The 53,151-nt window shown below is 63.0% G+C and carries 68 protein-coding genes and 1 pseudogene (2 of these 69 cut by a window edge); 47 read left to right on the forward strand and 22 right to left on the reverse strand.

The features are described 5' to 3' along the window. On the forward strand, positions 1-126 hold the 3' end of the coding sequence (gene fusA, locus J0I47_RS01900; RefSeq protein ID WP_294044748.1) for an elongation factor G. Its footprint begins 1,968 nt before the window's first position; the window shows 126 of its 2,094 coding nt (coding positions 1,969-2,094); its start codon lies beyond the left edge, outside the window; the stop codon is at positions 124-126. Positions 127-210: 84 nt separating this feature from the next. Then, complete coding sequence (gene tuf, locus J0I47_RS01905) at positions 211-1,407, forward strand: elongation factor Tu (RefSeq protein WP_294044749.1); 1,197 nt, start codon at positions 211-213, stop codon at positions 1,405-1,407. A gap of 59 nt (positions 1,408-1,466) precedes the next feature. On the opposite strand, the gene J0I47_RS01910 is transcribed toward tuf, so the two are convergent. Further along, on the reverse strand, positions 1,467-1,790 hold the full coding sequence (locus tag J0I47_RS01910; protein ID WP_294044750.1) for a hypothetical protein: 324 nt from the start codon (positions 1,788-1,790) through the stop codon (positions 1,467-1,469). 215 nt (positions 1,791-2,005) lie between these two features. Here J0I47_RS01910 and rpsJ point away from each other — a divergent pair, with 215 nt between their 5' ends. The 29 genes and pseudogenes from rpsJ (at position 2,006) to J0I47_RS02055 (ending at position 17,788) form a co-directional block, all read left to right on the forward strand. Next, positions 2,006-2,314, forward strand: coding sequence for a 30S ribosomal protein S10 (gene rpsJ, locus J0I47_RS01915; protein ID WP_007406109.1), 309 nt, complete (start codon positions 2,006-2,008; stop codon positions 2,312-2,314). A gap of 236 nt (positions 2,315-2,550) precedes the next feature. Further along, complete coding sequence (rplC, locus tag J0I47_RS01920; RefSeq protein WP_294044751.1) at positions 2,551-3,306, forward strand: 50S ribosomal protein L3; 756 nt, start codon at positions 2,551-2,553, stop codon at positions 3,304-3,306. A 2-nt stretch (positions 3,307-3,308) separates the two neighbouring features. Further along, on the forward strand, positions 3,309-3,953 hold the full coding sequence (rplD, locus tag J0I47_RS01925) for a 50S ribosomal protein L4 (protein WP_294044752.1): 645 nt from the start codon (positions 3,309-3,311) through the stop codon (positions 3,951-3,953). Continuing rightward, positions 3,953-4,270, forward strand: a complete 318-nt coding sequence (locus tag J0I47_RS01930) for a 50S ribosomal protein L23 (protein ID WP_294044753.1) — start codon at positions 3,953-3,955, stop codon at positions 4,268-4,270. Before rplD ends, J0I47_RS01930 begins: the two co-directional genes overlap by 1 nt. Before the next feature lie 4 nt (positions 4,271-4,274). Continuing rightward, a complete protein-coding gene (gene rplB / locus J0I47_RS01935) occupies positions 4,275-5,123 on the forward strand; it encodes a 50S ribosomal protein L2 (RefSeq protein WP_294044754.1) in 849 nt (282 codons plus the stop codon). Then, positions 5,123-5,398, forward strand: a complete 276-nt coding sequence (rpsS, locus tag J0I47_RS01940; RefSeq protein WP_294044755.1) for a 30S ribosomal protein S19 — start codon at positions 5,123-5,125, stop codon at positions 5,396-5,398. The genes rplB and rpsS overlap by 1 nt, the downstream gene beginning before the upstream one ends. Continuing rightward, a complete protein-coding gene (gene rplV, locus J0I47_RS01945) occupies positions 5,398-5,775 on the forward strand; it encodes a 50S ribosomal protein L22 (RefSeq protein WP_294044756.1) in 378 nt (125 codons plus the stop codon). The genes rpsS and rplV overlap by 1 nt, the downstream gene beginning before the upstream one ends. A 25-nt stretch (positions 5,776-5,800) precedes the next feature. Continuing rightward, positions 5,801-6,394, forward strand: a pseudogene (gene rpsC, locus J0I47_RS01950) (30S ribosomal protein S3); the annotation flags it as partial. Positions 6,395-6,405: 11 nt separating this feature from the next. Continuing rightward, positions 6,406-6,840 carry a 50S ribosomal protein L16 gene (gene rplP, locus J0I47_RS01955; RefSeq protein ID WP_294044757.1) on the forward strand — a complete coding sequence of 145 codons (435 nt, stop codon included), beginning with the start codon at positions 6,406-6,408 and terminating at the stop codon, positions 6,838-6,840. Between the two features lies 1 nt (position 6,841). Continuing rightward, a complete protein-coding gene (gene rpmC / locus J0I47_RS01960) occupies positions 6,842-7,075 on the forward strand; it encodes a 50S ribosomal protein L29 (RefSeq protein ID WP_294044758.1) in 234 nt (77 codons plus the stop codon). Between the two features lie 11 nt (positions 7,076-7,086). Then, the gene (rpsQ, locus tag J0I47_RS01965) at positions 7,087-7,359 is read left to right on the forward strand and encodes a 30S ribosomal protein S17 (protein WP_294044759.1); all 273 of its coding nucleotides are present in this window, start codon (positions 7,087-7,089) and stop codon (positions 7,357-7,359) included. A gap of 152 nt (positions 7,360-7,511) precedes the next feature. Continuing rightward, positions 7,512-7,880 carry a 50S ribosomal protein L14 gene (gene rplN, locus J0I47_RS01970; protein WP_294044760.1) on the forward strand — a complete coding sequence of 123 codons (369 nt, stop codon included), beginning with the start codon at positions 7,512-7,514 and terminating at the stop codon, positions 7,878-7,880. Next, positions 7,880-8,194: a 50S ribosomal protein L24 gene (gene rplX / locus J0I47_RS01975; RefSeq protein WP_294044761.1), complete on the forward strand. Its 315-nt coding sequence runs from the start codon at positions 7,880-7,882 to the stop codon at positions 8,192-8,194. Before rplN ends, rplX begins: the two co-directional genes overlap by 1 nt. Continuing rightward, positions 8,187-8,771 carry a 50S ribosomal protein L5 gene (gene rplE, locus J0I47_RS01980; RefSeq protein WP_294044762.1) on the forward strand — a complete coding sequence of 195 codons (585 nt, stop codon included), beginning with the start codon at positions 8,187-8,189 and terminating at the stop codon, positions 8,769-8,771. The genes rplX and rplE overlap by 8 nt, the downstream gene beginning before the upstream one ends. Before the next feature lie 19 nt (positions 8,772-8,790). Then, on the forward strand, positions 8,791-9,096 hold the full coding sequence (rpsN, locus tag J0I47_RS01985; protein ID WP_294044763.1) for a 30S ribosomal protein S14: 306 nt from the start codon (positions 8,791-8,793) through the stop codon (positions 9,094-9,096). Between the two features lie 10 nt (positions 9,097-9,106). Continuing rightward, positions 9,107-9,502: a 30S ribosomal protein S8 gene (rpsH, locus tag J0I47_RS01990; protein ID WP_146570133.1), complete on the forward strand. Its 396-nt coding sequence runs from the start codon at positions 9,107-9,109 to the stop codon at positions 9,500-9,502. Beyond that, entirely contained in the window at positions 9,502-10,035 is a 534-nt protein-coding gene (gene rplF / locus J0I47_RS01995; protein ID WP_294044764.1) for a 50S ribosomal protein L6, read from the forward strand. The genes rpsH and rplF overlap by 1 nt, the downstream gene beginning before the upstream one ends. Beyond that, positions 10,035-10,385, forward strand: a complete 351-nt coding sequence (rplR, locus tag J0I47_RS02000; RefSeq protein ID WP_294044765.1) for a 50S ribosomal protein L18 — start codon at positions 10,035-10,037, stop codon at positions 10,383-10,385. The genes rplF and rplR overlap by 1 nt, the downstream gene beginning before the upstream one ends. Positions 10,386-10,388: 3 nt before the next feature. Next, positions 10,389-11,144: a 30S ribosomal protein S5 gene (gene rpsE, locus J0I47_RS02005; protein WP_294044766.1), complete on the forward strand. Its 756-nt coding sequence runs from the start codon at positions 10,389-10,391 to the stop codon at positions 11,142-11,144. A 6-nt stretch (positions 11,145-11,150) separates the two neighbouring features. Then, positions 11,151-11,327, forward strand: a complete 177-nt coding sequence (gene rpmD, locus J0I47_RS02010) for a 50S ribosomal protein L30 (RefSeq protein WP_294044767.1) — start codon at positions 11,151-11,153, stop codon at positions 11,325-11,327. Positions 11,328-11,505: 178 nt separating this feature from the next. Next, positions 11,506-12,051 carry a 50S ribosomal protein L15 gene (rplO, locus tag J0I47_RS02015; RefSeq protein ID WP_294044768.1) on the forward strand — a complete coding sequence of 182 codons (546 nt, stop codon included), beginning with the start codon at positions 11,506-11,508 and terminating at the stop codon, positions 12,049-12,051. Positions 12,052-12,236: 185 nt separating this feature from the next. Beyond that, positions 12,237-13,589, forward strand: coding sequence for a preprotein translocase subunit SecY (gene secY / locus J0I47_RS02020; protein WP_294044769.1), 1,353 nt, complete (start codon positions 12,237-12,239; stop codon positions 13,587-13,589). Positions 13,590-13,623: 34 nt separating this feature from the next. Continuing rightward, positions 13,624-14,271, forward strand: coding sequence for an adenylate kinase (locus J0I47_RS02025; RefSeq protein ID WP_294044770.1), 648 nt, complete (start codon positions 13,624-13,626; stop codon positions 14,269-14,271). Positions 14,272-14,315: 44 nt separating this feature from the next. Next, entirely contained in the window at positions 14,316-14,564 is a 249-nt protein-coding gene (locus tag J0I47_RS02030; protein ID WP_294044771.1) for a hypothetical protein, read from the forward strand. 199 nt (positions 14,565-14,763) lie between these two features. Then, entirely contained in the window at positions 14,764-15,132 is a 369-nt protein-coding gene (gene rpsM / locus J0I47_RS02035) for a 30S ribosomal protein S13 (RefSeq protein WP_294044772.1), read from the forward strand. An 83-nt stretch (positions 15,133-15,215) separates the two neighbouring features. Then, positions 15,216-15,605, forward strand: coding sequence for a 30S ribosomal protein S11 (rpsK, locus tag J0I47_RS02040; RefSeq protein WP_025495450.1), 390 nt, complete (start codon positions 15,216-15,218; stop codon positions 15,603-15,605). Between the two features lie 94 nt (positions 15,606-15,699). Next, a complete protein-coding gene (locus J0I47_RS02045) occupies positions 15,700-16,761 on the forward strand; it encodes a DNA-directed RNA polymerase subunit alpha (RefSeq protein WP_294044773.1) in 1,062 nt (353 codons plus the stop codon). A gap of 185 nt (positions 16,762-16,946) precedes the next feature. Beyond that, positions 16,947-17,369, forward strand: coding sequence for a 50S ribosomal protein L17 (gene rplQ / locus J0I47_RS02050; protein ID WP_294044774.1), 423 nt, complete (start codon positions 16,947-16,949; stop codon positions 17,367-17,369). Between the two features lie 212 nt (positions 17,370-17,581). Beyond that, positions 17,582-17,788 carry a hypothetical protein gene (locus J0I47_RS02055; RefSeq protein ID WP_294044775.1) on the forward strand — a complete coding sequence of 69 codons (207 nt, stop codon included), beginning with the start codon at positions 17,582-17,584 and terminating at the stop codon, positions 17,786-17,788. A 155-nt stretch (positions 17,789-17,943) separates the two neighbouring features. On the opposite strand, the gene J0I47_RS02060 is transcribed toward J0I47_RS02055, so the two are convergent. Then, a complete protein-coding gene (locus J0I47_RS02060) occupies positions 17,944-18,486 on the reverse strand; it encodes a glycine zipper 2TM domain-containing protein (RefSeq protein WP_294044776.1) in 543 nt (180 codons plus the stop codon). Between the two features lie 141 nt (positions 18,487-18,627). On the opposite strand from J0I47_RS02060, the gene J0I47_RS02065 reads away from it, so the two are divergent. Further along, a complete protein-coding gene (locus J0I47_RS02065) occupies positions 18,628-20,775 on the forward strand; it encodes a prolyl oligopeptidase family serine peptidase (protein ID WP_294044777.1) in 2,148 nt (715 codons plus the stop codon). Positions 20,776-20,835: 60 nt separating this feature from the next. Here the strand turns inward: J0I47_RS02065 and J0I47_RS02070 are convergent, their stop codons facing one another. Then, entirely contained in the window at positions 20,836-21,159 is a 324-nt protein-coding gene (locus tag J0I47_RS02070; RefSeq protein ID WP_294044778.1) for a hypothetical protein, read from the reverse strand. Between the two features lie 138 nt (positions 21,160-21,297). Between J0I47_RS02070 and guaA the strand changes: the two genes are divergently transcribed. Continuing rightward, positions 21,298-22,866: a glutamine-hydrolyzing GMP synthase gene (gene guaA, locus J0I47_RS02075; protein ID WP_294044779.1), complete on the forward strand. Its 1,569-nt coding sequence runs from the start codon at positions 21,298-21,300 to the stop codon at positions 22,864-22,866. Between the two features lie 436 nt (positions 22,867-23,302). Beyond that, positions 23,303-23,908: a hypothetical protein gene (locus J0I47_RS02080; protein WP_294044780.1), complete on the forward strand. Its 606-nt coding sequence runs from the start codon at positions 23,303-23,305 to the stop codon at positions 23,906-23,908. A gap of 60 nt (positions 23,909-23,968) precedes the next feature. On the opposite strand, the gene J0I47_RS02085 is transcribed toward J0I47_RS02080, so the two are convergent. Both J0I47_RS02085 and J0I47_RS02090 read right to left on the reverse strand, forming a co-directional pair. Continuing rightward, positions 23,969-24,886, reverse strand: a complete 918-nt coding sequence (locus J0I47_RS02085) for an ImmA/IrrE family metallo-endopeptidase (RefSeq protein WP_294044781.1) — start codon at positions 24,884-24,886, stop codon at positions 23,969-23,971. Then, positions 24,883-25,266, reverse strand: coding sequence for a helix-turn-helix transcriptional regulator (locus J0I47_RS02090; protein ID WP_294044782.1), 384 nt, complete (start codon positions 25,264-25,266; stop codon positions 24,883-24,885). Before J0I47_RS02090 ends, J0I47_RS02085 begins: the two co-directional genes overlap by 4 nt. Before the next feature lie 164 nt (positions 25,267-25,430). Here J0I47_RS02090 and J0I47_RS02095 point away from each other — a divergent pair, with 164 nt between their 5' ends. The 3 genes from J0I47_RS02095 (at position 25,431) to J0I47_RS15750 (ending at position 28,272) form a co-directional block, all read left to right on the forward strand. Then, positions 25,431-26,543 carry a multiubiquitin domain-containing protein gene (locus J0I47_RS02095; RefSeq protein ID WP_294044783.1) on the forward strand — a complete coding sequence of 371 codons (1,113 nt, stop codon included), beginning with the start codon at positions 25,431-25,433 and terminating at the stop codon, positions 26,541-26,543. Beyond that, positions 26,540-27,943 (forward strand): ThiF family adenylyltransferase, encoded by a 1,404-nt coding sequence (locus tag J0I47_RS02100; protein WP_294044784.1) that lies wholly within the window; start codon positions 26,540-26,542, stop codon positions 27,941-27,943. The genes J0I47_RS02095 and J0I47_RS02100 overlap by 4 nt, the downstream gene beginning before the upstream one ends. Before the next feature lie 86 nt (positions 27,944-28,029). Then, complete coding sequence (locus tag J0I47_RS15750; RefSeq protein ID WP_366809845.1) at positions 28,030-28,272, forward strand: DUF6527 family protein; 243 nt, start codon at positions 28,030-28,032, stop codon at positions 28,270-28,272. Between the two features lie 195 nt (positions 28,273-28,467). On the opposite strand, the gene J0I47_RS02105 is transcribed toward J0I47_RS15750, so the two are convergent. Genes J0I47_RS02105 through J0I47_RS02120 form a run of 4 tightly spaced genes read right to left on the reverse strand, consistent with a single transcriptional unit; the run spans position 28,468 to position 33,898 of the window. Then, the gene (locus J0I47_RS02105; protein WP_294044785.1) at positions 28,468-29,418 is read right to left on the reverse strand and encodes a hypothetical protein; all 951 of its coding nucleotides are present in this window, start codon (positions 29,416-29,418) and stop codon (positions 28,468-28,470) included. Continuing rightward, on the reverse strand, positions 29,415-31,430 hold the full coding sequence (locus J0I47_RS02110) for a hypothetical protein (RefSeq protein WP_294044786.1): 2,016 nt from the start codon (positions 31,428-31,430) through the stop codon (positions 29,415-29,417). The genes J0I47_RS02105 and J0I47_RS02110 overlap by 4 nt, the downstream gene beginning before the upstream one ends. A gap of 6 nt (positions 31,431-31,436) precedes the next feature. Next, entirely contained in the window at positions 31,437-32,450 is a 1,014-nt protein-coding gene (locus tag J0I47_RS02115) for a hypothetical protein (RefSeq protein WP_294044787.1), read from the reverse strand. Further along, positions 32,447-33,898 (reverse strand): hypothetical protein, encoded by a 1,452-nt coding sequence (locus J0I47_RS02120; protein ID WP_294044788.1) that lies wholly within the window; start codon positions 33,896-33,898, stop codon positions 32,447-32,449. Before J0I47_RS02120 ends, J0I47_RS02115 begins: the two co-directional genes overlap by 4 nt. Positions 33,899-34,389: 491 nt before the next feature. Here J0I47_RS02120 and J0I47_RS02125 point away from each other — a divergent pair, with 491 nt between their 5' ends. Continuing rightward, positions 34,390-35,712, forward strand: coding sequence for a site-specific integrase (locus J0I47_RS02125; protein ID WP_294044789.1), 1,323 nt, complete (start codon positions 34,390-34,392; stop codon positions 35,710-35,712). Between the two features lie 91 nt (positions 35,713-35,803). On the opposite strand, the gene J0I47_RS02130 is transcribed toward J0I47_RS02125, so the two are convergent. The 6 genes from J0I47_RS02130 to J0I47_RS02155 all read right to left on the reverse strand — a co-directional run bounded on the left by J0I47_RS02130 (position 35,804) and on the right by J0I47_RS02155 (position 41,835). Continuing rightward, positions 35,804-36,640, reverse strand: a complete 837-nt coding sequence (locus J0I47_RS02130) for a DUF3883 domain-containing protein (RefSeq protein WP_294044790.1) — start codon at positions 36,638-36,640, stop codon at positions 35,804-35,806. Positions 36,641-36,676: 36 nt separating this feature from the next. Beyond that, a complete protein-coding gene (locus tag J0I47_RS02135; protein WP_294044791.1) occupies positions 36,677-37,561 on the reverse strand; it encodes a nucleotidyl transferase AbiEii/AbiGii toxin family protein in 885 nt (294 codons plus the stop codon). Next, positions 37,554-38,231 (reverse strand): type IV toxin-antitoxin system AbiEi family antitoxin domain-containing protein, encoded by a 678-nt coding sequence (locus J0I47_RS02140; protein ID WP_294044792.1) that lies wholly within the window; start codon positions 38,229-38,231, stop codon positions 37,554-37,556. The genes J0I47_RS02135 and J0I47_RS02140 overlap by 8 nt, the downstream gene beginning before the upstream one ends. Before the next feature lie 262 nt (positions 38,232-38,493). After that, on the reverse strand, positions 38,494-39,384 hold the full coding sequence (locus J0I47_RS02145; RefSeq protein ID WP_294044793.1) for a plasmid partitioning protein RepB C-terminal domain-containing protein: 891 nt from the start codon (positions 39,382-39,384) through the stop codon (positions 38,494-38,496). 7 nt (positions 39,385-39,391) lie between these two features. After that, positions 39,392-40,270, reverse strand: a complete 879-nt coding sequence (locus J0I47_RS02150) for a plasmid partitioning protein RepB C-terminal domain-containing protein (protein ID WP_294044794.1) — start codon at positions 40,268-40,270, stop codon at positions 39,392-39,394. Continuing rightward, a complete protein-coding gene (locus J0I47_RS02155; protein WP_294044795.1) occupies positions 40,267-41,835 on the reverse strand; it encodes a recombinase family protein in 1,569 nt (522 codons plus the stop codon). Before J0I47_RS02155 ends, J0I47_RS02150 begins: the two co-directional genes overlap by 4 nt. A gap of 74 nt (positions 41,836-41,909) precedes the next feature. Between J0I47_RS02155 and J0I47_RS02160 the strand changes: the two genes are divergently transcribed. Next, positions 41,910-42,299 (forward strand): hypothetical protein, encoded by a 390-nt coding sequence (locus tag J0I47_RS02160; RefSeq protein ID WP_294044796.1) that lies wholly within the window; start codon positions 41,910-41,912, stop codon positions 42,297-42,299. Between the two features lie 208 nt (positions 42,300-42,507). Here the strand turns inward: J0I47_RS02160 and J0I47_RS02165 are convergent, their stop codons facing one another. Continuing rightward, on the reverse strand, positions 42,508-43,077 hold the full coding sequence (locus J0I47_RS02165; protein ID WP_294044797.1) for a hypothetical protein: 570 nt from the start codon (positions 43,075-43,077) through the stop codon (positions 42,508-42,510). A 490-nt stretch (positions 43,078-43,567) separates the two neighbouring features. On the opposite strand from J0I47_RS02165, the gene J0I47_RS02170 reads away from it, so the two are divergent. From J0I47_RS02170 to J0I47_RS02180, 3 genes are read left to right on the forward strand one after another with little or no spacing between them, the layout of a single operon-like run. After that, positions 43,568-43,819, forward strand: a complete 252-nt coding sequence (locus J0I47_RS02170; protein ID WP_294044798.1) for a hypothetical protein — start codon at positions 43,568-43,570, stop codon at positions 43,817-43,819. After that, positions 43,816-44,163: an ArsC family reductase gene (locus J0I47_RS02175; RefSeq protein ID WP_294045835.1), complete on the forward strand. Its 348-nt coding sequence runs from the start codon at positions 43,816-43,818 to the stop codon at positions 44,161-44,163. Before J0I47_RS02170 ends, J0I47_RS02175 begins: the two co-directional genes overlap by 4 nt. Before the next feature lie 56 nt (positions 44,164-44,219). Next, complete coding sequence (locus J0I47_RS02180) at positions 44,220-44,663, forward strand: hypothetical protein (RefSeq protein ID WP_294044799.1); 444 nt, start codon at positions 44,220-44,222, stop codon at positions 44,661-44,663. On the opposite strand, the gene J0I47_RS02185 is transcribed toward J0I47_RS02180, so the two are convergent. Both J0I47_RS02185 and J0I47_RS02190 read right to left on the reverse strand, forming a co-directional pair. Continuing rightward, the gene (locus J0I47_RS02185; RefSeq protein WP_294044800.1) at positions 44,660-44,881 is read right to left on the reverse strand and encodes a helix-turn-helix transcriptional regulator; all 222 of its coding nucleotides are present in this window, start codon (positions 44,879-44,881) and stop codon (positions 44,660-44,662) included. The two genes, J0I47_RS02180 and J0I47_RS02185, sit on opposite strands and share 4 nt — an antisense overlap. Continuing rightward, positions 44,874-45,302 (reverse strand): hypothetical protein, encoded by a 429-nt coding sequence (locus J0I47_RS02190; RefSeq protein WP_294044801.1) that lies wholly within the window; start codon positions 45,300-45,302, stop codon positions 44,874-44,876. The genes J0I47_RS02185 and J0I47_RS02190 overlap by 8 nt, the downstream gene beginning before the upstream one ends. Positions 45,303-45,426: 124 nt before the next feature. Here J0I47_RS02190 and panB point away from each other — a divergent pair, with 124 nt between their 5' ends. The 5 genes from panB to J0I47_RS02215 all read left to right on the forward strand — a co-directional run bounded on the left by panB (position 45,427) and on the right by J0I47_RS02215 (position 50,439). Continuing rightward, the gene (gene panB / locus J0I47_RS02195; protein WP_294044802.1) at positions 45,427-46,299 is read left to right on the forward strand and encodes a 3-methyl-2-oxobutanoate hydroxymethyltransferase; all 873 of its coding nucleotides are present in this window, start codon (positions 45,427-45,429) and stop codon (positions 46,297-46,299) included. A gap of 69 nt (positions 46,300-46,368) precedes the next feature. Beyond that, positions 46,369-47,073, forward strand: a complete 705-nt coding sequence (locus J0I47_RS02200; protein WP_294044803.1) for a tetratricopeptide repeat protein — start codon at positions 46,369-46,371, stop codon at positions 47,071-47,073. Positions 47,074-47,077: 4 nt separating this feature from the next. Next, positions 47,078-48,406 carry a PQQ-binding-like beta-propeller repeat protein gene (locus J0I47_RS02205; protein ID WP_294044804.1) on the forward strand — a complete coding sequence of 443 codons (1,329 nt, stop codon included), beginning with the start codon at positions 47,078-47,080 and terminating at the stop codon, positions 48,404-48,406. A 136-nt stretch (positions 48,407-48,542) separates the two neighbouring features. Then, positions 48,543-49,913 carry a ribosome biogenesis GTPase Der gene (der, locus tag J0I47_RS02210; protein WP_294044805.1) on the forward strand — a complete coding sequence of 457 codons (1,371 nt, stop codon included), beginning with the start codon at positions 48,543-48,545 and terminating at the stop codon, positions 49,911-49,913. Positions 49,914-50,031: 118 nt separating this feature from the next. Then, positions 50,032-50,439 carry an Hpt domain-containing protein gene (locus tag J0I47_RS02215; protein ID WP_294044806.1) on the forward strand — a complete coding sequence of 136 codons (408 nt, stop codon included), beginning with the start codon at positions 50,032-50,034 and terminating at the stop codon, positions 50,437-50,439. A 100-nt stretch (positions 50,440-50,539) separates the two neighbouring features. Here the strand turns inward: J0I47_RS02215 and bfr are convergent, their stop codons facing one another. The 4 genes from bfr to purL form a co-directional block, all read right to left on the reverse strand. Continuing rightward, on the reverse strand, positions 50,540-51,022 hold the full coding sequence (bfr, locus tag J0I47_RS02220) for a bacterioferritin (RefSeq protein ID WP_294044807.1): 483 nt from the start codon (positions 51,020-51,022) through the stop codon (positions 50,540-50,542). A gap of 84 nt (positions 51,023-51,106) precedes the next feature. Next, positions 51,107-51,277: a (2Fe-2S)-binding protein gene (locus J0I47_RS02225; protein WP_294044808.1), complete on the reverse strand. Its 171-nt coding sequence runs from the start codon at positions 51,275-51,277 to the stop codon at positions 51,107-51,109. Between the two features lie 63 nt (positions 51,278-51,340). Further along, positions 51,341-52,636 carry a DUF418 domain-containing protein gene (locus tag J0I47_RS02230; RefSeq protein ID WP_294044809.1) on the reverse strand — a complete coding sequence of 432 codons (1,296 nt, stop codon included), beginning with the start codon at positions 52,634-52,636 and terminating at the stop codon, positions 51,341-51,343. A 220-nt stretch (positions 52,637-52,856) separates the two neighbouring features. Further along, a protein-coding gene (purL, locus tag J0I47_RS02235; protein WP_294044810.1) for a phosphoribosylformylglycinamidine synthase subunit PurL crosses the window boundary here: on the reverse strand, positions 52,857-53,151 show its 3' portion. Its footprint extends 1,919 nt past the window's final position; only the last 295 of its 2,214 coding nucleotides appear in the window; its start codon lies off the right edge, out of view; its stop codon occupies positions 52,857-52,859.

Raw genomic sequence — 53,151 nt, forward strand, 5'->3', positions numbered from 1 at the left:
ATGTTCGGCTACGTGAACTCGCTGCGGTCGTTCACGCAAGGGCGCGCGAGCTACTCGATGCAGTTCTCGCATTACGACGAAGTGCCGCAGAACGTTGCGGACGAGGTCAAGGCAAAGCTGGCGTAACCAAAAAACTCTCGCTAAAGGGCCGCCTTCGCGCGAGTCCCACGGCGGACCCACGAAACGATTTTCCCGAGAAGGTAGGAAAAAATGGCGAAGGCAAAGTTTGAGCGGAACAAGCCGCACATGAACATCGGCACCATCGGTCACGTCGACCATGGCAAGACGTCGTTGACCGCGGCCATCACCAAGGTGCTGGCCGACAACGTCGCGGGCAACGCGGCGGTCGACTTCGCCAACATCGACAAGGCGCCGGAAGAGCGTGAGCGCGGCATCACGATCTCGACCGCCCACGTCGAGTACGAGACCGAGAACCGCCATTACGCGCACGTCGACTGCCCGGGCCACGCCGACTATGTGAAGAACATGATTACGGGCGCCGCGCAGATGGACGGTGCGATCCTGGTCGTGTCGGCGACCGACGGCCCGATGCCGCAGACCCGCGAGCACATCCTGCTCGCCCGCCAGGTCGGCGTGCCGGCGATGGTCGTGTTCATGAACAAGGTCGACCTGGTCGACGACGCCGAGATCCTCGAGCTGGTCGAGCTGGAAATCCGCGAGCTGCTCAGCTCGTACGACTTCCCGGGCGACGACATCCCCGTGATCCAGGGCTCGGCCACCGCCGCGCTCTCGGGCTCGGACGACAAGCTCGGCAAGGACGCCGTGCTCAACCTGATGAAGGCGGTCGACGAATACCTGCCGCAGCCGGAGCGTCCGCTCGACAAGCCGTTCATGATGCCGATCGAGGACGTGTTCTCGATCTCGGGTCGCGGCACCGTCGTCACCGGCCGCGTCGAGACCGGCATCGTCAAGGTGGGCGAGGAAGTCGAGATCGTCGGTATCCAGCCGACCGTCCGCAAGACCACCGTCACCGGCGTCGAGATGTTCCGCAAGCTGCTCGACCAGGGCCAGGCCGGCGACAACATCGGCGCGCTGATCCGCGGCGTCGGCCGTGAAGAGGTCGAGCGTGGCCAGGTCCTGGCCAAGCCGGGTTCGATCACGCCGCACACCGACTTCGCGTCGGAAGTGTACGTCCTGTCGAAGGACGAGGGCGGCCGTCACACGCCGTTCTTCGCGAACTATCGTCCGCAGTTCTACTTCCGCACCACGGACGTGACCGGCACCGTCGAGCTGCCGGCCGGCACCGAGATGGTCATGCCGGGTGACAACGTCGCGCTGGGCGTGAAGCTGATCGCGCCGATCGCCATGGACGTCGGCCAGCGCTTCACCATCCGCGAGGGTGGCCGCACGGTCGGCTCGGGCATCGTCTCGGGCATCACCAAGTAAGATCTTTTCTGCGTTTGGGGTTGGTCGGTGCTTCTAAATGAGCGGCGGCAATTGAATAGTTAGTTGCCGTTCATCCAAATCGGCGGTGATCCCGGCCCGAACCAGCCCCAGTCGCGTAGTTCGGAAATCACATGTTTGCGGACATACTTGCGAGCTTCCTTTGGCATGATCGATACAGGCATGTTGATAGTGCCCAACTTGATACGCCGCGAGAAGCTGATGATAGCAATGCCGTGCTGTCCGCCAAAGTCGGGCAGGTGGCCCTCCAGTAATAGAGTCCTCCCGTCGCGATCAGCAGTTTGGAAGGGAGTAATGAAACGGAAGCCGAGATCGTCGGCTGCTAATTCCCATGCGGTGATGAGGCGAGAGTCGAGCATGTCCATTTGTGGGTAATTAGCATCGAGCCGCGTGCCCGCCAGTGGCCGTTAGTGAGCGTGGGGAGAGCGGTAACCCCACTTTCTCCCAAAGATGCGACGAACGGGGGTTGATCCCTGGGGCCACCCTGTGTATCGGCGCGCCTTCAGTTTTCGTATGAACCAGCAAGAGGTGGCCCTCCTCGGAGGATCAACCGCCCCGCTCTTTCGCATCGGTAGGAACCATGGACAGCAATATCCGCATTCGCCTGAAGGCGTTCGATCATCGCGTGCTCGATCAGGCGACCGGCGACATCGCCGACACCGCGCGCCGCACCGGCGCTCTCATCCGTGGTCCGATCCCGCTGCCGACGCGCATCGAGAAGTTCACCGTCAACCGCGGCCCGCACATCGACAAGAAGTCGCGCGAGCAGTTCGAGGTTCGCACCTACAAGCGCATGCTCGACATCGTGCAGCCGACGCCGCAGACGGTCGACGCGCTGATGAAGCTCGACCTCGCCGCCGGTGTTGACGTCGAGATCAAACTCGCCTAACGGCACCGCTCCCGCGGTCGACCTTTCCGGTCCCGCGGGACGCTGACACATAGAGATACCGCTGACCCTCGGGTCAGGACAGCGTCTCCCGTCACGTTCAACGGCTCACGCCCACGAACACCCAGCCCGGGACGGGGGCTCGCTTCGCATTACCGGGCTGGACCGACCGACGCTTTCGCATCGGTCACAAGCACCGTCGGAATCAGCCGCGGTGCCTCTGTCAAGGAGCACGGATCATGCGCACCGGCGTGATCGCGAAGAAGTTGGGGATGACCCGCCTGTTCCAGGACGACGGTCGGCACGTGCCGGTCACCGTTCTGAGCCTGGAAGGCCTGCAGGTCGTTTCCCGCCGCGAACAAGATCGTGACGGCTATACCGCCGTCGCCCTCGGCGCCGGCAGCGCCAAGGCCAAGAACGTCGCCAAGCCGCAGCGCGGCGCCTACGGCAAGGCGGAAGTCGAGCCCAAGGCGATCGTCCACGAATTCCGCGTCGACGCGGACGGCCTGCTCGATGTCGGTGCCGAAATCGCCGCCGACCATTTCGTCGCCGGCCAGTTCGTCGACATCCAGGGCCGCACCCAGGGCAAGGGCTTCGCCGGCGCCATGAAGCGCTGGAACTTCGGCGGTCTGCGCGCGACGCACGGCGTCTCGGTCAGCCACCGTTCGCACGGTTCGACGGGCAACCGTCAGGATCCCGGCAAGGTCTTCAAGAACAAGAAGATGGCCGGCCACATGGGTGACAAGAACCGCACCCAGCAGAATCTCGAGATCGTCGGCACCGACGTCGAGCGCGGCCTGATCTTCGTCAAGGGCTCGGTCCCTGGCTCGAAGGGCGGCTGGCTGTTCGTCAAGGACGCCGTCAAGGTCGCCCGCCACGCCGACGCGCCGTATCCGGCCGGGCTGAAGCAGGCCGCCAACAGCAACAATGCGCCCGCAGAGACGCCCGCCGAGATGGTGGACGCGCCCGCGGCGACCGAAGGCCAGGAGGGCTGAACGTGAAGGTCAAGGTTTCCTCCTTCGACGCCAAGTCGAAAGCGGCGGACGTCGAGCTCAACGACGAGGTCTTCGGCCTCGATCCGCGCGCCGACATCCTGCACCGCGTCGTCACCTGGCAGCTCGAAAAGCGTCGCGCCACCGCGCGCGGCACCCGCGAGCGCGCCGACGTCGCGCGGTCGGGCAAGAAGTTCGGTCGCCAGAAGGGCGGCGGTACCGCTCGGCACGGCGATCGCCGCGCCCCGGTGTTCATCGGTGGTGGTAAGGCGCACGGCGCTCGTGTCCGCGACTTCAATCCGTCGCTGAACAAGAAGATCCGTGCGCTGGGCCTGAAGATGGCGCTGTCGAGCCACGCCAAGGCGGGTTCGCTGGTGGTCATGGACAGCCTGGCGGTCGAGGGCGGCAAGACGAAGGCGCTCAAGGGCAGCCTGGAGAAGCTGGGCTTCGGCAAGACGGCGCTGTTCATCGACGGCGACACGGTCGAGACGAGCTTCGCGCTCGCCGCCGGCAACCTCGGGCACCTCAACGTGCTGCCCGCCGCTGGCGCCAACGTCTACGACATCCTGAAGCATGACACGCTGGTGCTGACGCGCGCCGCGGTCGAGAAGCTGGAGGCGCGTTTCGCCCTTCCGGGAGGGGCTAACTAATGGCGAAGAAGCCTGCCAAGTCGGCGATCGACGCGCGTCACTACGACGTGATCGTCGCGCCGCACATCACCGAGAAGTCGACCATGATGTCGGAGCAGAACGCGGTGGTGTTCAAGGTCGCGGGCGACGCGACCAAGCCCGAGATCAAGGCGGCCGTCGAGGCGCTGTTCGACGTCAGCGTGACTGGCGTCAACACGATCGTCCAGAAGGGCAAGACCAAGAAGTGGAAGGGCGCGCCGTATCGCCGCTCGGACATGAAGAAGGCGATCGTGACGTTGAAGGACGGCCAGTCCATCGACGTGACGACGGGGATTTGATCCGATGGCTTTGAAGCATTACAATCCGACGAGCCCGGCGCGCCGCGGCTTGATCCTGATCGACCGGTCGGGCTTGTTCAAGGGGCGCCCCGTCAAGGCGCTGACCGAAGGCAAGCAGAAGACCGGCGGCCGCAACAACAAGGGTCATGTGACCAGCCGCGGCATCGCCGGCGGCCACAAGCAGAAGTATCGCATCGTCGACTTCAAGCGTCGCCTGTGGGACGTCGAGGGCAATGTCGAGCGGATCGAATACGATCCCAACCGCACCGCCTTCATCGCGCTCGTGAACTATGGTGCGGGTGAGGACGGCAAGGATCGTCTGGCCTATATCATCGCGCCGCAGCGCTTGGGCGTCGGCGACAAGGTGATCGCGGGCAAGAAGACTGACGTGAAGCCGGGCAACGCGATGGAGCTCGGTCAGATGCCGGTCGGCACGATCGTCCACAACGTCGAGATGAAGCCGGGCAAGGGCGGTCAGATCGCGCGGTCGGCGGGCACCTACGTTCAGGTCGTCGGTCGCGATCGCGGGATGGTGATCGTTCGCCTGAACTCGGGCGAGCAGCGTTACATCCACGCGAACTGCATGGGTACGGTCGGTGCGGTGTCGAACCCCGACAACCAGAACACCAACCTCGGCAAGGCCGGCCGCAACCGCTGGAAGGGCATCCGCCCGCTGACCCGCGGTGTCGCGAAGAACCCGGTCGACCACCCGCATGGCGGTGGTGAAGGCCGGACCTCGGGCGGCCGTCACCCGGTCACCCCGTGGGGCAAGCCGACCAAGGGTGCGCGCACCCGTCACAACAAGGCGACGGACAAGATGATTATCCGTTCGCGTCACGCGAGGAAGAAGTAATGGCTCGCTCTGTCTGGAAGGGCCCGTTCGTCGAACTGAGCCTGCTCAAGAAGGCGCAGACCGCTCAGGAAGGTGGCGCTCGCGCCCCGATCAAAACCTGGTCGCGTCGTTCGACCATTTTGCCTGATTTCGTGGGTTTGACCTTCAACGTCTACAACGGCCGCAAGTTCGTGCCGGTGTCGGTGAACGAGGACATGGTCGGCATGAAGCTCGGCGAGTTCGCGCCGACCCGGTATTTCCCGGGCCACGCCGCCGACAAGAAGGGTAAGCGCTGATGTCCAAGCCCAAGGCACCCCGTCGCGTCGGCGACAAGGAAGCGCTGTCGGTCGGCACGCAAATCCGTGGCTCGGCGCAGAAGCTGAACCTGGTCGCGGGCCTGATCCGTGGCCGCAAGGCCGGCGACGCGCTGAACATTCTTGCCTTCTCCAAGAAGGCGATGGCGGTGGACGCGCGCAAGGTGCTCGCCTCGGCGATCGCCAATGCGGAAAACAACCACAACCTCGACGTCGACGCGCTGGTCGTGTCGGAGGCGTCGGTCGGCAAGTCGATCACGATGAAGCGCTTCGCGACTCGCGGCCGTGGCAAGTCCACCCGCATCCTGAAGCCGTTCTCGCGCCTTCGCATCGTCGTCCGCGAGCAGGAAGAAGCATAATGGGTCACAAGAGCAATCCGATCAGATCCGCAAGTACATCCTCGAGACGCTGCCCCAAGCGGCGATCTCGAAGGTGGTGATCGAGCGTCCGGCCAAGCTGTGCCGCGTGTCGATCTACGCGGCGCGTCCCGGCGTCATCATCGGCAAGAAGGGCACCGACATCGAGAAGCTTCGCAAGAAGCTCGGCTCGATGACCTCGTCCGACGTGTCGCTGAACATCGTCGAGATTCGCAAGCCCGAGATCGACGCCAAGCTCGTCGCGCAGGGTATCGCCGACCAGCTCGAGCGCCGTATCGCGTTCCGCCGCGCCATGAAGCGCGCGGTTCAGTCGGCGATGCGCCTGGGTGCCGACGGCATCCGCGTCGCCTGCGGCGGCCGTCTCGGCGGCGCCGAGATCGCGCGCTCGGAAAGCTATCGTGAGGGCCGCGTGCCGCTGCACACGCTGCGCGCCAACCTCGATTACGCGGAAGCCCAGGCGCACACCGCCTATGGCGTCTGCGGCGTCAAGGTGTGGGTCTTCAAGGGCGAGATCCTCGGTCACGACCCGATGGCGCAGGACCGGCTGATGATGGAGGCTCAGACCTCCGGCGTCCGCCCGGCGCGCGAAGACCGCCGCTAAGGAATCAGAAGATGCTGCAACCGAAACGCACCAAGTTCCGCAAGGCGTTCAAGGGCCGGATCCATGGCGACGCCAAGGGCGGCGCCGCGCTCAACTTCGGCTCGTACGGGCTGAAAGCGATGGAGCCGGACCGGATCACCGCGCGCCAGATCGAGGCGGCCCGCCGCGCGATCACGCGTCACATCAAGCGCCAGGGGCGTTTGTGGATCCGCGTGTTCCCGGACGTGCCGGTCTCGTCGAAGCCCGCCGAAGTCCGCATGGGCTCGGGCAAGGGCTCGCCCGAATTTTGGGCGGCGCGCGTCAAGCCCGGCCGCATCCTGTTCGAGCTGGACGGCGTGCCCGGCCCGCTCGCGGCGGAAGCGTTCGAGCGTGCGGCGATGAAGCTGCCGATCAAGACGAAGGTCGTGGCGCGCCTCGGCGACACCTCGCACCTCGGAGGCGAGTAAGATGGCGAAGAAACCCGAAACCAAGTCGAGCAAGCTCGATGTCGTCGGCCAGTCCGACGACCAGCTGACCGAGAGCCTGGGCAACCTGAAGCGTGAGGCGTTCAACCTCCGCTTCCAGGCCGCGACCAGCCAGCTCGAGAAGCCGAGCCGCATCCGCGAGGTCCGCCGCGACATCGCCCGCATCAAGACCCAGCAGTCCGCGCGCGCCAAGGCCGCCGCGGCCGCTGCGAAGTAAGGAAGACAGACATGCCGAAGCGCGTGCTGACCGGGCAGATCGTCTCGGATAAGGGCGACAAGACGGTGGTCGTGAACGTGGAGCGCAAGGTCAAGCACCCGCTCTACGGCAAGATCATCCGCCGCTCGAAGAAGTATCACGCCCATGACGAGGGCAACGAATACAAGGCCGGCGAGACCGTGCGCATCGAAGAGACCGCGCCGATCAGCAAGCTGAAGACCTGGAAGGTGATCGAGCGGGTCAACACCCACGCGACGCCCGAGCGGGTCGACGTCGACGCGTAATCCTTCAAGGCCGTCATTCCCGCGCAGGTGGGAATTTCCGGCGGTAAGGACACGCCAAGTAGCTTCGAGATCCCCGCTTTCGCGGGGATGACGAAAAGAGGAACGGAACCGCCGGGCTGTCCCGGTAGGCCAAGAGAGAAGGAAGCGGATCGATGATCCAGATGCAATCCAATCTCGACGTCGCTGACAATAGCGGCGCGAAGCGGGTGCAGTGCATCAAGGTGCTGGGCGGCTCGAAGCGTCGCACGGCCGGCGTCGGCGACATCATCGTCGTCAGCGTCAAGGAAGCGCAGCCGCGCGGCCGCGTGAAGAAGGGCGACGTGCATCGCGCGGTGATCGTGCGCACGGCCAAGGACATCCGCCGTCCCGACGGCTCGGTGATCCGCTTCGACAGCAACGCCGCGGTGCTGGTCAACAAGAACGAGGAGCCGATTGGCACTCGTATCTTCGGCCCGGTCGTTCGCGAGCTCCGCGCCAAGAAGCACATGAAGATCATTTCGCTCGCGCCGGAGGTGCTGTGATGGCCGCGCAGAAGATCAAGAAGGGTGACCAGGTCATCGTCCTGTCCGGCAAGGACAAGGGCCGTACCGGCGAAGTCACCAAGGCGATGCCGAAGGACGGCAAGGTGATCGTGTCGGGCGTCAACGTCCACGTGCGTCACGTCAAGCCGAGCCAGGCGAACCCGCAGGGCGGGCTCGATCGCTCGGAAGCGCCGCTGCACGTCTCGAAGGTCGCGCACGTCGCCGACGGCAAGCCGACCCGCGTGCGCTTCGAGACGCAGGACGGCAAGAAGGTCCGCGTCGCGGTCAAGACCGGGAAGAAGATCGATGGCTGATGCTTACAAGCCCCGCATGAAGGGCATCTACGACGACAAGATCGTCAAGGCGATGACCGACAAGTTCGGTTACAAGAATGCGCTCGAAGTTCCGAAGATCGAGAAGATCGTGCTGAACATGGGCGTGGGCGAAGCCACCCAGGACAAGAAGAAGGTCGAGCAGGCCGCTTCCGAAATGGAGCTGATCGCCGGGCAGAAGCCGGTCGTCACCAAGGCGAAGAAGTCGATCGCACAGTTCAAGCTGCGCGAGGGCATGCCGATCGGCGTGAAGGTCACGCTGCGTCGCGAGCGCATGTACGAGTTCCTCGACCGCTTCATCACGATCGCGCTGCCGCGCGTTCGCGACTTTCGCGGGCTGAACCCGAAATCGTTCGACGGTCGCGGCAATTACGCGATGGGCCTCAAGGAACAGCTCGTGTTCCCGGAGATCAACTATGACCGCATCGACAAGGTGCGCGGCATGGACGTCATCGTCACCACCACCGCGAAGACCGACGACGAGGCTCGCGAGCTTCTCCGGCTTTTCGGCTTCCCGTTCCCGCAGGATGCGGACGGCGAGCAGAAGCAAGCGGCATAAGGGAAAGAGAACTTAAGTCATGGCGAAACTGAGTTCCGTGAACAAGAACGAGCGTCGCAAGAAGCTGGTGGCGAAGACCGCTCCCAAGCTGGCGAAGCTCAAGGCGCAGGCGAACGACAAATCGCTCGACGATACCGAGCGCCTGATCGCGCGGCTGAAGATGGCGGAGCTGCCGCGCAACGGCAATCCGACCCGCATCCGCAACCGGTGCGAAGTGACGGGTCGTCCCCGCGCTTACTACCGCAAGTTCCGTCTCTGCCGCGTGCAGCTCCGCGAACTGGCCAACAAGGGCCTGATCCCGGGCGTCACGAAGTCGAGCTGGTAAGGACACGAAGATGGCAGTGACCGATCCCCTGGGTGATATGCTCACCCGCATCCGCAACGGCCAGCGCGCGCGCAAGGACTCGGTCCTTTCGCCGGCGTCGAAGCTGCGCGTCCGCGTGCTCGACGTGCTCCAGCGCGAGGGCTATATCCGCGGCTATAGCGAGGAAGAGATGGGGCCCGCCAAGGGCATCCGCATCGAACTCAAATATTTCGAAGGCCAGCCGGCGATCAAGCACGTCGCGCGCGTCTCGAAGCCGGGCCGCCGCGTCTATTCGGGCAGCCAGGAGCTTCCCCGCGTGATGAACGGCCTGGGCATCACCATCGTCTCGACGCCGCGTGGCGTGCTCTCGGATGCCGAAGCACGTGACCAGAACGTCGGCGGCGAAGTGCTGGCGGAGGTGTTCTGATGAGCCGCATCGGTAAGAAAGCGGTCGCGATCCCGAACGGTGTCACCGCCACGGTCGCCGACGGCGTCCTCAGCATGAAGGGGCCCAAGGGCACCCTGTCGATGCCGATGGCGAACGAGGTGACCTGGGATGTGCAGGCCGATTCGGTCGCGGTTCAGCCCGCGAACGACACCAAGCGCGCTCGCGCGTTCTGGGGCATGCAGCGCACCCTGGTGCAGAACCTGGTGACTGGCGTGACCGAGGGCTTCTCGAAGAAGCTGCTCATCACCGGCGTCGGCTACCGCGCGAACGCGCAGGGCAAGAAGCTGAAGTTGCAGCTCGGCTATTCGCACGACGTCGACATCGACGTGCCGGAAGGCCTGACGGTCGCTACCCCGGATCAGACCACGGTCGAGATTTCGGGCGCCGACAAGCAGAAGGTCGGCCAGCTCGCCGCCGAGATCCGCCGCTGGCGCAAGCCCGAGCCGTACAAGGGCAAGGGCATCAAGTACGACGGCGAGTACATCTTCCGTAAGGAAGGGAAGAAGAAGTAATGACCAAGGGTCTTTCTCTGTTCGAGAAGCGGCGCCGCCGCAATCGTACCGCGCTGCGCGCCCGTGGCGGCGTCCGTCCGCGCCTGTCGGTGCACCGGTCGGGCAAGCACATCTATGCCCAGGTGATCGACGACGAGGCGGGCAAGACGCTCGCATCGGCCTCGACGCTGGCGGGTCACGAGGGCTCGACCGCGAACGTCGCGGCGGCCACGGCGGTCGGCAAGCGCGTGGCGGAAGCGGCGAAGGCCGCCGGCGTGACGCAGGTCGTGTTCGACCGTGGCGGCTTCCTCTATCACGGTCGCGTTAAGGCGCTGGCCGATGCGGCTCGCGAAGCCGGGCTGGAGTTCTAAGAAATGGCTGACGAAAACAACGCGCCGGCTCCGGCCGAGCAGACAGAACAGACGGCCCAAGGCTCTGGGCTGCCCGATGGCGGCGATCGTGGCCCGCGCGGCCGTGGCGGCCCGGGCGGCGGTCGTGGCCGTGGCGGCCCCGGCGGCAATCGCGGTGGCCGTGACGGCGGTCGTGGTCGCGACGGTCGTGGCCGTGGCGGTCCCGGCGCCGAGGACGGCGGCGAGGAACTGATCGAGAAGCTGGTCCACATCAACCGCGTCTCGAAGACGGTGAAGGGCGGCAAGCGCTTCGGCTTCGCGGCGCTGGTCGTCGTGGGCGACGGCAAGGGCCGGGTCGGCTTCGGCCACGGCAAGGCGCGCGAAGTGCCGGAGGCGATCTCCAAGGCGACCGCGTCGGCCAAGAAGAAGATGGTCCGCGTGCCGCTGAAGGAAGGTCGTACGCTGCATCATGACGGCAACGGCCATTTCGGCGCCGGCAAGGTGACCGTCCGTTCGGCGCCGCAGGGCACCGGCATCATCGCCGGCGGCCCGATGCGCGCCATCTTCGAGAGCCTGGGCGTCCATGACGTGGTGACCAAGTCGGTCGGCACCTCGAACCCCTACAACATGATCCGCGCCACCTTCGAGGCGCTGGGCGACCAGACTTCGCCGAAGTCGGTGGCGCAGCGGCGCGGCAAGAAGATCGCCGACCTGCTCGGTCGTGGTCACGGCGCCGATGCCGCGACCGCGGAAGCCGACGCCGCGGCGATTGCGGAGTAATCTGACATGGCTACCGTGAAGATCACCCAGACGGGTTCGCCGATCCGCCGCACCAAGGATCAGCGCGCGACGCTCGTCGGCCTGGGCCTGAACAAGATGCACCGGACGGTCGAGCTGCAGGACACCCCCGAGGTGCGCGGCATGATTAAGAAGGTCGCTCACATGGTGACGGTGGGCGAGTAAAAGACTGGCGTCATCCCCGCGAAAGCGGGGACCCATCTTCCGGACTGTGGAGCTGGGTGTGACGGCAGGAGATGGGCTCCCGCTTCCGCGGGAGTGACGATTTTTGGGGAACCGCGTCCCCCAGTTGCACGACCCCCGCCTTCGCGGGGGCAGGCAAAAGCGAAAGCGAGTGCACGACATGAAACTGAACGAACTCCGCGACAATGCGGGCGCCCGCAAATCCAAAATCCGCGTCGGACGCGGCATCGGCTCGGGCAAAGGCAAGACCGGCGGGCGTGGCCAGAAGGGCCAGAAGAGCCGTGAAGGCGTCTCGATCGCCGGCTTCGAGGGCGGCCAGATGCCGCTCCACATGCGGTTGCCGAAGCGCGGCTTCAACAACATCTTCGCCAAGGATCATGCCGAGGTGAACCTGGGCGCGATCCAGAAGGCGGTCGACGCCGGCAAGCTGTCGGGCGACGTCGATCATGCCGCGCTGAAGGCCGCCGGTCTGGCGCGTGGCGGCAAGCATGGCGTCCGCGTCCTGGCCAAGGGCGAGTTCTCGGCCAAGCTGAACTTCACCGTCGCCGGCGTGTCGAAGGCCGCGCGCGAGGCGATCGAGAAGGCAGGCGGCACCGTCAACGTCATCGAGGTGGTTCCGGCCGCCGAGAAGGCGGCCGCTAAGAAGGGTGTGAAGTACGCCGAGCGCAAGGCCGCCAAGGCCGAGAAGCAGGCCGCCGCGAAGTAACCTGTTGCCCACCCCGGCTTCGGCCGGGGTCCGGTACCGGGCCGCCCGTGACTGGACCGCGGCTGATACCGCGGTGGATAAAACGCTCCGATAGGTTGGACATCGGTCGGAGCGCGACTAAATGAGCGGCGGGGGCGCGGGTGATCGCGACTTCCGCCGTTGTTGTTTCAGGACGATCCACGATCATGGCATCCGCAGCCGACAGTCTCGCCTCCGGGCTCAACCTTTCCAAATTCGGCCAGGCGACCGAGCTCAAGCGGCGCATCTGGTTCACCGTCGGCGCGCTGATTGTCTTCCGCCTGCTGAGCTACGTGCCGCTGCCGGGCGTCGATCCGACCGCGCTGACCGCGCTGGCGAACCGCACCAATGGCGGCGTGCTCGACTTCTTCAACAACTTCTCGGGCGGCGCGCTGAAGCGTGCCAGCCTGATCGCGCTCGGCGTGATGCCGTACATCACCGCCTCGATCGTCGTGCAGCTCGCGACCTCGCTGAGCCCGCAACTCGCCGCGATCAAGAAGGAAGGGGAGAGCGGGCGCAAGCGGCTCAACCAGTATACGCGCTACGGCACCGTCGCGCTGACGATGATCCAGGCCTATTTCCTCGCGCGCACGCTCGAGGCGCAGGCGGTGGCGGTCGATCCCGGCATGCTGTTCCGCATGAGCGTCGTCATCAGCCTGGTCGGCGGCACCATGTTCCTGATGTGGCTGGGCGAGCAGATCACCAGCCGCGGCATCGGCAACGGCATCAGCCTCATCATCATGGCCGGCATCGTCGCCAACATGCCGACCAACATCGTCAACCTGCTCAACTCGGCACGCTCGGGCCAGGGCAATATCGGCCCGGCGCAGGTGATCGGCATCGTCGTCGCGGTCGCCGCGATCGTGCTGTTCATCTGCTTCATGGAACGGGCGCAGCGCCGCATCCTGATCCAGTACCCGAAGCGCCAGACGCAGCGCGGGGTGCAGTCCGACCGCAGCCACCTGCCGCTCAAGATCAACACGGCCGGCGTGATCCCGCCGATCTTCGCCTCGTCGCTGCTGCTGCTGCCGCTGACGATCACGCAGTTCGCGGGCAACAACGTGTCGGGGACGAGCTGGTGGGGCGACGTGGTCATCACGCTGAACCAGTACCTCCAGCACGGCTCGCCGCTCTACATGACGCTGTACGGCGCCGGCATCATCTTCTTCTCGTTCTTCTACACCGCGGTGGTGTTCAATCCCGAGGAGACGGCGGACAATCTGAAGCGCTATGGCGGGTTCATCCCCGGTATTCGTCCGGGCAAGAACACCGAGACCTATTTCGATTACGTGCTGACGCGCATCACCGTGATCGGGGCGGCGTACCTGACGATTATCTGCCTGGTGCCCGAATATCTGGTGTCGGCGTTGCAGATCCCGTTCTATCTGGGCGGCACCAGCCTGCTGATCGTGGTCAACGTGACGATGGACACGGTGACGCAGATCCAGTCGCATCTGCTGGCGCATCAATATGGCGACCTCATCAAGAAGGCCAAGCTGAAGGGTGGACGCCTCCGCTGATGCGGATGCCGACACGACAGGGGAGAGAACTGCCGTGAACATCATCCTTCTGGGACCGCCGGGCGCGGGCAAGGGCACGCAGGCGGCGAAGCTGGTCGCGACGCGCGGCATGGTCCAGCTGTCGACCGGCGACATGCTACGGGCGGCGGTGAAGGCGGGCACCCCGGTCGGCCAGAAGGCCAAGGCGATCATGGACGCCGGCGAGCTGGTGCCCGACGCGGTGGTCAGCGGCATCATCGGCGAACGCCTGGACGAGATGACGAGCGGCGAGGGCGCGATCTTCGACGGTTATCCGCGCACCGCGGCCCAGGCCGAAGCGCTCGACGGCCTGCTCGCTGATCGCGGGCGCAGCCTCGATCATGTTGTCGAACTGACCGTCGACGAGGATGCGCTGGTCGAGCGCATCGTCGGCCGCTACACTTGCGCCAAGTGCGGCGAGGGGTATCACGACACTTTCAAGCAGCCGAAAGTAGCCGGCGTCTGCGACGTGTGCGGATCGACGGAGTTCAAGCGCCGGCCCGACGACAACGAGGAAACGGTGCGGACGCGGATGGCCGAATATCGCGCCAAGACCGCGCCGATCATCCCGATCTACGCCGCGCGTGGCATCCTGACGCGGATCGACGGGATGGGCGACATCGACACCGTTGCGGCCGAGATCGCGACGCTGCTCGACGGCTGAGCGCGGCGGAACCCGGACGGGCGCCGCGTCGTTTCACCGGCGCAATGTCCAACCGGCAATTCCACTGGCTGACGATCGGACTGGCGGTAGTCGCCAGCGTCGCCGGCGGCGTGCTGATCGGCGAGCAGGCGAGCGCCGATTTCGATCCCTATTACGCCAGGATCGCCGCGCAGACGACGCACTATACCTCGCGTGGGGTGCAGGTCGTGCGCGATACCGACGCCACCCCGACCACGCCCGATTATGCCGACACGTCGGGGTATCAGCGGGCCAGCGACGAAACCAATTATTGACGCTCCGCGTTGATATCGGCTGACCGTCGCCCCGCGCTTGACAGGGTGACGACTCATACCTAGATGAGCGGCCTTCCGATACTCCGGCTGCCCGGCGGCGCTTGCCTGCGTCCGCCGCTGTCGTGCGTTTCGGATCAACGCGTTGAGATGGGGTCCGTGGCAGCCATGCCGGCCTCGTGGAGCTAGGAGAATTTAGTTCATGGCACGTATTGCGGGTGTCAATATCCCGACCAACAAGCGCGTTATCATCGCGCTGACCTACATTCACGGCATCGGCCCGGCCAAGGCCAAGGAAATCACCGAGAAGCTGAACATTGCGCCGGCTACTCGCGTGCAGGACCTGACCGATCAGGAAGTGCTGCAGATCCGCGAGGCGATCGACGCCGGCTACACCGTGGAGGGTGACCTCCGCCGTGAGACCGCGATGAACATCAAGCGGCTGATGGATCTGGCCTGCTATCGTGGGCTCCGCCATCGCAAGGGCCTGCCGGTCCGCGGCCAGCGCACGCACACCAATGCGCGCACCCGCAAGGGCAAGGCCAAGCCGATCGCCGGCAAGAAGAAGTAAGCCGCGCTCGCTCGCGCGGAGCGTGTAAAGTTTGTCAACTTTGCCGCTTCTTCCGTCTCAGGATTTAGGTCAGGAATTCGAAAATGGCACGTGAACCGCAGCGCATTCGGCGCCGTGAACGCAAGAACATCACCGCCGGCGTCGCCCATGTGAACGCCAGCTTCAACAATACCATGATTACCATCACCGATGCCCAGGGCAATGCGATCAGCTGGTCCTCCGCCGGGATGATGGGGTTCAAGGGTTCGCGCAAGTCGACCCCGTATGCGGCGCAGGTCGCCGCCGAGGATGCGGGCCGCAAGGCCGCCGAGCACGGCGTCCGCACGCTTGAGGTCGAGGTCAAGGGTCCGGGTTCGGGCCGCGAGAGCGCCTTGCGCGCGTTGCAGGCGGTCGGTTTCCAGATCACCTCGATACGCGACGTGACCTCGATCCCGCACAACGGCGTGCGCCCGTCGAAGCGTCGCCGCGTCTGATTTCGCCTGGCCGGCGCGCGGTTGATCGCGCGGCGCCGGCATCCGCCCACGGCCAGGGGTTCAGCCCGCCCCGGCCCAACAGAGGGAAGCCCCCGTGTCGGTCAATGCAAAGAATTGGCAGGAACTGAAGAAGCCCAACGCGCTCGACAAGAAGAGCGGCGACGGGAAGAGCAAGGCGACCTTCGTCGCCGAGCCGCTCGAGCGTGGCTTCGGTCTGACGCTCGGCAACGCGCTGCGGCGCGTGCTGCTGTCGAGCCTGCAGGGCGCGGCGGTGACCTCGATCAAGATCGAGAACGTGCTGCACGAGTTCAGCTCGCTCGCGGGTGTCCGTGAGGACGTCACCGACATCGTGCTCAACGTGAAGCAGATCGCGCTGAAGATGCAGGGCGAGGGGCCGAAGCGCCTCCAGCTCTCGGCGACCGGTCCGGCCGACGTGAAGGCGGGCGACATCGCGGTGTCGGGCGATATCGAGGTGATGAATCCCGATCTCCTGATTTGCCACCTCGACGAGGGCGCGACGCTCAACATGGAACTGACCGCGGACGTCGGTAAGGGCTATGTCGCGGCGGTCGCCAACCGCCCGGCCGACGCGCCGATCGGCCTGATCCCGGTCGATGCGCTATATTCGCCGGTGCGTCAGGTGTCGTACAAGGTCGAGAACACCCGCGTCGGGCAGGAGCTCGACTACGACAAGCTGACGTTGTCGATCGAGACCGACGGCACGGTGACGCCGGAGGACGCGCTCGCCTATGCCGCGCGCATCCTGCAGGACCAGCTCGCGCTGTTCGTCCACTTCGACGATTCGGCGATCACGCGCTCGGCCCCGATCGGCCTCGCCGCCGCCCCCGCCGACACCGGCGTTTCGGGCGACACGCAGCAGATCAACCGCTACCTGCTCAAGAAGGTCGACGAGCTCGAACTGTCGGTCCGCTCGGCCAACTGCCTCAAGAACGACAACATCATCTATATCGGCGATCTGGTCGGCAAGACCGAAGCCGAGATGCTGCGCACGCCGAACTTCGGCCGCAAGTCGCTCAACGAGATCAAGGAAGTGCTGTCGTCGATGGGCCTGCGCCTCGGCATGGAAGTGCCGGGCTGGCCGCCCGAGAACATCGAAGAGATGGCGAAGAAGCTCGAGCAGGAGATTATGGGCTAAGCCGCACGGAGTTAGCGACGCTAACTCCGAGACGGCGAAAGCCCGGCCGGCGAGCCGCGAGGCTCGTCCGACGACGCGGGATTTACTCCCGCGTCGGGCCTGCGAGATAGGTGTTGGTGACCACCTCAAGCGTCACCAGGCCCGGGGTACCTCACACGGCCCCCTGACGAACGAAGGAAACGAAAATGCGTCACAAGGTTGGCGGTCGCAAGCTTCAGCGTACGTCGGCGCACCGCGCCGCGCTGTTCCGCAACATGGCGGCCGCGCTCATCAAGCACGAGCAGATCACCACGACCCTCGCCAAGGCGAAGGAGCTTCGCCCGTATGTCGAGAAGCTGGTCACGCTGGCGAAGAAGGGCGGGCTGTCGAACCGTCGCCTCGCGCATGCCCGCCTGCTCGACGATGCGCAGCTGGTGAAGCTGTTCGAGACGATCGGCACGCGTTACGCGAGCCGCAACGGCGGCTACACGCGCATCATCAAGGCCGGCATCCGCGCGTCGGACGCCTCGCCGATGGCGATCATCGAGTTCGTCGATCGCGACGTCAGCGCCAAGGGCCAGGATTCAGGTCCGGTGATAACCGACGAGGATTTCGACGAGGCGGCCTGAGGTCGGCGTCGGGAAGTAGCGAAGCTGGTTCCCGATTGATCGCCGACCCCGGCCGGCCTCGCGATAGCGAGGTCCGACGACGCGGCTTCGCCGCGGCGGGTCACAGAAAAAAGGCCGCGTTTCCAATCGGAAGCGCGGCCCTTTTTTCGATAGCGCCTCGTCGTCACAGGACTAGACTGGACCCGACGGATGCTCCGTCGCGGAGAGAGTTGATGAACCGGATCGCGTTGATTGTCGCTGCAGCGGCCATGACGGCCATCGGGCTGCCGGCCGAAGCCAAGGTCTGCCGCACCTATTATCGCGGCCATCGCGTCCTTTGCCACAAGGCATTCCGACCGAGCATCAATCTCAAGCGCCGGCACCCGGTCAAGGTGGTCCGCTGTCGCAACCACGGGCGCAATGTGAACTGCCATCGGTAACGGAAAAAGGGCCGCGCTTCCCGGATGGAAGCGCGGCCCTTTCTTTCCAACGGTGGCGCGGGAGTAAATCCCGCGCCGTCGGTCGGGGCGGGCTGACCCGCCCCGCCGGCCGCGCTTCGCGGTCTCCGGATTAGCTCACGCTAATCCGGTGCCGCTCAGCGGCACCGATACTGGTCGTTCGACTGCTCGGCCTTCTTGCCGAGCAACGCACCCAGCGCGCCGCCGATCAGCGTCCCGCCGATCCGGTTGCGGCCGCCATAGACGACGTTGCCCAGAATACCGCCGGCGGCGGCACCGATGATGAGGCCGGTCGTGCCGTCCGAACGCTTGCAGTAGTAGCGACCGTCCGACCCGCGATAGACCTGGTCGTTCGAGGTCAGCACCCGCTCCTGATAGCGGGGATCGTCGCGATAATAACGCGAGGCGTCATAATCCGTCGCATAACGCGTGTCGTAGGCGGGATTGTATGCCGGCGGCGGGGCGTTGTAGCTCTGGTTATAGTAACCGCTGCGCTGGTCGCGGCGCACGGCCTGGTCGTAATAGGCGCGCTCGCGCTGATACAGCGCGGTTTCGTTGTCGTAGCGGCGCTGGGCATCGTCCATGCGACGCTGCTCCGATGCGGTCTGCGCATTCGCCGGCGCGAGCGGCGCGGCGATCGCGGAAAGGGCGACGAGGGCGATAGGAAGCACGCGATACATGATCTTCTCCTTGAATGGTCGAGCCACAACGCATCGCGGCCGGAACGGGTCCGTATCGGTTTCGCCCTTGCTGGCGGTTGAACGGCGCGGCGGGAATGCTAGGCAAGGACAGCGTTCCTTTTCCTTGCCCGGAGTTCGTCGATGCGCCCAATCCTGCCGCTGACCCTGCCTGTCGCCCTGATCGCGGTCGCCGCGCCCACCTTTGCCCAGACGAGCCCGATGACCGTTACCTATCCCACCACCGACCGCGGCACGACCGTCGACGAGCAATTCGGCGTCAAGGTCGCCGATCCCTATCGCTGGTTGGAGAACGACGTCCGCACCGATCCCAAGGTCGCGGCGTGGGTCGCGGCCGAAAACAAGCTGACCGACGCCTATCTCGCGACGCTTCCCGGGCACGACATCTTCAAGGCGCGGCTGACCCAACTCATCAATTACGAGCGCTTCGGCACGCCGTACAAGAAGGGCGGGCGGTATTTCTACACCCACAATTCGGGGTTGCAGAACCAGGCGGTGCTGTTCGTGCGCGACAGCGTGAACGGGCCGGGCCGCGTGCTGATCGACCCCAATGGCTGGTCGAAGGACGGTGCGACCGCGCTCGGCGAGTGGGTGCCGAGCGAGGATGGTAAGCGCGTCGTCTATACGATCCAGGATGGCGGCACCGACTGGCGCACGGTCAAGGTGCTCGATGTCGACACCGGCCGCGTGCTCGACGACGATGTCGAGTGGGTGAAGTTCTCCGGCCTGGCCTGGGCAAAGGACGGTTCGGGCTTTTACTATTCGCGCTTTCCGGCGCCGCCCGAGGGCAAGAAATTCCAGTCGCTGAACGAAAACCAGGCGGTCTATTTCCACAAGCTCGGCACGCCGCAATCGGCGGATCCTCTGATCTACGCGACGCCCGACCAGCCCAAGCGCGGGCACGGCGTGCAGGTGACCGACGACGGCAAGTGGCTGGTCGTGACGACGACCGAAGGCACCGACAATCGCTACGAGATCACGGTCATCGACCTGACCACGCCGAAGCCGGTGCCGCGCACGATCTTCAAGGGGCTGGAGAACCAGTGGAGCCTGGCCGGCAATGTCGGTGGCAATTTCTATTGGGTAACCAACAAGGACGCGCCGCGGCTGCGCGTGGTGTCGACCAATCTCTACGCCAGGTCGGCCGAGGTGCCGATCGTCGAGGTGGTCCCGCAGGACAAGGCCGTGCTCGACGGTGCCGGCATCGTCGGCGGCAAGCTGATCGCGACCTATCTCGTCGACGTGAAGAGCGAGGTGCGGCGCTATGGTCTGGACGGCAAGCCCGACGGCAAGGTGACGTTGCCGGGGATCGGGTCGGTCGGCGGGTTCGGCGGCGAGATCGACGATCCCGAGACATTCTACAGCTTCACGAGCTACAACACGCCGACCACGATCTACCGCTACGACGTGCGGACCGGCCAGGCGGCGGTGTGGGCACAGCCGAAGGTCGCATTCGATCCGTCGAGCTTCACGGTCAGCCAGGTCTTCTACACGTCGAAGGACGGCACCCGCGTGCCGATGTTCATCGTCCGCAAGAAGGGGACAAGCGGCCCAGCACCGACGTTGCTCTATGCCTATGGTGGGTTCAACATCACGATGGCGCCGGCCTTTTCGGCGACGCGGATCGCCTGGCTGGAGCAAGGCGGCGTCTATGCCGTCGCCAACATTCGCGGCGGCGGCGAATATGGCAAGCAGTGGCACGACGGCGGACGGCTGGCGAACAAGCAGAACGTGTTCGACGACTTCATCGCCGCCGGCGAGTATCTCAAGGCGCACGGCTATACCGGCAAGGATCAGCTGGCGATCCAGGGCGGATCGAACGGCGGCCTGTTGATCGGGGCGGTCGTCAACCAGCGGCCGGACCTGTTCGCCGCCGCGCTGCCGCAGGTCGGGGTGATGGACATGCTGCGCTTCGACCGCTTCACCGCGGGGCGCTACTGGGTCGACGATTACGGCTATCCGTCGAAAGAGGCCGACTTCCGCGTGCTGTACAAATATTCGCCGTACCACAATATCCGCGGGGGGCAGGCCTATCCGGCGATCCTGGCGGCGACGGCGGACACCGACGATCGCGTCGTGCCGGGGCATACGTTCAAATATACGGCGATGCTGCAATCGCTCGATCTGGGACCGAAACCGCATCTGGTGCGGATCGAGACGCGCGCCGGGCACGGCTCTGGCAAGCCGACGGACAAGATCATCGACGAGACCGCCAACGACTTCGCGTTCATCGCCAAATGGACCGGCATGACGGTCAAGCCGGTCAACTGATCGTCATGGAAGGCGTCGTGCTTCTAGGCGCGACGCCCTCGAAAAATATCGGTCGAACGATCAGCGCGCCGCCATCTGCGGCAACCTGACGAGCGCGCGGCGAGCGATGTCGTGCGACCAGACTGCGTCGCCGGTCGGGGTCATCATCATCTCGTTGTCGCGCGCGAGCGCGGCGCGATAGGCGGTGGCGGCATCGGTCGTACGACCGGCGCTGCGATACGCCTGGGCGAGCTCGATATAGGCCCCGCCGTCGCGCGGCGCGACGCGGACGATCGTCTCGTTCGACTGGATGTCGGTGGCGACGCGCATCGTCCTGCCGGTATCCGCCGATGCCATGGTCGTCATCGTCGCGACGGCCGTCGCGAAAATCGCCAGCTTCATCATCCTCTTGTCTCCTTCACCTCGCGCTGTTCCGCGATGTTACAGAATGATGACATAATCATTGCAGTTTTGTGAAGCGATTTCTAGCGCGACGCCGCTCGCAAAACTGGCGCGACGCCCGCCTGCTCGCTATCGGACGCCATGACCCAGACCCCGGCCACTTTTGGCGATTCGATCCTCATCGTCGATTTCGGCAGTCAGGTGACTCAGCTCATCGCGCGACGCGTGCGCGAGGCGGGAGTCTATTCGGAGATCGCCCCGTTCCAGGCGGCCGAGGCGGCGTTCGAGCGGATGCGGCCGCGCGGGGTCATCCTGTCCGGCAGCCCGGCAAGCGTGCTCGACCCCGACAGCCCGCGCATCCCGCAACCGATCCTCGACAGCGGCCTTCCGATCATGGGCATCTGCTACGGCCAGCAGGCGCTGATGCACCAGCTCGGCGGTACGGTGGAGCTGGGCGACAGCGGCGAGTTCGGGCGGGCGTTCATCGAGGTCGATGACGGCTGCGTCCTGTTCGACGGGCTGTGGCGCGAAGGCGAAACGCATCAGGTGTGGATGAGCCACGGCGACAAGGTGACGGCGCTCGCGCCCGGCTTCCGCCCCGTCGCCGCCAGCCCCGGTGCGCCGTTCGCGGTGATCGCCGACGACGCACGTCGCTATTACGCGATGCAGTTCCACCCGGAAGTGGCCCACACTCCCGATGGCGCCCGGCTGATCGCCAATTTCGCGCGGCACGTCTGCGGGCTGAAGGGCGACTGGTCGATGGCCGAGTTCCGCGCCGCCAAGATCGCCGAGATCCGGGCGCAGGTCGGCGACGGCAAGGTCATTTGCGGCCTGTCGGGTGGGGTCGATTCAGCGGTCGCGGCCGTCCTGATCCATGAGGCGATCGGCCACCAGCTGACCTGCGTGTTCGTCGATCACGGGCTGATGCGGGCCGGGGAGGCGGACCAGGTCGTCTCGCTGTTCCGCAATCACTACAACATCCCGCTCGTCCACGTGAACGCCGAGACGCTGTTCCTGAGCGGTCTCGCCGGCGTCACCGACCCCGAGGCCAAGCGCAAGTTCATCGGCAAGACCTTCATCGACGTGTTCGAGGCCGAGGCGAATAAGATCGGCGGCGCCGGCTTCCTGGCGCAGGGCACGCTGTATCCCGACGTGATCGAGAGCGTGTCGTTCACCGGCGGTCCGTCGGTGACGATCAAGAGCCACCACAATGTCGGCGGCCTGCCCGAGCGGATGAACATGCAACTCGTCGAGCCGCTGCGCGAACTGTTCAAGGACGAGGTCCGCGCGCTTGGTCGCGAGCTCGGCCTGCCGGACATCTTCGTCGGCCGTCATCCCTTTCCCGGGCCGGGTCTGGCGATCCGCATCCCGGGCGAGGTGACCAAGGAGCGTTGCGACATCCTGCGCAAGGCCGATGCGATCTACCTCGAGGAAATTCGCAACGCCGGGCTGTACGATGCGATCTGGCAGGCGTTCGCGGTGCTGCTGCCGGTCAAGAGCGTCGGCGTGATGGGCGACGGCCGCACCTATGACAGCGTGCTGGCGTTGCGCGCGGTGACCTCGGTCGACGGGATGACGGCGGACGCCTACCATTTCAGCGGCGAGTTCCTATCGCGCGTGGCGACGCGGATCATCAACGAAGTGCGCGGGATCAACCGCGTGACCTACGACTATACGTCGAAGCCGCCGGGGACGATCGAGTGGGAATGAGGACCTGGTAATTATCGTTAGGTTTCAATGATTTATGTAATTGCCGCGAACAATCCACTCCACATTGTCAATTGGGCATAAGCCTCTGATATATATGAGAAGCGAGCCCGCATTCTCCGAAATCAAGCGGCGCGTTTTGACGGTATTGCTGACGGTATCGCGGAGCGCCTGTCTCCTTGAATTTACCAGTACCGTCACCCCATAATGGGCCTGACGGTATTGAAATCTCCATTAACATGTTGAAAAATAAGACAATATTCTATTGTTGATGCCGGAAACCTCGTTGACGGTATCGGCGGCTAAGCGATTGAAAAGATTGGCTGTTGTCCTAAGCTGTCCGTTGATACCGTGACGTTCCTGGCCCTTACTTTTTATGCCGTGCGGCCGAAACCTCGTGCTTGCTACATTTCCTCTCACGGCAAATGGACATCGTCGCATGAACGAGCGCGCAAGACCCCTATCGAAGATCGTCGACTACGATCGGTCGCCGTTTGGTCGAGATCCCGCTATAGTCCCGCTGATCTCGGGTGATGGTGCGCGCGCCTATTATCGCGTCGGCTATCTCGCCTGCGCGCAGGATACGGCTGCCGATTTGCGCGGACGGCGCGGAGCCAATGCCTCGGCGATGCCCGTGCTCTTCCTCTTTCGCCATTATGTCGAGCTAGCCTTGAAGGACATTCTCGCTGCGGCTGGTGCGTTCGCCATCGAGCTTGTCGATAGGAAATTCGGCCACGATCTTGATGCACTTTGGCAGGAGGCCGGCAAGGTTTTCGATAATTTCGGGTGTCAGCCGACTGAAGAACATTGTTCCCTGATCACCGAATTGATCGAGCTAGACGGGCGGGCAGACGCTTTTCGTTACGCACTCGACAAGCGGGACCAGAGACAATTCGAGAGGATCGGCAGCGTGAATCTCGACACGCTGGTTCGTGCGATCGATTCAACCTCCACGCTATTCGAGCGATTACTCGATAAGATGGAGGAAACAGAGACCGAAATGGACGAAATGATCACCGAAGCCATCGCGCGTGACCCATATTGATCTAGCCACGCATGTCGAAATCGATCCAACTTCTCCATGTGGGCGCCAAAAAGATTTTGGTTAAGCTGCAGATAATAGGAGCGTCGTCTGCCGAGCTTTCCTCAACGCATGAACCAAGATGAAGACTTGGTGGGTCTGGGTGAACGATTCGGCGATACATTCATGACGATCGCCATTTCGATCGATCAATACCACCTCTCGCTTACCCGACGATTTACGCCCGGCCAACGGGATGAGGCGGCCAAACTGGTCGTCGGGGGTATAAATCGATGCCCAAGCACACTCACCAAAGGTGGAGAGGAAACTGCTTGATGCAATGACGCGGCGGAGCGTGGCGCGAAAGCCATCGCCCTCGATTAACTCAGGTGGATTGAGCACCAACACTACGCAACAGCGTTCATTTTTCGACACATACTGACGGATGCAAGAATAGAGTGAAGCATCGAATTGCTTAGCGAGGCGGATCGGTGTCCAAATCTCAAACTTGAGATCTGCCGCCATGTGATGAAAGGTGTCATTCTGGAATAGCACTTCCGAAGCGAAAACATTTGCCTCGCGATCGAACAGTTCAGCCGCCTCAGGATCGAGCGCTTTGTCACAATCCTCCACGAGCTTGTACATGACCCTCTGCCATGGCAGGAAACCGTGGCCGGCTTCGTGGAGGGTAACAAAGCGCTTCTTCACCGGCATTAGAAGTTGGTCGAGAAAGATCAGACCGGCGGCCGCGTCGAACAGCCCTATGACCTTCGACAGCGCGCGCTTGAGCGCATCGCCCGCTTTCATGCGCATCTTTGTGAGGAAGCCCTCGTTAAGAACGTCCTCTTTGACCTCTTCTACCTTGGCCACGGCCAGGATGTCTTTGATCGGCGTTGGGAGGACGCCGAGCGCGCCTGCTTCGCGTAGCGCGCGCTCGGCTTCAGTTCGGACCTTCGCCAGCTGACCGGGGGTCAGGCTGCAATCGTCTGGCCGACGCGTCATTTATTACGCTGCCACCGGATATACGCGAGATGGTCCATTAACGCTTGCTCCTCGTCGGCACTAAGATTTTCGATCGAGAAGGTTGCGGCCTTCCCATGCTTTGCACCCTCCGCACGGTCACTGTTGGGCGCGATATATCCCGCACGCTCCATCAAAGTCTCATAGGGCACGGTTAAAGCCGTCGACAGGGCATACAAAATGTGCGGCGAGGGCTTATTGATCTTGCCGGTCTCAAGCTGGCTTAAATAGGCGTTGCTGACTTCCTTTCCCGTCGCTTCCTCGACGTCCCTGAGTGAGAGATCGAGACCAAGCCGAACACTTTTGAGATATCGGCCCAGTCCCTCCGGCCTCCCCGCATTTGTGTCTGCTTCATCACTCATCTGGCCTCCTTGCTGAAAGTCGGACGCAGAATCCGACACATGACTCCTAGCCAAGACCGCTAAATATGTCAAGCGATGCTAAGTTTATGCTTGACGTTCTTAGCAATGCTCGGCGATATTAGCGGAACCGGCAAAGGAGCCGGCAACGCCCTGGAGGCATATTGATGTCCGATATTGCAGAGGCCGCGCTCCGCCGCGGAGAAGACCGTTACCGCATCGAGGTCGCCGACGAATCGCTGGCCTTTCGTTCCATTTCCATCGATGATTTGACGCCGACCGGCGAGCAGCTTGCCCGCGCGGCAGGCTTCAAGCCGCCAGACGGCGCCGTGGTGCTCCAGATGCTCGCGGACGGTGCGCTCGAGTCGATCCGTCCGGAGGAGGTGGTCGAGCTTCGCCATCAGGACGGGCGCTTCGTCATCGTCGCAAGCGATCGTCTCTATTTCCTGACGATCGACGGTCAGCGATACGACTGGCCGTGCCGCATCATCAGTGGCGGCCTGCTCCGCAAGCTTGGCGCTGTGCCGCGCGAGAAGGCGATCTATCTCGAGCGGATCGATCATCCTGATCGGCCGATCGGCGACCATGACTTGGTCGATCTCGATCGCGATGGCATCGAGTCGTTCATCACGCGCAAGGCGATCTGGAAGCTCAACGTGCATGGCGTCGTGATCGACGTGCCCACGCCGACGATCGCAGTTCGCGCGGCGATGGAGCAGGCCGGGTTCGATACCACCAAACCCTGGTACATCTTCTTCAAGGTCGTTGGGGAAGTGAAGCGGGAGGTCGATCTTGACACTATCCTCGACCTCGAGACGCCGGGGATCGAGAAGCTCAGGCTAACGCCCAAGAATGTCGATAACGGCGAGGCGCCCCCGGCGCCTCGCCGCGACTTTGCGCTGCTCGATATCGACACCGCTTATCTCGATCGCCTCGCGCTCAAGTGGGAAACGATCGTCGAAGGCGGTCGCCGCTGGCTACTGATCCGGAACTTTGCGGTGCCTGGCGGCTATACGGTGGCGCACACCATGCTCGCCCTCGAAATCCCGTCTGGCTATCCAGGCGCCGCGATCTACGGCTTCTATGCCTATCCGCCGCTGGCGCTCTCTTCGAACCGGGAGATCGCGAGCACACAGCTCCGTGGCATCCTGCTCGGCGTAGAGTTCCACGGCTGGTCGCGATATCGTGGGCCGGCCGCACCTTGGAACCCCGTGACGGACAATGTTATTACCCAGCTCGGGCTCGTCGAGGCGGCGTTGGTGAAGGAGGTCGGGGAATGATGCCCGCCTCGACCCTTGCCTTCACCGGTGTCGTGCACCGTGAACTGAAATCCCACCTTTTTCCCGGCGACGGCCGCGAGGCCGCCGCCATCCTGCTCTGCGCCTGCACGCCCGGGCCGCGCTTGAGGCTACTGGTGCGGGAGGTCATCCCGGTGCCCCATGCAGCGTGCGGGCGGCGCGAGCGCGATGCGATCAGCTGGCCCGGCTATTATATCGAACAGGCGATCGACCGCGGCGAGGCGGAGGGGCTCGCGATCATCCTCCTGCACTCTCATCCTGGCGGCTTGTTCGCCTTTTCGGATGTCGACGATCAAAGCGACCGCGCCACTATCCCGTGCCTGTTCCAAGCTTATGGCGACAGGCATGGTTCGGCGGTCATGACGCCGAACGGCGCCGTCCGGGCGCGGCTCTACGAACCGGATATGATGATCCGCCCGATTGACCTCGTCACCAGCGCGGGGGACGATATCCATTTCTGGTGGTTGGATGACAAAGCGCTGATTGCCCCTGCCGTCCGGCCCGTCGCCTTTACCGGCGGGATGTCGGCTGAGTTGCGAAGGTTGCACGCGATTTTCGTCGGCGTGTCGGGCACTGGTTCGATCCAGGCCGAGCAAGCAGCACGTCTCGGCTTCGGCGCGGTGACACTGATCGATTTCGACAAGATCGAACGCAAGAACCTCAACCGTATCCTGAACACTTCAATCGCCGATGCCGAAGCGGGGCGCCTCAAGGTCGACGCGTTCGCTGGGGCCATCACGGCTTATCGAGGCGCAGACGTCGCCAAGCCGATCACCGCGTCGATCAACACGCGCGAAGCCGTGCTCGCGGCCAGCCAGGGCGACATTTTATTCTGTTGCGTCGATACGCTGGAAGCCCGGCATATCGCTGATCTCATAGCCGCTGCATTCCTCATGCCGCTGTTCGATGTCGGCGTTGTCATTCCCGTCCGGCGGGCTGGAGATGGATTCGCAATCGCTGATGCAGTTGGGCGTATCGACTACGTCCAGCCCGGTGGCGCCACGCTCGGTGATCGCAAAGTCTACACCCCTGAATCCTTGCGCGCCGAATATCTCCGGCGGGTCGCGCCCGATGCTCATGCACAGGAGCTTGAAGCCGGCTATATCAAGGGCGCAATCGAAGAGGCACCGGCAGTGATCACCCTAAATATGCGGGCCGCTTCAGCCTGCATGAACGAGTTCATCCTGCGCGCCTATCCGTTCCGGCTCGAACCGAACCGTGGTTATGCGCGCACGCGGTTCAGCCTGGCCGCGTGCGACGAAGAGCATTTCGCCGAGGACGATTTCGAAGTTGGAGCGAATCCGATTCTCGGCCGGGGCGCCCTCGAACCTCTCTTGGGGCTGCCTGCCCTTGCAGCGCTGAAGTCGGCGGGGGCTCGATGAACCTGCGACGCTGGTGGCGGAACACCAAAGAGCGGCTGCTTCCCCGTCGCCGATTGCAGATCATTGAAGGGGATACGCTGCCGGCGATGCTGCCGCGCCGTGACCTGGTGGTTGCGCGCCATGATCAGGAGGATTGGAGCGTCGGCTTGCGTTGCCCCTGCGGGTGCGGGGAGACGATCGAACTCATGCTCTTGCCCGAGGTCAGGCCGCGTTGGTCCTTGACGCTCGATCAACTCGATCGCCCCAGCCTGTCACCGTCCGTATGGCGGCGGACTGGCTGCCGGTCCCATTTCTGGCTTCGTTGTGGGCGGGTGACCTGGTGCGAATGAATGGCGTCGGATTGAGTATTACGTGCCGGCGGTAAACGTCGATCCTATCGGAGGAGACGTTTACTTGAGGGGGCCGTGTTTCATGCAACGCCTTTGCTGATCGCGCTGGCAATCTCGACCTGCTGATATTCTGAAACCAGGTCTTCTGCGTCCGTGCTATGTGCAAGTGAGGTCGTTTGGATGCGAGCGTTTTCATCAGATGACGATGGGATAGATCCAGGAGCGCCCGACGCCTTTCGTGGTTTCACGGTGATAGCTACTGCAGTTAGGAAAGATGATGCTTGCAGCATCGCCCACCAGATTGCGCAGATAGAAGAGGCCAAATCCTACTGCCTGGGGTTTGGTAGCGAGCGGCGCCAGATACAAGTTTGTGAGCTTGCGCTGCCCATTTAGGCCGCCAAGCGCATCGAGCAGCGACCCGGCTACGACATAGGGGTCGTTGGCGCTCGTGTAGAAATCATCGCCAGCTGCTCTCGGCCGCTCAGACCAGATGCGGTCCAGCCGGAGTAGGCTCTCATGGTACATGTCGGCGCTGAGTGAGGGAAAACTGTGAAGCTGGACGGGCCGTGCGCTCTCCTTCACCCGCAGAACATGGGAGATGAGGTGATGGTCATAACCGACACCCAAGATGAGTATGTCGCCCGACATGTCATTGTCATGCGCACCGATATAGCCCGAAACCGACCGCACTTGGACATCCTCGCCCATTGAAAAGCGCGTATCCGCTTTTCGCGCATATTGTTCGGGTTCAGTATAGAGGAGATCATATTCCCGAACTCCCTTTGAGCGAAGCCAGGCCATTAGGTAGAGGATTTGCGGTCTCATGAGGCCGGTGATGTCAACACATAGTCGGCGATCCGTCTCAGGATCATAGCCGCACGCCTCCATCCCCTGGATGACGACCTCTGCTTCGGTCCCGGCATCAAGCAGATGGGCATTGGACAGATGGGAAATCTCATCTGGCCTGTAGCCATATTCGGGAATCACCCACCAGGCATTCCGGCGGGCGGTAAGCTTTTCGAAGACCTTCTGGACTCGCGCGCTCTCATTGTAGGCCGAGATGACGAGATCCCAGTCGCGCTGCGCGCGCTCGAGCGGCAGCTTCGCGTCAAGCAGTGCCGCGACCATATCTGCGATGGCTGTCATTGGTCGAACAATTCTCCGGCCAGCCGGGTATCGGCGCTGCCCAACGGCGCGATCATCGCCTCCACGCGCTGCTTAAAGAGGGCGGGCAGCCGGTCCCTGAGATCAGGATCGAAGATGGCATTTGCGAATTCGGTGCCGAGTTCCATGCTGCCGCGCCGATGCTCGGAAATCTCCCATTTTGGCGCCAGCATCGGGCCAAGTTGATATTTCAGATCGAGATTGCGATTGTTCTTATTTCTTCGCGGCTCCTTGAGGCGGATCAGATAAGACCAGTTCTCCGAAATCATGAGGACTTTGCGGCTGTTCGGCGTCAGGGAGTCGCTGGCCACACTGAAGGTACAAAGATCACATTCCGAAGGCACGTTACTAAACCGTACCGTCCGGAATAGAATTGCCAAGCTTTCCACAGCCTCCCTTACGAGCATCCCATCGCTGTCGGGCTGAGCATCCTCCCAAAACCATGCGGCGCCGTCGCGGACACCCTCGGTTTGAGATCGAATTGAGATTATGCCGCCCGCGAAAGGCTTCTCGCCGGCGAACTGGGAACGGCGGTAGATATATTTGAGATTGGTGAGGAGGTTACGAGGAATGCCTTGGGACAGATCGACCAATGTGTTGAAGCCGCTATAAGGCACGCGTTTCCTGAAGTCGCGATACAGCTGTGCCAGAATATCGGAGTCGAAATGCGCGATGAGCTGTGAGAGTTCGCGGGCATCCTCTCGCCGACCGTTGAGCAAAGCGCGAGCCTGCGCAGCGGCGCGTTGCGCCAACTCGACGGCTTCATCTGAGGTGCGTGGTCTGCGCTTACGGAAATAGAAGACGGCGGCTTTCTCGAGATAGAAATTCTCGGGGATCTCCATCTCTGCGAGAATATCGTCTGCCACTTCGGGTGTGATGCCGCGTATTCTAAGAAGGTCGCTTTTGAGCCGCTGGAGATAGGGGCGCAGCCGGCTCGGATCGGATCCTGAGACGAGATCCTCTGTAGCGGCCCGCCAATAGTCGCGGCTATCCAACTGCGCAAACTGTCGCGCAATGACTGCATCGCCTTCGGCGCCTGGACTTAAGCTCTCGAGTCGCTTCGCAACGAGCTTCGTCACAAGATGCTCATAATCCTTGCGTCTTTCGCGCAGTAGATTGTCCAGCTCTACCCGTTCGTACTCCGCATCGCGCTTTATGGGCTCGCCCGAGCCCAGCGTATCATAGGTCTTGATGCCGTAGAGCCGCGCGCCGAGCTTGATCGTCGCATTGCCCCAACGATAGCGGATCAATGAATTTAGGTAGCGTTGCTGACCGGCGGAAAAATTCTCTAACTCGTCGATCAGATAGACGATCAGGATCCCGCCCAATCCCGGCACCAGCTGGGTCATTAGCGCCGGAATGCCGAACACCAGGCGGCCCGTCGAGAAGGTGATGCGTACATCGTCCAGCGTCCCAGATAGCGACGCGTTATTCACCGCATAATCGATACCCTTTCTCGCGCGCGTGAGATAGGCGAGCATAGTCTCGATCGAATCGAACTCGCCGGACATGTCGAGGTCGAACAATTCTCCAACCTGGCTTGCGAAGGCCTGCTCATCGAAACCTTCAAGGCCTTCATCGACATAATCCCGCAGGATACCAATCAGGCTCGTCGCCAGCCAAAGCTCAAAATAGGTGCCGTAGATCGGTGTCCAGAATTCATCAGTGTGACCTTTGCCGGCGAACTTGTCGATATTGAGCCCGTCGGCTCGTACATAGACACCCATGAAGCCATCTTCTTCGATGGCTCGGCGAAGATCGCCGCCACGACGCATGGCTTGGACCGGCGCCGAGATATAGCGCATGAGGTGTGTTTTTCCGCTACCCTTTCCGCCCAGCAGAAGCATCGGCATCCGCAATGTCGGTTTGAGAATGCCCAGGAGGCCTCCTGGGGAATCTGCGAGATCGACCCATAGCTCGGCGATCTCTTTATCGGAGAAATCCGAAGCCTTGTTCAGGTCGAACGGATTATCGTGTGTGCGGCGACCTTGCATGGATCCTCAAAGCTTGGCGTAACGGCGAAATGCTGGGAACCAGGACACGCCTGCACCATCCTCACGCCAGATCACGGGTAGCGTATTGTCGGGTGTGTTGTGATGGAAGCCGAGAAGTAGCTGCGCATCGTTAAAGCCGCAGGGATGCTTCGGCCAGAGCAGCGCGCCGTACGTGCGAACCATCATCCGAAGCTGATCACCGTTGATATGCGGCGGCGCGGCATGAAGATAGCGAGACGTCGGAGACAGGCACCGATAGGTTTCGTCAAGCTCGAAAACCGCAGCACAGCGCTCGCCGAATACTGACTCTGTCCGCACTCGATCGAGCCCATCTTGAAGCGCGAACATCGCGAGGTAGTAGAGCTTTGCGTCGGGTTTTAGCTCAAGAAGATTGGCGAGCGCATTCTTGGAATAGGAAATGGCAGTTCTCGCGGACCCGCAGACATCATCGATGAACACGTACCGGTCGATATCGGGATTGCCCAGCGTAGGCACGGTCGTACCGTCCGGAAGATAGGACCTCGCGAACATGGCCGTCGCGTCCATAAACTGCGCTTTGCTCAGCCCATTCTCCTGGCGAAAGTAATAAAGAAGATGGACGCCGCTCTCGGAGGGGTTGCCAACTCCCAGAAACCGGGTGCGCTGGAGAGCCAGCTCAACCGCCGGCACGATCAATGCAGCATCGCGCGTTCCCCCAAGGCTTGCACGAACCTCCTGGATTAAGGGCGCCATGAACAGGTCGCGAAAAACAGATTGTAGCAGCACACGGGTTTCGATGCTCCCAACGTACAGAAACTGCGAGAGCAGGAAGAGCGCATGAAGCCGCTCAGTATCGACGTCAATGCCGCTGCGACCGTCGAAATTGGCCAGCCAATGTTCGACATCCGGCCAGCGATTGCGTCCTTCCCACGCCCGCTCGTTAAGGATCGTGATACGTCGCCGTAACATCTCCCACGTGTCCTCGGGCGTCACCTCTGCCCCGTCGGGGAGGATGCCATTGAGCTCCTCCAGAATGCTCATCGTGTCTGGCTAGCCTTCCTGAGCACGAGCACCCATTCGCTGACAATTACACCAGCCGTGGCAGCTCTTCGGGTGATGAGACCACGTGAACGAATGTCGTCGATGACGACGAGTTTGGTTTCCATGCCCATCTCTTCGAGTATGAATCGAAGATATTCGGATGAAGGGAATCGCTGCCCGCAGACCGTATTGTCACCGATCACGAGAACCATGTAGCCGCCCTGCTTGAGAACGCGCACGCTTTCGCAGAGCGCGGAGCGCATCTCGACCAGATAGTTTGCGCAAATGGCGGCGCGAAGTGCGTTCTTGTTGGAGATCACTTCCAGCAGTTGTTCGGCTTCGGGGATGCCCGTCTGGGGTCGGGTAAGGACGTCAGCCTTCGGGAAATGTTCGCGCCCGATCGTTCGGCGTTCAAGCGCGGTTAGGCCTCGACTACCAGCAAGCCCGAGCCAACCGAGGCTGAGACTTGTCGCGCGAACATATTTCTGGGCACCGGCATAAGGCGGTGACGTCAGAACTAGGCCAACCGATCCGTCAGCAAGAGGATTTCCGTCTGCGCCCTTCAAGGATCTGGCGTCGTCGCCTGCACAATCGATGCGTACTGGCACGCCGGCTGGGAGCAGTCGGTCCAGCTCACGAAACCGTTGCCTATTTACTTCCAGCCCTTGAATGAACGTCTCGAGGACATTCCGCGACCGCACCTCACCTTTGTCGTGGCGACGAACCGGGACTGAGAAGCGCGGGTCTGCGTGGCTCACTTTGCGCGCTGTGGCTGAGAAAGTGGTCTGGAGCAGGGGCCGCAGATGCGCATCGGCAACTTGGTCGATTGCTGCGCGCAAGCGTACCAGCGCACGTATGGTTGCCTCGTCGTACCAGTGGTCAAGGTTCACGACATCGGGCTTGGAACGCGCTCTGATCCGAGAAAAGGCATGCCTAATTGTCGACGCGGCTGCTGCTATTGCTTCGTCATCAAGACGGGCAACCTTTGTGGTCGTGATCAGCTTGGCGAGCGGGTTTACGTCGGCATGGATTGCCCGCCGACCGGAGAGCACGGCTTCCAGCGGCACGGTTCCCGCGCCAGCGAACGGATCAAGAACCACATCGTCCCGTGACGCCAGTAGTTTTGATGCTAGGAAAAAATGCGCTATCTGCGGCAGTAGTTTTGCCGGGTACGAATGAAGGTAGTGGGTGCCCCGTTCACCGACCTTAATCCAGGGTACGAGCTCTCGGAAAGATACCGGGATGGATCGTCGATCACCGTTAAAGCGGCGGAGTAACTGCGCTACTGCCGGCCCGGTGTCGACCGGATAGGCCGAATCTTTTTCTGTCCGTAAAGGGGCGGTAGCCGCTTCAGAAGACAGTTCGCCCAGCCCGCTACAAATATATTCGCTGCCGCCGAGCGCCGTTGCGTCCACACCCATCCCCGATTTTATGGCCCCCATCGACATGACCGCTACACCCCAGCATGGCAGCTACATGGGTGAAGGTCCATCCCTGCCCGGATACGTCGCTCGGCGCGTCGGCCGTAGAGCGCGCATGACGTTTGCTCATTCTGGAGCTAAAAACGGATGTTGCGTACTTCGAGACCGCCGTTCACCGCCATAATCCTTGCGGAATCAGCCTACGCCTTGCAAATGCGGGAGAGAGTGCCTGAAACCGTTACGTCAGCTTTGGCGCGAAAAACGAAAAATGATTCGCACGGCCAGCGCAGTACTATGGGGCCATTATGGGGGCTACTTCAACAAGTCTGGTTGGTGTGCAGATCATTATACTTCCTAGCGAAAACGTCGCGCATGATAAGACGTTTGGCACGATGGATATAATTCAACCTGGACAGACTGATGTATTGGCTCCTGCCAGTAAGACGTAAAAAGAAACTGTAAATTCATTCCTCAGCTTCAGGTGCCCGGTTGAATTATGCTGCCGGGAGCCCATCGCCTTGCTAACTGAACATTCTATTAAACAACTGAAATCAAAAGGGAAAAACTACAAGGTTACAGATCGCGATGGACTCTATGTCCATGTCAGCAGGGCAGGGACGATGTCGTACAGGTTCGACTATCGCCTTAACGGTCGCCGGGAGACGCTCACCCTCGGCGTTCATGGGCCTTCCGGTCTCTCGCTTGCGCTCGCGCGCGAAAAGCTGGTCGATGCGAGACGCATGGTGGCCGCGGGGCGATCACCGGCCCAGGAAAAACAACGCGAGAAACGCCGGCTCAAAGGAGCGAAGACTTTCGGTGAGCATGCGGAGCGGTGGTTCGGGAAGTCCGGCATGGCTGACAGCACCCGCGCGATGCGTCGATCCATATACAACCGTGAGCTTCAGCCAGTCTGGGAAGGGCGCCATCTCGATGAAATCACACCCGACGACCTCCGCGCCCATTGTGCGAAGATCGTCGAGCGAGGTGCGCCGGCGACAGCCATTCATGTCCGCGACATCCTCAAACAGATCTATGCGCACGCCCGCTTGAATGGTGAGAAGGTAGCTAATCCGGCCGACGAAGTTGCGCCAACATCCATCGCCACGTTCGTGCCAAGGGACCGGTCACTTTCACCAGCAGAGATCTGCGTGATGCTGCGTGCGCTCGAGCTTGTGGCAACGATGCCAACCATAAAATTGGCACTGAAGCTCTATCTCTTGACCATGGTGCGAAAGAGCGAATTGCAGGATGCCAAATGGGACGAGATCGATTTCGAGAATGCCGTCTGGACCATCCCGAAAGAGCGGATGAAGGGTTCAAAGGCGCACAATGTGTATCTGTCGAGGCAAAGCATCGACATCTTGGTCGCGCTCAAAACCTGCTCGGGAATATCGCCTTACCTGCTGCCCAACCGAAATGAGCCGAGTGCGCCCATGTCCCGTGCGATTTTCAACCGCGTGACCCACGCGGTAGTGGAACGCGCCAAGCGAGATAAGCTTCAATTGGAACCCTTCACGGTTCACGATCTGCGAAGGACGGCGTCGACGCTGCTCAACGAACTTGGGTTTAATGGCGATTGGGTCGAGAAATGCCTCGCGCACGAGGATCGGCGATCTTCCCGCAGCATCTACAACAAGGCGGAGTATGAGCATCAACGTCGTCATATGATGCAGGAATGGGCTGACATTGTGGATGCTTGGGCGGCAGGCCAGAAGCGTGTACCTGTTCTCGCGCCGCCGACACCAACGCTTGATCTCGATCCTGCTATCTCACTCAAGGTCTATAGTGCGGCTGCGATCGCCCAAGCGCCGCCGTTTCGGGCGCGTCGGAGAAGAGCATAATTGCCGTCATCTGATACGGCGTCGTGTGATACGGCGTCGTGCGACACCGGCAGCAAATTTTCACCAAAAGCAGCCGTTTCGATAGCGGCCACTACATGAAGTTTGCCTGGAAGCTCGTCGCCATCAGCGAGACATGGGCTTCCAGTGGCGGCCGCAGCTCGAACGCGCGCGGCTCCCGCGCGAAACTCCACAATCGCACCAACCGCCAGTCGTGACGGTGTGTCTCGGCGACCGCGAGCTCGTTGCGCGTGATGTGAAACGGCGTCCGCTCCCAGCCATTGGTTGTCTTCACCTCGATCAGCCGATCACTGCCGTCGGGTTCGAAGCTGCGGATGTCATAGCCGGCACCGTCGCCATCGACATGCGACACCCAACGGATGCGCTCGGCCAGATCGGACCGGCCGGCGGCCAGCAGGCTGGCGCGTTCATGGGCAAGGACGCGCTCCTCGCCGGCGCGCCCAAGCGTCCGATTGCGTGCATCGCGCTCGGCGACATCGTACTTACGAGATATAGCGGTCATCTGCTCGAGTTCGTCGGGCGGAGGTGCGTTGCTATGTGTCGGCGGCGGTCCAATCCATAACATTGCTTCCTCCCGAAGCGCCGCCGCTGACGGGGTCATTGCCGCCCGTGCGGCCGGTGCGAGCCAATCGGGATGTCGATCGAGCCAACGCACTACCGCGTCGACAAGCGAGGCCTGAAAATTGAAGGCCGGCTTGTAGCCCGGGAGCCAGTCCTCCCCGAGGCCCTTGAGCACCGCGCTGATGTTCTGATGCTTGTATTCGATCGAACCCCGTGGGCGGCCGATTATCGCCTGCAGGAGACGGTTGTGTGTGGCCTTGCTATAGGAGCGTCCAACGATATCGTCAGCGAGCATCGCGAAATAGTCTGCGACGATCGCGTCGTTCTGCTCGTCGGTCCAGTCAGTCATTGCCGCGCCTGGTATGCTCAGCGAAATACGCTGAATTCAGGTAAGCGAGCATCTTTTTGATAATGCGCGGGCCGCCTCGGCACGCGGGCCAAGGAACGCGGCGAGCGTCGCGCACACATCCACGAGGCGCCCTGGATCCGCCCCGAGATCACGCTTGAACGCTTCCCATTGCTGGACCTTGGCGGGATCCTCGCCGAACTCGGGGGTGAGGCCATCGGGAAGTTGACCCGGAATCTCCGTGTTGCGGCGCTCGAACGTCGCTTTGATAGAGCGCACCAACCGATCGTCGTCGAACCGGAAACTGGTGGCCAGCAACCAGATGTCGTAGAAATCCTTCATGCGCGAGTTGGCGCGGCCAAGCAGGACCATTGCCTGAAACTTCTCGGCGATCACCGTCTCGCGGGCATAGGCTCGCAGCCTCGGCACGGGCTGGTCGAGTAGGACCGGATAATCGAGGAGTTCCGCGCCGGGTTCCAGCGCGTCGCCAAAACCGACGTCGATCGCAACCGGCACACGCGCTCCGCCGACATCGGCTGTGGCGCGCAGGCGAACACCGCCATAATCGAGCGCCTCGCGGATACGATCGACGCGTAGGTCGTCGGCTTTAAACGCGATCCCGTCTGCCACATCGATCGATAGAATATCGCGAAACGTCGCCAACATCGCGTCGGGGTCCGGATCGCCAAACGCGAGCAGGTCAAGGTCCCGCGTGGGACGTGCAGGATCATCGAACCAGGTGGTGAGAAGCATCGCGCCCTTGAGCACGAACCGCTCGGCATGGGCGGAGATGCTGAGCCGGTACAGGAGCCGCTCCAGCGCGAAGCGAACGAGGATCAGATCGAACGGCTGACCAGCCGCACGAGCCTGGTTGAGCAGCTTCGCACGGACGGAGGCGCCCAGGTTGGGACGCTTCTCAACCATCGATGGTCAGCACCTCGAGATAAGGGGCCATCAGCGACCAAGCGCCTCGCGAACGCGCGCATTCTGCAATCGCTGCGGGTGTTGTCCTGCGGAGTCGGAGCGCCTCACGCAGCGCCTCGACCGCGACGTTGAGCCCAACCGACTTACGATGGCGAAAGCAATCGACCAGCGTCCGGGTAATCGTGAACATGGGGACACTGACATTTTCGATCATGTGAGTTTCAGAGTCTGACCGTAGCAGCTTGTCAGACATCCGCACGATCCTGAGACGCGGCCCATGCTCGGCAGGAGGCCAGTCCTTGAGCCCGATCGCCATCCAGACCTTACGCGGCATCTGATCCGTTAGTCCGTGATAGGCGAGGGCGGAAGTCAGGCAGACCACGCCTTTCGGTACGCGCTTTGCAGCCTCGGCCAGATCGTGGTTGCTATCGATCTCCGCGTCGGCAAGCTGATAGAGTCCGCGCGAGAGACGCTGCACCGTGCCTTCGGAGAGCATTCGGGATATGATGGTGGCGGCTATTCCCTCCGCCGCAAGCTCGCCTGTGCGCATCATGCCATGCGTCGCGAGCAGGTCCCGCGCTCTCTCTGCCTGCGGCGAGCGGCTGTTATGTTTCCTCGGAGAGTTCTTCATGGATACCGAGGTATTATAACATTGCGCCAGATCGATCAAGCTCGGCGAAATTGAGGCTGGCGATCCGACCCGCAGGCTGGGTTGAAGAAGATGGAGCGCGCCGATCCGCCGCTCAGATCGGCGCGCTCCTGGAATTATCACGCCGCAAACGCGGTGTGCGGCCAGCCATATGACGGCTGACCTAGCGGGCTCCATGCGGGTTCGCCGCCATTCCCGCCACCGCCCTCGATCCGCCCCACGCGGCGGCTTCTCCGACGGTCCCGGCGCTTATGGGTCCCGGTCCCCCTTAACCCAGCCGTCCTCAGGCGGATGTCGACTGATCGAGTGAGGCCGCCTGAACAATCGCACGGAAATTCCCCAGGAACTCGGGATGCCGCCGCTCGAGAAAGCCCTCAATCTCGGGCTTGGAAAGCAGCCGTTCGAGAAAGCCCGATGCGACGACCAGCACCAGCATGTCGTCGCCGTAGGAGGCTTCGAGTTCCTTATAGTCTTCGCTCACCGACGCCATCTCTCGCTCGAGCCGCGCCATCTGCTCAGCTGAGAGGCCGGTCGCTTTCTTCAGTTCGTCGGGCTTGTGCAGATCGGCCGCCTTCGAGGTTGCGAGCAAAGCCTTGGCATAGCTCACGGTGTAGTTATTCGCCGAGACCATGAGTTCGGCCACCTCGAGCTGGCGAATGGGCTTCATCTTGCGAAGCTTCTGGAAGGCGTGATGTCCGACTGGCTTGTCCTTGAGCAACTCGGCCACATCCGGACTGATGCCCGCCAGAAGATGCCGCCGTTGACGGATGACCTTCACATCAACATTGAGCGCGCGGGCCAGCTTTTCCTCGGAAACGCCTCGATCGAGCGCGCGCACGATCATGTAGTGCTCCTGGATCGTCGCCAGCCGGTTCACCCGCTTATTGTAGGTGAACGACTCATCGTCGTCGGCGACAACGCAAGGCGCGTCGGCAGCGTCCAGAAACCGCAGGGCATCGAGCCGCATATGTCCGTCGAGCAGTAGGTAGCTGCCATTTTTCTGACGAGCGATCGAAAGTGGCTCTATCAATCCTACCTCCTGCACCGAGGCGGCGATCCGGCGGTATTTGACTGTGTCGCGTACACCCGCCGGCAAAGCCTTAGTCGGCAACAGGTCGGCGATCGGCAGGTTCAGGATCTTGCGCTCGAACGCAATCTTGACCAGATCCGCCATGCTAAACCTATGCCGGCCCGATGCGCTCGGCGAGCGCACGTGGCAATGTGCTGAGGCCCTCCGCCCGGAGCAGCGCCACAAAATGATCGTCGGCTAACAGACGGCGCAATGCGTTGGCCACGAACAGCAGCCTGCTCCGTGCGAGAGAAGCGCGCTTGATCAACAGCTTTTGCCGTTCTGTCTCGCGCTGATAGGCGCGGATCAGTCCTTCCGAGGTGACCGGTTTCTGGGCACGGCCAGGCCGCGCTCCCTGCTTATGAAGCTGCTTCCCGCTGGTGTTGCGCTGGTCGATGATCTTCCGGATCGCGAGCACCTGATTGCCCGGGATGGTCTTTTCCTCATAGGCTTGGGCCAGCGCCTGCTGGACTTCGCCATCCTTGGCCCGCGCGATTTCCATCGCGATCGTGTGCGGGATCACGCCGCGCTCGACCGCGGCAATCAGCTTTTCCTCACCATTCTCGAGCAGCAGGCAGATGGCGCTGACATATTCGACTGAGAAATCGACCTTGGCGGCGATCTCGGAATAGGAATAGCCGCGCGCACTAAGCGCGCCGATGGCGTGGACCAGTTCGAGCGGGCTATGCTGGCGGCGTGCCAGATTTTCGACGAGGCTCATGACGAAGCAGTCTTCCTCGATCGCATCGATCACGATGGCGGGGATCTCGGTCTGGCCAAGCGCCACGAACGCCTCGAGGCGTCCTTGACCGCAGACCAGATCGAAGCGGGCCTTTCCAGGCCGTTGGCTGACCGTGATCGGCTTCTTCAGGCCCAGATGGGCAATGCTGTTTACCAGCTCCTGGAATATCCGCTTGTTGCGGACACGAGGATTCAGCACCGTGATGTGGTCGACGGGAATCGACCGGATCTCAGGCGGCGGTGGGGTCACGCCGCTGCCTTCAGCGGAACGCGCCGCGACAGATCAAACAGTGCCTCCAGTGAGTCAAACCGATAGGCATCAAGGAGGATGCCGTTTTCTGGCGCCAGTCGCAGATTGGACGCGGAGCCGAAATCGAGCCAAGGCAGCAGGTAGTAGTCGCGGATGGCCAGGTTATCCGGCTCCATGCGTGCGACGATCGTGATGCTCGGGCGAAGCCCACTATCAAAGCGGACCTTCCAGCGTAGTGAGCCCGCCAACGTTTCGTGGCAGCGCGAGATTGCCAGCGACGCGCTGAACTCTTCGTTGATGTGGAGGAGATCGGTCACCGTATCGCGGCGGACCGATCCGCCGGCTTCGCCAATATCCGCAATCACCTGCGCGACGACATCAGGATGAAGCGCGCGGAGCGCTCGATTCATCTCGATGTACCGGTAATCCCTGGACGGGGCATAGCCGACCAGCTTGTAAGCCCGTACCAGGCTGCCGAAGCGATGTCGGAAGGTCGAGCTCGACGGCATGCCCTCAATTTCGTCAATGACGAGTCCCGAAAGCCATCCCTTCTCGGTCAGCAAGGCTGACAGCCGGCTGAGCAACTCCTCGTCCGAAAAGCGCCGGCTCCGCTCCTGAATAATGCGCTGGGCGGCCTCGAAGAAGTCGCGCTCCACGATCGCTTCGAACGCCCCATCACCGCGCACCCACATGTCGGGCGTGTTTACGACGCGCTTCGCCTTCAACTTGAAGGAGCCCCGGTTATAGACGTTGTTGCCGATGTACTTTTCGTTGGTCAGCACTTGGTGGACCGTTCCGCGCGTCCAAGGCCGGCCGAGATCGGTGAGAATCCCTTCGTCGTTCAGTGTCACCGCGATCTCTGTCTCGGTATGCCGCTGCACGACGAACATCCGATAGAGCCGGCGTACCATCTCGACTTCTTCAGGCGGGCCCGGCTTGAGAATGACCCGGTCGGTCTGTAGGCTCTTTTGCTCGCCCCGGTTGAGCACCGCCTTGGGCTGACGATGCTCATCAATGAGATAGCGCCGCAAACCAAAGCCAGCCGCACCGCCTTGCCGAAAGCCCAGCCGGATCAGCCGGCACTGGCCAGTGAAGACCTTAACGGAGAGCTCCCGGCTGTACTCGCCAGCCATAGCTCGCTTCATGCTCTTGATGATCGTCGCGCTCAGGCTACCATCGTTCTCGAATTGCTCTGCGCAATACTGGACAGTTATCCCGGCTTCGCGGCAGATGAATTCGTAATAGGCGCTCTCATCGGCGTCTTGGAAGCGGCCCCAACGGCTGACATCGTAGACAAGGATCGCCTTGAAGTCGGCTTGCCCGCTACGCACGTCGGCGATCAGCTGTTGAAGGGAAAGCCGACCATCAAGGCGTAGCCCGCTTTTGCCTGAGTCCTCGTAGGTCTTGACGATCTCAAAGCCGCGCCGAGCAGCATATTGCGCGATGATCTCGGCCTGATTCTCGGTCGAGTATTTCTGATGATCGGTCGACATGCGCACATACTGCGCGGCGCGGATCGGCGCGCGTGGCGTAGTTTCGACAGGAATGGACTCCGGCAAGCTCATCAGACCGAACTACTTTCATTGGCTTCAAGCGGACAAGTTCGACTTCCCATCATCTTATTGGGAAGTCAGTGCGAATGTCGCTCTCCGAGAAAGACCGAAAACTTCAGTCCGAGACTGGAAAAGAATTTCAGAATCGGGCTTCAACCGAACCGCTGGTGACCGCGATTGCTGCAGCCCTGAAGGAGGAGTTCGGTAACAAGCCTGCCGCCCTCAAGACGGTCGCTCGGCTGACGCGATCGAACGAGCGGGCGGTGCGGAACTGGTTCGAAGCCAAGAATGGCCCCAGTGCCGAGAATCTCGTAGTGCTGATGCGCCATTCCGATCTTATATTAAGGACCGTATTGGCGCTGGCTGATCGTCGAGATCTGGTCATGGCGGTCGGCCTGGCCACACTTCGGCGGCACCTCATAGACACGGTGGCGGCGATCGACGGTTTGCCTCAGGACCCTCCAGACGCGGTTTAGGCCCAGTCGAAATAAGGTCAGCTTTCAGACCTTATAAGCATTCAGCCAACCGGATGTGTCGCCGAGCCGATCTGACGAGGACCGCCAGCGTTTGGCCGCGATCTGCCGCGGCGCTTCAACGGGTCTCTCCTTGTATGCGGGCCGCTCGCCTCAGGGCAGTGCGCATGCACCCGAGGCTTATGGCGCAGCTGCGATCAGCTGAGGCCGCCTACCGGATACGCTGGAGAAGGACATAGTTGCCGTCGTAGCCGATACGACGACGTACCCGGCCAGCGACTGCTATGGTACGGCCGGTCGGCACCTGAGTGGACCGACCCACATTATATGCCTCTTCGAAAGAAGAAGTAGAAACCTTTTTGCCCAGCCGCTCGAGCGCCTCGGTCGCAAGGCGCTTGATGCCGACGATAGGGACAGGCTTGCCCGTGAATGGCGACACCTCTGCCTTGGCATAAAGGCCATAGCCGATCTGGACCAATTTGCCATTTATGGTCCGTTGTCGAAGCGCGCGTCCGACCCCGTCATAGCTACCGAGGTGAGCGAAATCGCTGCGGAGGAAGACGTTGCGCTTCGAACGACGGACCTTCTGCTCGATCGCGTCGCCTATGGAGTTCACGGAAACCGCCGCCGCACGATCGGCTTTGCGATATCGCCCGCGCCCCACGCGCATCAGCTTCTCTTCGGCGATCAACTGCCTGAGCACCCGGCCTACCGAATCAAAGTTTTCGCCCGGCGCGACTTCGGTGCGCGTGAGGGTGTCGCCCGATGCGAAGCGGTCCATGATCCGGATTCCGAGAGTAGACATGCCTTGACCAAAATACGACGTTTCCGACATCCATATACGGATGTTCAGCTGTGACTCAAAGTACAGGAGCCAGCCGCAATGAGCGGGGCGTGCCGCATGCCTGCGGTGTGATCTATGCGGTGGAACCTAGACCTGACGGTATTAAGCGAGGCGAACGTGACGGTATCGACGGGCGCGTGAATGCCTAAAAATGATAACAAGGACGATGCCATCCCGAATGCGGTCTAGCGATAGACAGCGATAGCTGGTAACTGGCCCTCTGTGGCATTTCCAAAGCGAAATCAGTGACTTAAGAATATGACGGTATTGCTGACGGTATCGCTAAGTCTGAAAATTTATTTTCCGTGGCAACTCAATAGGTTATTATGGCTCCGAATAATCGAATGGGAATGACGAAGACTCGAAATCGTGCGGGGCACGATTTCGGCTTCGTCACTCGGCACCGCAGAATACCGCGAGCAAAACGATGACCCCCGAACGCGTTCTTATCGAGACGATCGGCTGGGCCGGCGCGGCTTTGATCCTCGCCGCGTACGTCCTGCTGTCGACCGGACGGACCACCGGGCAATCGCGCGGCTATCAATGGATGAACGTGGTCGGCGCGGCCTGCTTCGTGCTGAACAGCGGCTATAACGGCGCGATCCCGTCGGCGGTGCTCAACGTGATCTGGGCGGGGATCGGGCTATACACCTTATGGGTCATTCGGCAGGGACGATAATGCTGACGCTTTACGGCATTCCCAATTGCGACACGGTCAAGAAGGCGCGGGCGTGGCTCGATGCGCGGGGCACGGCCTACGCGTTCCATGACTACAAGAAGGCGGGCGTGGAGGAAGCGTCGCTACGTCGCTGGATCGCAGTGCTCGGCTGGGAAACGGTACTTAACCGTGCCGGGACGACCTTCCGCAAGCTGCCCGACGCCGACCGCGCCGATCTCGATGCCGACAAGGCAGTGGCGCTGATGCTGGCACAGCCGTCGATGATAAAGCGCCCGATCGTCGAGGGGGAGGGCATCCTGCTCGCCGGGTTCAAGCCCGAGGCATGGGAAGCCGCATTCGGCTGACCTTGCCAAGGCCGCGGTTGCGGCGCAGTCTCTCGATCCGAACTGGGAGAGGGCAAATGGCAATCGGAACAAGGCCGCCGGCATGGTTCTGGCTCGTCGCGATCATGTTGCTCGCGTGGAACGCGATGGGTGTGTGGGCGTGCATCCAGCAACTGCATTTCGGTGCCGAGTCGTGGGGGCCGCACACCACCGACTATGACCGCCGCCTCTACGCCGCGCTGCCGGCATGGTACAATTACGTCTATATCGTCGCGACGTTCGGCGGCCTGCTCGGCGCGCTGGCGCTGTTGCTCAAGGAAAAGCGGGCGCGGTGGCTGTTCTGGCTGTCGTTCGTCGCGGTGATCGTGATGTTCGGTTATGTGTTCGGCGCGACTGATCTGATCCAGGCGAAGGGCAAGCGCGCAGCGATCGCGTTTCCGGCGATCGTCGCGGGCGTCGCGGCCTTCTCGATCTGGTTCGCGCAATATGCGACGCGCCGGGGCTGGATCGGCCGGCGCTAGCTTTCCCAGCCGAATACCTCGTCGAGCGATTTGCCGAACACCTGTGCGATGCGGAACGCGGCGTCGAGGCTGGGCGAATATTTTCCCGCCTCGATCGCGGCGACGGTCTGCCGCGTCAGGCCGATCCGCTCGCCGAGCTCCGCCTGGGTCATTTCGCTGGCCAGGAAGCGGAGCAGCCGTACCTGATTGACCACGCGGCCGGGCGGCGGCTTAGCCATGCCGTCCGCTCCGGTAGAAAACGATCTGCGCGCCGTAATGCACGACCTCGGCGATCACGATCGCGGCCATGATGCCATACGCCATCCCGGGCGCGGTCAGTCCGAGGTGCATGCTTGCGGCGACCAGCACCACGCCGCTCAGCAGTACCGGATAAGCGATTGCCGACGATCCTCGCGCGATGGCCTTATCGCGTTCATCGCTGCCCGCGCTGGCATCCTTCGGTGCTGTCGCGGCGGTGATCACGCTGGCGACGATGATCAGGAGGACCTGAATGACCACCGCGCCGAAGAATCCGATCATATGACCGTGGTCCGGGCCACGGCCGCTCGCGACTGCCGACAGCAGGAAGGCGAAATAGATTCCCCAGACAGCGAGCGTCGTAATGACGGATATCCAGGCGATTTTTTCCTTGAATGGCATTGCGAACCTCGTGTGTGAATTGTTAGGCTATATGTTATAAAAATTTAACATTGAGTCAAGTTAAACGATCATTGCCGTTGGACGGCGCTGGCGAGGGTGAGGTGGAGCAGCTAAGGGGACGCCCATGTCCACGACCTTCACGATCGACACCGCGACCAGCCGCGCCAATCCGACTCCCGCGCCGATGAAGCGGCTGACCGTGCCGGCGATCCAGCGGCGCAAGGTCGAGGGCGCGATCGCCGAGCCGCTGGTGATGCTGACCGCCTACACCGTGCGGATGGCGCAACTGCTCGATCCGCATTGCGACCTGCTGCTGGTCGGCGATTCGCTGGGGCAGGTGGTGTACGGCCTGCCGTCGACGCTGCCGGTGACGCTCGACATGATGATCGCCCACGGCGCGGCGGTGGTGCGGGGCAGCTATCATGCGGTCGTGCTCGTCGACATGCCGTTCGGCAGCTACGAGGCGTCGCCCGAGGCGGCGTTCGCGAATGCGGCGCGCATCCTGGCGGAGACCGGCTGCGCCGGCGTCAAGCTGGAGGGCGGGGCGGCGATGGCACCGACGATCCGCTTCCTGACCGAACGCGGAATCCCGGTAATGGCGCATGTCGGCCTGACCCCACAGGCGATCAACGCGCTTGGCGGCTATGGCGCGCGCGGCCGCAGCCAGGCGGAGGAGGCGAAGATCATGGCCGATGCCAAGGCCGTCGCCGATGCCGGCGCCTTCGCCTTGGTGGTCGAAGGCGTGGTCGAGCCGATCGCACGCAAGATCACCGAGGTCAGCGACGTCCCCGTCATCGGCATCGGCGCGTCGGCGGCCTGCGACGGGCAAGTGCTTGTGGCCGAGGACATGCTCGGCCTGTTCGAGCGCACGCCACGGTTCGTGAAGCGCTATGACGACATGGCGGCGCACGTCACCGGCGCGGTCGAACGCTATGCCGCCGAGGTGCGCGCGCGCACTTTCCCGGGGACGGAGCAGACCTACGCCCCCAAGTCGTAAGGCGCGCCGTCAAGCCGCGTTGCGTTTCGGGCGCGCGCCGCTAAGAGTTCGCACCCAATCCCGCCACAATTGGAGCCCATTCCCTTGGCCGTGACGCCGCATACCGACGAAGCTTTCCTGCGCGAGGTCGACGAGGAACTGCGCCGCGACCAGATGGCCGACGTCTGGACGCGCTACGGCCGCCTGATCGTCGGTGCGATCATTGGCGGGCTGGCGGTTTTTGCCGCGATCCTGGGCTGGCGCTACTGGACGCACAGCCATGCCGAAGGCGAAGCGGTCAAGTTGCAGAGCGCTTATGACGCGATCGGCGCGAACAAGCCCGATCAGGCCGCGCCGATCCTGGCCGACCTCGATAGCTCGGGCGGCCCGGGCTACCGCGCGATCGCGCGGATGCTGGAGGGCAACCAGCTGCTCCAGGCCGGCAAGGCCAAGGAAGCCGCCGCCAAGTTCGCCGCCGTCGCCGGCGACGATGCGGTCGGCAAGCCGTATCGCGATCTGGCGCTGATCCGCCAGACGACGATCGAATTCGACACGCTGGCGCCGCAGACGGTGATCGACCGGCTGCAACCGCTGGCGGGGAAGGGCTCGGCCTATCTCGGCAGCGCGGGCGAATTGGTGGCGATCTCGTACCTGAAGCAGGGCAAGCCCAACGCGGCGCGCGACCTGTTCAAGGAGATTGCCGAGGGCGAGGACGTGCCCGACACGATCCGTCAACGGGCGGTTCAGATGGTGGACGCGATTGATGTCGGCGCGACCGACCTGAAGGGCAAATGAGCTGATGATGACCAAATGGAAAACGCCGGTCGCGCTCGTCGCGCTGACCGCGCTCGGCGCGTGCGGCGTGTTTAAGGGCGGTGGGCGCAAGACGCCGGTGCTCGGCGATCGCGTGCCGATCCTGGTATCGGAAACCGATGCGAAGCTTGATCCGACGATCTCCGGGTTGCAGGTGCTGTTGCCGCAGCCGCAGGTCAACGCCGACTGGGCGCAGCCGGGCGGGAGCGCCGACAAGAATCTGGGGCACGTCGCGTTGGGCGCGAACATCGGCCGTGCCTGGACGACGGTGATCCCGGCCGGGTCGAACCGCGAGCGGCTGGCGAGCACGCCGGTGGTGGCGGGCGGCAAGCTGTACGTGGTCGACGTCAACGCGCAGCTGCATGCCTATAGCGCGGACACCGGTGCATCCTTGTTCACCGTGCCGATCCCCAAGGGCGATCGCAGCAAGCCGGCGCGGTTCGGCGGCGGCGTCAGCATCGACGGCGGCCGCGCGTTCGCGACCGACGGCCTGGGCGACGTCGTCGCGTTCGATGCCAATACCGGCACCGAAGTGTGGCGCGCGAAGCCGGGCGGTCCGCTGCGCGGCGCGCCGAGCGTCGATGGCGATCAGCTCTATGTGCTGAGCCAGGACAACCAGCTCTATGCGCTGTCGACCACCGATGGTTCGCTCAAGTGGACGGTGTCGGGCAGCCTCGAATCGCAGGGTGTGTTCGGCGTCGCCGCACCCGCTGTCGCGCGCAGCACGATCGTCGCCGGCTTTTCGAGCGGCGAACTCAACGCCTATCGCTACGAAAACGGCCGCAGCCTGTGGAGCGACGCCTTGTCGCGCACCAGCATGTCGACTTCGGTGTCGAGCCTGTCCGATATCGACGCCGACCCGGTGATCGACGGCACCAACGTCTATGCGCTGGGGCAGGGCGGCCGCATGGTCGCGCTCAACCTGGCGAGCGGGCAGCGCATCTGGGAACAGAATTTCGCCGGCATCTCGACCCCGTGGCTGGCGGGCGAATGGCTGTTCGTGGTGACCGACGAGAGCAAGCTCTACTGCCTGCAACGCTCGACCGGGAAGGTGCGCTGGATCTCGCAACTGCGCGCCTTCCGCACCGAAAAGAAGAAAAAGAAGAAGAACCCGCTGACGTGGTACGGCCCGGTTCTCGCCGGCAACCGGCTGGTCCTGACCAACTCGCTCGGACAGGTCGTCTTCGCGAACCCGGCGGACGGCTCGGTCCAGCAGACGATGGAGAACAAGGTTCCGTTCACGCTCGGCCCGATCGTCGCGAACAACACGCTCTACACGATCGACGAACGCGGGCGCATCGCCGCGTATCGTTGATTTAGTCGCGGCAGCGGCTCGCGCCCCCGCCCGGCCTCCCATGGAATGAGCCAATTGGGAGGCCGGGCGGGGGAGCGGGCCGGTGCCGGGCAAACGGGAACGTGACGCGCGGCGTCACCCTCGCTACAGCGACCGGATGCCTTTACCTACCGTCGCCATCATCGGCCGACCCAATGTCGGCAAGTCGACGCTGTTCAACCGCCTGATCGGCAAGCGGCTGGCGCTGGTCGACGACCAGCCCGGCGTCACGCGGGACCGGCGCGAGGGCGACGCGCACCTGCTCGGTCTCGATTTCCGCGTGGTCGATACCGCGGGGTATGAGGACCTCGACGCCGCGACCCTGCCCGGGCGCATGCGGCAGCAGACCGAGGCCGCGGTCGCGCAAGCCGACGTGGCACTGTTCCTGATCGACGCGCGCGCGGGGATCGTCCCGCTCGACGAGGAAATCGCGCGGTGGCTGCGCGGATCGACCACGCCGGTGGTGCTGGTCGCCAACAAGGCGGAAGGGCGCGCCGCCGAGGCCGGCGTGCTCGAATCGCTGGCGCTCGGGTTCGGCGACCCGGTGCAGCTGTCGGCCGAACATGGCGAGGGCATCGCCGACCTGTTCGAGGCGCTGCTGCCGCACATTCCCGATCCCGAAGATGTAATCGAGGACGACGATGAAAGTCCCGATGCGCCGCTCAAGCTCGCGATCGTCGGGCGGCCCAACGCCGGCAAATCGACGCTCATCAACCGGATGCTCGGCGAGGACCGGCTCATTACCGGGCCAGAGGCCGGGATCACGCGCGATTCGATCGCCGTCGACTGGATGTGGCACGACCCGAAAGAGGATCGCGACCGCGCCGTGCGCCTGATCGACACCGCCGGCATGCGCAAGCGCGCCAAGGTGCAGGACAAATTGGAGAAACTGTCGGTCGCCGACGCCTTGCGCGCGGTCGATTTCGCCGAAGTCGTCGTACTGCTGCTCGACGCGACATTGGGGTTGGAAGCGCAGGATCTGCGTATCGCCGATCGCGTATTGGAGGAAGGCCGCGCGCTGGTGATCGCGCTGAACAAATGGGACGTCGCCGAGAATGCCTCGGCGCTGTTCAACGGCGTCAAGAAGGCGCTCGAGGATGGGCTCAGCCAGGTCAAGGGCGTGACGGTGATGACCGTATCGGCCGCGACGGGGAAGGGGATCGACCAGTTGCTCGGCGCGGCGTTCGAAACGCGCGACGCATGGTCGAAGCGGGTCGGCACCGGCGAACTCAACCGCTGGTTCGAACGCGCGGTCGAGGCCAACCCGCCGCCCGCGCCCGGCGGCAAGCGGATCAAGATGCGCTACGTCACGCAGGTCAAGACGCGCCCGCCCAGCTTCGTCATCTTCGGCACCCGTGTCGATCAGCTGCCGGCGAGCTACGAACGCTACCTCGTCAATTCGATGCGACGTGAGCTCGGCTTCGGTGCCGTGCCCGTCCGGCTGACGTTCCGCGCCCCGAAAAACCCGTTCGATCGCGAGCGTAGCTGACGCGCCAAGTCGCGGATGCGGCACGAATATCGTCCGCCATCAACCCGACGTTTACTCCTACCCGATATGGGTAGCGTTCGGGGAAGCGCGGATAACGCGCGATGGAGACGAGACGAACATGGGCGACGACGGTCAGCTGGTCGATTGGAGCGCGTTCCAGGCGGCGCGAAGCGAGCTCGGCGCGGGCTTCGTCCGCATACTCGGCTATTTCCGGGAGGACGGCGTCAAGTCGCTGGCGGCGATCGAGACGGCGATGCGTGCGGGCAGCGCCGCCGCATTGGTACTGCCGGCCCATACGCTGAAGGGCGAGGCGCGGCAGTTCGGGGCGGAGCCGCTGGCGGCGCTGGCCGAAACCATCGAGCATATCGCACGGCAATGCGTGGAGACGCGCGATCGTCCCGACCAGGCGCTGGAGCATGTCGTCAAGCTGCGCCCCTGCTTCGAAGCGACGCTGACGATGCTGGAGCGCGAGGCGAATCCGCTGGTCGAGCGCCGGCCGATGGCGTTCGGCCGGCGCGCGATCTGATTATCCAGCGCGACGCGGCCAAGCCGCGTCGTCGACCCCTGCTTTGCAGGGTCGGCCGGGCTGATCGGGCGATGCGAATTAGCGCCGCTAATTCGCGCGATCAGCCCTCGTGCTCGGCCTTCGAGTTGAGCTGGACGTAATTCTCGATCCCCATCCGCTCGATCATCTCGAACTGCCGTTCGAGCGTGTCGACATGCTCCTCCTCGCTGTCGAGGATGCGGCGGAACAGGTCGCGGCTGACATAGTCACGCACCTGCTCGCAATGCTCGATGGCGTCGCGCAGCAGCGGCAGCGCCTCCATCTCCAGCTCGAGATCGGCCTTCAGCACTTCCTCGACCGTCTCGCCGATGCGCAGGCGGCCGAGCAGCTGGAAATTGGGCAGGCCGTCGAGGAACAGGATGCGCTCCGACAGCCAGTCGGCATGCTTCATCTCGTCGATCGATTCCTCGCGCTCGAACTGGGCGAGCTTGTACACGCCCCAGTGGTCGAACAGCCGGTGGTGCAGCCAGTATTGGTTGATCGCGGTCAACTCGTTCTTGAGCGCCGTGTTGAGGAAATCGATAACCTTCGGATCGCCCTTCATCCGCTCACATCCTTTGCTGAGGCTGACGGCGGGACCCTAGCGCGACGATCGCGGGGAGGACAGCCCAATACGAGGATGCGCGGTTCAGGCGCCGGCGCGCTCGGCGTCGATGATCGAGCGGGCGAAGGGGACGCACTGGCCGCATTTGGGCTGCATGCCGAGCGTGCGATAGGCCTGGCATGCGGTCATCGACCCGTTGCGCGCAGCCTCGCGGACTTGACGCTCGCGGATCGCATTGCAGACGCACACCATCATGAGACCGATTATCCCTCACGCTCGTTACGATCGAGTTAGCGATAGTGAGAATGATTCGCAAGCCTATTGCGAGGCGTTCGCATGAATCGGGCGCCGCCGGAATCGCTGCCACCGGCCGCGTGCGGCACTCCGCCACAACCATTCGAACGGGCCGTAGGTAAAGCGATCGAGCCATGGCTTCGACCAGGCCAGCATCAGCGCCCAGATCATGGCGACCACGATCAGGCATTGCCAGCGTTCGATCCGCCCGTACCAGCCGAACCCATAGCCGTTGAACGCCGTCGTCACGACGATGCTCGTGCCGAGATAATTGGAGAACGCCATCCGCCCCGTCGCCGTCAGCCGCGCGGCCAGCCAGCGCGCGCGGCCCGATTGCACGAACAGGATCACGATCGCCGCATAGCCGAGGCTCAGCAACGGACGGAGCAGCGTCAGCTGGATCGCATCGGTGGCGATCATCGTCATCGGCGCGAACCGCGTCCGCTCCAGCCAGGCGACCAGTGGCGCATAACCGAGCCACAGGAGCGGGATCGGCGCGGCGAGCAGCCAATAGGTGCGTCGCGACCAGGCTCCCGAAAAGAACCCCAGCCGGAACAACGCCATCCCGATCAGCATCAGCGCGATCGTGTCGGGCAGGGCGTCGATCAGGATCACCGTCTCCGCGAACAGGCTCATCGGCGCGCGCACGCGCAACGCGTCGAGCCAGGTGCCGCGATAGCCGGCGAGTTCGCTCGCCAGCATCTCCGGCGGCGGCTTGGCCTCGCGGTCGTACGCCTGCCATCGGGCGATATCGGCGGGGGCGGCGTCAGGGCGCGCGACCGCGGCCTGGAGCGCGGCGACGTTCTGGTAGGCGACTATGCCCTCGACCAGCTTGAACGCCAGCAGGGCGATGCCGATCGCGATGAGCAGACGCGGCCGCGCGCGCCACGCAAAGAACAGGGCGGCGCCGCAGAGTGCGTACAGTACCAGGATATCGCCCATCCAGATCAGGTAGGCGTGGAGCAATCCGAACAGCAGGAGCGTCGCCATGCGCGCGTAATGGACGACGACCGGCCGCTCCCCGCCGGCCATGGCGCGCTCGGCGATCAGCACGGTCGACGCGCCGAACATCATCGTGAACAGGCCGCGGAACTTGCCGTCGGCGATGACGTAGGCAAGCGCCCATTCCCACCAGTTCGCGCCGGTCGCACCGCCATAATAATTGGGGTCGAGATAGGCGTAGGACGGCATCGTCATACTGACGACGTTGAGCAGGAAGATGCCCATGACGGCGATGCCACGCACCGCGTCGAGCGTTTGCAGACGCGGTGCCGACGCCGTGCCGGGTGTCCGAAGGCGAGCGGGTGCGGCGGCGGTCACCGACCGTCGCCCCGCATCATGGAAAGGCGTTGCGGCCCCGATCGCTGCCCTGCCGCCCCCTCACCGATCACGATCGTTCGCCCCCAAACTTGACAAACTTGACGAGGGTAGGCCGGCCAGAACGATCCGCCCTGCTCTCGTGTGGCGGACGCGATGACCGATCGGTTCCGGTCCAGCTGCCCGCTAGCACCATCGTGAACTGTAGGACAGCAATCAGTCGTCAAGCGATCGTGTCGCCCATCAACGCGGGAAAGAAACCTTCGTGCGCCGCGCGGAGCGTATCGAGCGATACGCACCAGTCGCCCTCGTCGAGTTCGAAGATCAGCCGGTCCTTGATCGTCCGCCCGATCGGGTCGGCGGGGACGTCGGCTTCGGCGGCCTTGGTCAGGAACGCGGTCAGCGCCTCGTCGGGCACCGTCACCAGATACAGCCCCTGATCCTCGCCGAAGAACGACTCCGCAACGCCGAACGGCTGCGCCTGGTCGACGATCGCGCCGATCCCGCTCGCCAGCGCC

It is taken from the genome of Sphingomonas sp., assembly GCF_017304635.1.
In the GTDB taxonomy this organism is placed as follows: Bacteria; Pseudomonadota; Alphaproteobacteria; order Sphingomonadales; family Sphingomonadaceae; genus Sphingomonas.

Excerpts from the sequence above, each read along its gene's own strand:
- tuf (WP_294044749.1), top strand. The coding sequence starts at position 211 with ATGGCGAAGGCAAAGTTTGAGCGGAACAAGCCGCACATGAACATCGGC.
- J0I47_RS01910 (WP_294044750.1), bottom strand. The coding sequence starts at position 1,790 with ATGGACATGCTCGACTCTCGCCTCATCACCGCATGGGAATTAGCAGCC.
- rpsJ (WP_007406109.1), top strand. The coding sequence starts at position 2,006 with ATGGACAGCAATATCCGCATTCGCCTGAAGGCGTTCGATCATCGCGTG.
- rplC (WP_294044751.1), top strand. The coding sequence starts at position 2,551 with ATGCGCACCGGCGTGATCGCGAAGAAGTTGGGGATGACCCGCCTGTTC.
- J0I47_RS01930 (WP_294044753.1), top strand. The coding sequence starts at position 3,953 with ATGGCGAAGAAGCCTGCCAAGTCGGCGATCGACGCGCGTCACTACGAC.
- rplB (WP_294044754.1), top strand. The coding sequence starts at position 4,275 with ATGGCTTTGAAGCATTACAATCCGACGAGCCCGGCGCGCCGCGGCTTG.
- rpsS (WP_294044755.1), top strand. The coding sequence starts at position 5,123 with ATGGCTCGCTCTGTCTGGAAGGGCCCGTTCGTCGAACTGAGCCTGCTC.
- rplV (WP_294044756.1), top strand. The coding sequence starts at position 5,398 with ATGTCCAAGCCCAAGGCACCCCGTCGCGTCGGCGACAAGGAAGCGCTG.
- rplP (WP_294044757.1), top strand. The coding sequence starts at position 6,406 with ATGCTGCAACCGAAACGCACCAAGTTCCGCAAGGCGTTCAAGGGCCGG.
- rpmC (WP_294044758.1), top strand. The coding sequence starts at position 6,842 with ATGGCGAAGAAACCCGAAACCAAGTCGAGCAAGCTCGATGTCGTCGGC.
- rpsQ (WP_294044759.1), top strand. The coding sequence starts at position 7,087 with ATGCCGAAGCGCGTGCTGACCGGGCAGATCGTCTCGGATAAGGGCGAC.
- rplN (WP_294044760.1), top strand. The coding sequence starts at position 7,512 with ATGATCCAGATGCAATCCAATCTCGACGTCGCTGACAATAGCGGCGCG.
- rplX (WP_294044761.1), top strand. The coding sequence starts at position 7,880 with ATGGCCGCGCAGAAGATCAAGAAGGGTGACCAGGTCATCGTCCTGTCC.
- rplE (WP_294044762.1), top strand. The coding sequence starts at position 8,187 with ATGGCTGATGCTTACAAGCCCCGCATGAAGGGCATCTACGACGACAAG.
- rpsN (WP_294044763.1), top strand. The coding sequence starts at position 8,791 with ATGGCGAAACTGAGTTCCGTGAACAAGAACGAGCGTCGCAAGAAGCTG.
- rpsH (WP_146570133.1), top strand. The coding sequence starts at position 9,107 with ATGGCAGTGACCGATCCCCTGGGTGATATGCTCACCCGCATCCGCAAC.
- rplF (WP_294044764.1), top strand. The coding sequence starts at position 9,502 with ATGAGCCGCATCGGTAAGAAAGCGGTCGCGATCCCGAACGGTGTCACC.
- rplR (WP_294044765.1), top strand. The coding sequence starts at position 10,035 with ATGACCAAGGGTCTTTCTCTGTTCGAGAAGCGGCGCCGCCGCAATCGT.
- rpsE (WP_294044766.1), top strand. The coding sequence starts at position 10,389 with ATGGCTGACGAAAACAACGCGCCGGCTCCGGCCGAGCAGACAGAACAG.
- rpmD (WP_294044767.1), top strand. The coding sequence starts at position 11,151 with ATGGCTACCGTGAAGATCACCCAGACGGGTTCGCCGATCCGCCGCACC.
- rplO (WP_294044768.1), top strand. The coding sequence starts at position 11,506 with ATGAAACTGAACGAACTCCGCGACAATGCGGGCGCCCGCAAATCCAAA.
- secY (WP_294044769.1), top strand. The coding sequence starts at position 12,237 with ATGGCATCCGCAGCCGACAGTCTCGCCTCCGGGCTCAACCTTTCCAAA.
- J0I47_RS02030 (WP_294044771.1), top strand. The coding sequence starts at position 14,316 with ATGTCCAACCGGCAATTCCACTGGCTGACGATCGGACTGGCGGTAGTC.
- rpsM (WP_294044772.1), top strand. The coding sequence starts at position 14,764 with ATGGCACGTATTGCGGGTGTCAATATCCCGACCAACAAGCGCGTTATC.
- rpsK (WP_025495450.1), top strand. The coding sequence starts at position 15,216 with ATGGCACGTGAACCGCAGCGCATTCGGCGCCGTGAACGCAAGAACATC.
- rplQ (WP_294044774.1), top strand. The coding sequence starts at position 16,947 with ATGCGTCACAAGGTTGGCGGTCGCAAGCTTCAGCGTACGTCGGCGCAC.
- J0I47_RS02055 (WP_294044775.1), top strand. The coding sequence starts at position 17,582 with ATGAACCGGATCGCGTTGATTGTCGCTGCAGCGGCCATGACGGCCATC.
- J0I47_RS02060 (WP_294044776.1), bottom strand. The coding sequence starts at position 18,486 with ATGTATCGCGTGCTTCCTATCGCCCTCGTCGCCCTTTCCGCGATCGCC.
- J0I47_RS02065 (WP_294044777.1), top strand. The coding sequence starts at position 18,628 with ATGCGCCCAATCCTGCCGCTGACCCTGCCTGTCGCCCTGATCGCGGTC.
- J0I47_RS02070 (WP_294044778.1), bottom strand. The coding sequence starts at position 21,159 with ATGATGAAGCTGGCGATTTTCGCGACGGCCGTCGCGACGATGACGACC.
- guaA (WP_294044779.1), top strand. The coding sequence starts at position 21,298 with ATGACCCAGACCCCGGCCACTTTTGGCGATTCGATCCTCATCGTCGAT.
- J0I47_RS02080 (WP_294044780.1), top strand. The coding sequence starts at position 23,303 with ATGAACGAGCGCGCAAGACCCCTATCGAAGATCGTCGACTACGATCGG.
- J0I47_RS02085 (WP_294044781.1), bottom strand. The coding sequence starts at position 24,886 with ATGACGCGTCGGCCAGACGATTGCAGCCTGACCCCCGGTCAGCTGGCG.
- J0I47_RS02090 (WP_294044782.1), bottom strand. The coding sequence starts at position 25,266 with ATGAGTGATGAAGCAGACACAAATGCGGGGAGGCCGGAGGGACTGGGC.
- J0I47_RS02095 (WP_294044783.1), top strand. The coding sequence starts at position 25,431 with ATGTCCGATATTGCAGAGGCCGCGCTCCGCCGCGGAGAAGACCGTTAC.
- J0I47_RS02100 (WP_294044784.1), top strand. The coding sequence starts at position 26,540 with ATGATGCCCGCCTCGACCCTTGCCTTCACCGGTGTCGTGCACCGTGAA.
- J0I47_RS15750 (WP_366809845.1), top strand. The coding sequence starts at position 28,030 with ATGCTGCCGCGCCGTGACCTGGTGGTTGCGCGCCATGATCAGGAGGAT.
- J0I47_RS02105 (WP_294044785.1), bottom strand. The coding sequence starts at position 29,418 with ATGACAGCCATCGCAGATATGGTCGCGGCACTGCTTGACGCGAAGCTG.
- J0I47_RS02110 (WP_294044786.1), bottom strand. The coding sequence starts at position 31,430 with ATGCAAGGTCGCCGCACACACGATAATCCGTTCGACCTGAACAAGGCT.
- J0I47_RS02115 (WP_294044787.1), bottom strand. The coding sequence starts at position 32,450 with ATGAGCATTCTGGAGGAGCTCAATGGCATCCTCCCCGACGGGGCAGAG.
- J0I47_RS02120 (WP_294044788.1), bottom strand. The coding sequence starts at position 33,898 with ATGTCGATGGGGGCCATAAAATCGGGGATGGGTGTGGACGCAACGGCG.
- J0I47_RS02130 (WP_294044790.1), bottom strand. The coding sequence starts at position 36,640 with ATGACTGACTGGACCGACGAGCAGAACGACGCGATCGTCGCAGACTAT.
- J0I47_RS02135 (WP_294044791.1), bottom strand. The coding sequence starts at position 37,561 with ATGGTTGAGAAGCGTCCCAACCTGGGCGCCTCCGTCCGTGCGAAGCTG.
- J0I47_RS02145 (WP_294044793.1), bottom strand. The coding sequence starts at position 39,384 with ATGGCGGATCTGGTCAAGATTGCGTTCGAGCGCAAGATCCTGAACCTG.
- J0I47_RS02155 (WP_294044795.1), bottom strand. The coding sequence starts at position 41,835 with ATGAGCTTGCCGGAGTCCATTCCTGTCGAAACTACGCCACGCGCGCCG.
- J0I47_RS02160 (WP_294044796.1), top strand. The coding sequence starts at position 41,910 with ATGTCGCTCTCCGAGAAAGACCGAAAACTTCAGTCCGAGACTGGAAAA.
- J0I47_RS02165 (WP_294044797.1), bottom strand. The coding sequence starts at position 43,077 with ATGGACCGCTTCGCATCGGGCGACACCCTCACGCGCACCGAAGTCGCG.
- J0I47_RS02170 (WP_294044798.1), top strand. The coding sequence starts at position 43,568 with ATGACCCCCGAACGCGTTCTTATCGAGACGATCGGCTGGGCCGGCGCG.
- J0I47_RS02180 (WP_294044799.1), top strand. The coding sequence starts at position 44,220 with ATGGCAATCGGAACAAGGCCGCCGGCATGGTTCTGGCTCGTCGCGATC.
- J0I47_RS02185 (WP_294044800.1), bottom strand. The coding sequence starts at position 44,881 with ATGGCTAAGCCGCCGCCCGGCCGCGTGGTCAATCAGGTACGGCTGCTC.
- J0I47_RS02190 (WP_294044801.1), bottom strand. The coding sequence starts at position 45,302 with ATGCCATTCAAGGAAAAAATCGCCTGGATATCCGTCATTACGACGCTC.
- panB (WP_294044802.1), top strand. The coding sequence starts at position 45,427 with ATGTCCACGACCTTCACGATCGACACCGCGACCAGCCGCGCCAATCCG.
- J0I47_RS02205 (WP_294044804.1), top strand. The coding sequence starts at position 47,078 with ATGATGACCAAATGGAAAACGCCGGTCGCGCTCGTCGCGCTGACCGCG.
- der (WP_294044805.1), top strand. The coding sequence starts at position 48,543 with ATGCCTTTACCTACCGTCGCCATCATCGGCCGACCCAATGTCGGCAAG.
- J0I47_RS02215 (WP_294044806.1), top strand. The coding sequence starts at position 50,032 with ATGGGCGACGACGGTCAGCTGGTCGATTGGAGCGCGTTCCAGGCGGCG.
- bfr (WP_294044807.1), bottom strand. The coding sequence starts at position 51,022 with ATGAAGGGCGATCCGAAGGTTATCGATTTCCTCAACACGGCGCTCAAG.
- J0I47_RS02225 (WP_294044808.1), bottom strand. The coding sequence starts at position 51,277 with ATGATGGTGTGCGTCTGCAATGCGATCCGCGAGCGTCAAGTCCGCGAG.